The organism is Marinobacter sp. (assembly GCF_041595835.1).
Taxonomy (GTDB): domain Bacteria; phylum Pseudomonadota; class Gammaproteobacteria; order Pseudomonadales; family Oleiphilaceae; genus Marinobacter.
Window position 1 is genome coordinate 1 of record NZ_JBFHJO010000008.1, and the last position, 57,671, is coordinate 57,671.

51 protein-coding genes and 1 riboswitch (1 of these 52 running past the window's edge) are annotated in these 57,671 nt (G+C 54.2%); of the genes, 26 read left to right on the forward strand and 25 right to left on the reverse strand.

Annotation, left to right across the window (positions count from 1 at the left end; translation table 11 throughout):
- The coding region (locus ABYA77_RS04850; RefSeq protein ID WP_372964821.1) for an OmpA family protein at window positions 1-589 on the forward strand (589 nt) is incomplete at its 5' end.
- Here the strand turns inward: ABYA77_RS04850 and ABYA77_RS04855 are convergent.
- The 3 genes from ABYA77_RS04855 to ABYA77_RS04865 all read right to left on the reverse strand — a co-directional run bounded on the left by ABYA77_RS04855 (window position 561) and on the right by ABYA77_RS04865 (window position 7,157).
- Window positions 561-3,692: an efflux RND transporter permease subunit gene (locus ABYA77_RS04855; RefSeq protein WP_372964822.1), complete on the reverse strand. Its 3,132-nt coding sequence runs from the start codon at window positions 3,690-3,692 to the stop codon at window positions 561-563. The two genes, ABYA77_RS04850 and ABYA77_RS04855, sit on opposite strands and share 29 nt — an antisense overlap.
- Window positions 3,689-4,927, reverse strand: a complete 1,239-nt coding sequence (locus ABYA77_RS04860; RefSeq protein ID WP_372964823.1) for an efflux RND transporter periplasmic adaptor subunit — start codon at window positions 4,925-4,927, stop codon at window positions 3,689-3,691. The genes ABYA77_RS04855 and ABYA77_RS04860 overlap by 4 nt, the downstream gene beginning before the upstream one ends.
- A gap of 226 nt (window positions 4,928-5,153) precedes the next feature.
- Window positions 5,154-7,157 (reverse strand): TonB-dependent receptor domain-containing protein, encoded by a 2,004-nt coding sequence (locus ABYA77_RS04865; protein ID WP_372964824.1) that lies wholly within the window; start codon window positions 7,155-7,157, stop codon window positions 5,154-5,156.
- 250 nt (window positions 7,158-7,407) lie between these two features.
- Here ABYA77_RS04865 and gdhA point away from each other — a divergent pair, with 250 nt between their 5' ends.
- The 4 genes from gdhA (at window position 7,408) to ABYA77_RS04885 (ending at window position 13,211) form a co-directional block, all read left to right on the forward strand.
- Window positions 7,408-8,757 carry an NADP-specific glutamate dehydrogenase gene (gdhA, locus tag ABYA77_RS04870; RefSeq protein ID WP_372964825.1) on the forward strand — a complete coding sequence of 450 codons (1,350 nt, stop codon included), beginning with the start codon at window positions 7,408-7,410 and terminating at the stop codon, window positions 8,755-8,757.
- Between the two features lie 7 nt (window positions 8,758-8,764).
- Entirely contained in the window at window positions 8,765-11,347 is a 2,583-nt protein-coding gene (locus tag ABYA77_RS04875; protein ID WP_372964826.1) for a PEP/pyruvate-binding domain-containing protein, read from the forward strand.
- Window positions 11,348-11,410: 63 nt separating this feature from the next.
- Entirely contained in the window at window positions 11,411-12,679 is a 1,269-nt protein-coding gene (locus ABYA77_RS04880; protein WP_372964827.1) for an ATP-binding protein, read from the forward strand.
- 1 nt (window position 12,680) lies between these two features.
- A complete protein-coding gene (locus ABYA77_RS04885; protein ID WP_372964828.1) occupies window positions 12,681-13,211 on the forward strand; it encodes a response regulator transcription factor in 531 nt (176 codons plus the stop codon).
- Window position 13,212: 1 nt separating this feature from the next.
- On the opposite strand, the gene ABYA77_RS04890 is transcribed toward ABYA77_RS04885, so the two are convergent.
- From ABYA77_RS04890 to ABYA77_RS04920, 7 genes are all read right to left on the reverse strand, one after another.
- Window positions 13,213-14,931, reverse strand: a complete 1,719-nt coding sequence (locus tag ABYA77_RS04890) for a SulP family inorganic anion transporter (RefSeq protein WP_372964829.1) — start codon at window positions 14,929-14,931, stop codon at window positions 13,213-13,215.
- A 7-nt stretch (window positions 14,932-14,938) separates the two neighbouring features.
- Window positions 14,939-15,805, reverse strand: coding sequence for an MBL fold metallo-hydrolase (locus tag ABYA77_RS04895; protein WP_372964830.1), 867 nt, complete (start codon window positions 15,803-15,805; stop codon window positions 14,939-14,941).
- Between the two features lie 78 nt (window positions 15,806-15,883).
- On the reverse strand, window positions 15,884-17,398 hold the full coding sequence (locus tag ABYA77_RS04900; protein WP_372964831.1) for a diguanylate cyclase: 1,515 nt from the start codon (window positions 17,396-17,398) through the stop codon (window positions 15,884-15,886).
- Window positions 17,399-17,484: 86 nt separating this feature from the next.
- Entirely contained in the window at window positions 17,485-18,105 is a 621-nt protein-coding gene (locus ABYA77_RS04905; RefSeq protein ID WP_372964832.1) for a tetratricopeptide repeat protein, read from the reverse strand.
- Window positions 18,102-18,884, reverse strand: coding sequence for an SDR family oxidoreductase (locus ABYA77_RS04910; protein WP_372964833.1), 783 nt, complete (start codon window positions 18,882-18,884; stop codon window positions 18,102-18,104). The genes ABYA77_RS04905 and ABYA77_RS04910 overlap by 4 nt, the downstream gene beginning before the upstream one ends.
- Window positions 18,871-21,075: an AMP-binding protein gene (locus ABYA77_RS04915; protein ID WP_372964834.1), complete on the reverse strand. Its 2,205-nt coding sequence runs from the start codon at window positions 21,073-21,075 to the stop codon at window positions 18,871-18,873. The genes ABYA77_RS04910 and ABYA77_RS04915 overlap by 14 nt, the downstream gene beginning before the upstream one ends.
- Window positions 21,059-21,760, reverse strand: a complete 702-nt coding sequence (locus ABYA77_RS04920) for a thermostable hemolysin (RefSeq protein WP_372964835.1) — start codon at window positions 21,758-21,760, stop codon at window positions 21,059-21,061. The genes ABYA77_RS04915 and ABYA77_RS04920 overlap by 17 nt, the downstream gene beginning before the upstream one ends.
- Before the next feature lie 229 nt (window positions 21,761-21,989).
- Here ABYA77_RS04920 and ABYA77_RS04925 point away from each other — a divergent pair, with 229 nt between their 5' ends.
- From ABYA77_RS04925 to cobS, 3 genes are all read left to right on the forward strand, one after another.
- Window positions 21,990-22,676, forward strand: coding sequence for a response regulator transcription factor (locus ABYA77_RS04925; protein ID WP_372964836.1), 687 nt, complete (start codon window positions 21,990-21,992; stop codon window positions 22,674-22,676).
- Window positions 22,673-24,070, forward strand: a complete 1,398-nt coding sequence (locus ABYA77_RS04930) for an ATP-binding protein (protein WP_372964837.1) — start codon at window positions 22,673-22,675, stop codon at window positions 24,068-24,070. Before ABYA77_RS04925 ends, ABYA77_RS04930 begins: the two co-directional genes overlap by 4 nt.
- Window positions 24,071-24,163: 93 nt before the next feature.
- Window positions 24,164-24,922: an adenosylcobinamide-GDP ribazoletransferase gene (gene cobS / locus ABYA77_RS04935; RefSeq protein WP_372964838.1), complete on the forward strand. Its 759-nt coding sequence runs from the start codon at window positions 24,164-24,166 to the stop codon at window positions 24,920-24,922.
- A gap of 12 nt (window positions 24,923-24,934) precedes the next feature.
- Here the strand turns inward: cobS and ABYA77_RS04940 are convergent, their stop codons facing one another.
- Entirely contained in the window at window positions 24,935-25,606 is a 672-nt protein-coding gene (locus ABYA77_RS04940) for a DNA-3-methyladenine glycosylase I (protein ID WP_372964889.1), read from the reverse strand.
- 111 nt (window positions 25,607-25,717) lie between these two features.
- Here ABYA77_RS04940 and ABYA77_RS04945 point away from each other — a divergent pair, with 111 nt between their 5' ends.
- On the forward strand, window positions 25,718-26,296 hold the full coding sequence (locus tag ABYA77_RS04945) for a nucleotidyltransferase domain-containing protein (protein WP_372964839.1): 579 nt from the start codon (window positions 25,718-25,720) through the stop codon (window positions 26,294-26,296).
- Between the two features lie 16 nt (window positions 26,297-26,312).
- The gene (locus ABYA77_RS04950; protein ID WP_372964840.1) at window positions 26,313-26,732 is read left to right on the forward strand and encodes a hypothetical protein; all 420 of its coding nucleotides are present in this window, start codon (window positions 26,313-26,315) and stop codon (window positions 26,730-26,732) included.
- Window positions 26,733-26,744: 12 nt separating this feature from the next.
- Here the strand turns inward: ABYA77_RS04950 and ABYA77_RS04955 are convergent, their stop codons facing one another.
- The 4 genes from ABYA77_RS04955 to ABYA77_RS04970 are packed head-to-tail and all read right to left on the reverse strand — an operon-like array spanning window position 26,745 to window position 31,247.
- Window positions 26,745-27,515: an ABC transporter ATP-binding protein gene (locus ABYA77_RS04955; protein ID WP_372964890.1), complete on the reverse strand. Its 771-nt coding sequence runs from the start codon at window positions 27,513-27,515 to the stop codon at window positions 26,745-26,747.
- 23 nt (window positions 27,516-27,538) lie between these two features.
- Window positions 27,539-28,498 carry a FecCD family ABC transporter permease gene (locus ABYA77_RS04960; RefSeq protein ID WP_372964891.1) on the reverse strand — a complete coding sequence of 320 codons (960 nt, stop codon included), beginning with the start codon at window positions 28,496-28,498 and terminating at the stop codon, window positions 27,539-27,541.
- Between the two features lies 1 nt (window position 28,499).
- Complete coding sequence (locus tag ABYA77_RS04965) at window positions 28,500-29,384, reverse strand: cobalamin-binding protein (RefSeq protein WP_372964841.1); 885 nt, start codon at window positions 29,382-29,384, stop codon at window positions 28,500-28,502.
- A 30-nt stretch (window positions 29,385-29,414) separates the two neighbouring features.
- Window positions 29,415-31,247, reverse strand: coding sequence for a TonB-dependent receptor plug domain-containing protein (locus tag ABYA77_RS04970; RefSeq protein ID WP_372964842.1), 1,833 nt, complete (start codon window positions 31,245-31,247; stop codon window positions 29,415-29,417).
- Between the two features lie 156 nt (window positions 31,248-31,403).
- A riboswitch (cobalamin riboswitch) is annotated at window positions 31,404-31,608 on the reverse strand.
- Between the two features lie 158 nt (window positions 31,609-31,766).
- Here ABYA77_RS04970 and cobT point away from each other — a divergent pair.
- The 5 genes from cobT (at window position 31,767) to ABYA77_RS04995 (ending at window position 36,719) form a co-directional block, all read left to right on the forward strand.
- Window positions 31,767-32,819: a nicotinate-nucleotide--dimethylbenzimidazole phosphoribosyltransferase gene (cobT, locus tag ABYA77_RS04975; RefSeq protein WP_372964892.1), complete on the forward strand. Its 1,053-nt coding sequence runs from the start codon at window positions 31,767-31,769 to the stop codon at window positions 32,817-32,819.
- A 7-nt stretch (window positions 32,820-32,826) separates the two neighbouring features.
- A complete protein-coding gene (locus ABYA77_RS04980) occupies window positions 32,827-33,423 on the forward strand; it encodes a histidine phosphatase family protein (protein ID WP_372964843.1) in 597 nt (198 codons plus the stop codon).
- Between the two features lie 64 nt (window positions 33,424-33,487).
- Entirely contained in the window at window positions 33,488-35,362 is a 1,875-nt protein-coding gene (locus ABYA77_RS04985; protein ID WP_372964844.1) for a putative nucleotidyltransferase substrate binding domain-containing protein, read from the forward strand.
- Complete coding sequence (locus ABYA77_RS04990; protein WP_372964845.1) at window positions 35,355-36,077, forward strand: 3'-5' exonuclease; 723 nt, start codon at window positions 35,355-35,357, stop codon at window positions 36,075-36,077. Before ABYA77_RS04985 ends, ABYA77_RS04990 begins: the two co-directional genes overlap by 8 nt.
- Before the next feature lie 63 nt (window positions 36,078-36,140).
- On the forward strand, window positions 36,141-36,719 hold the full coding sequence (locus ABYA77_RS04995) for a QsdR family transcriptional regulator (protein WP_372964846.1): 579 nt from the start codon (window positions 36,141-36,143) through the stop codon (window positions 36,717-36,719).
- Window positions 36,720-36,828: 109 nt separating this feature from the next.
- On the opposite strand, the gene ABYA77_RS05000 is transcribed toward ABYA77_RS04995, so the two are convergent.
- From ABYA77_RS05000 to ABYA77_RS05010, 3 genes are all read right to left on the reverse strand, one after another.
- Window positions 36,829-38,223 (reverse strand): sodium-dependent transporter, encoded by a 1,395-nt coding sequence (locus tag ABYA77_RS05000; protein ID WP_372964847.1) that lies wholly within the window; start codon window positions 38,221-38,223, stop codon window positions 36,829-36,831.
- A 169-nt stretch (window positions 38,224-38,392) separates the two neighbouring features.
- The gene (locus tag ABYA77_RS05005) at window positions 38,393-39,967 is read right to left on the reverse strand and encodes a PAS domain-containing methyl-accepting chemotaxis protein (RefSeq protein WP_372964848.1); all 1,575 of its coding nucleotides are present in this window, start codon (window positions 39,965-39,967) and stop codon (window positions 38,393-38,395) included.
- 143 nt (window positions 39,968-40,110) lie between these two features.
- Window positions 40,111-40,983 carry a carboxylate/amino acid/amine transporter gene (locus ABYA77_RS05010; RefSeq protein WP_372964849.1) on the reverse strand — a complete coding sequence of 291 codons (873 nt, stop codon included), beginning with the start codon at window positions 40,981-40,983 and terminating at the stop codon, window positions 40,111-40,113.
- Between the two features lie 168 nt (window positions 40,984-41,151).
- On the opposite strand from ABYA77_RS05010, the gene ABYA77_RS05015 reads away from it, so the two are divergent.
- Window positions 41,152-42,549, forward strand: coding sequence for an MATE family efflux transporter (locus ABYA77_RS05015; RefSeq protein WP_372964893.1), 1,398 nt, complete (start codon window positions 41,152-41,154; stop codon window positions 42,547-42,549).
- Between the two features lie 11 nt (window positions 42,550-42,560).
- Here the strand turns inward: ABYA77_RS05015 and ABYA77_RS05020 are convergent, their stop codons facing one another.
- Window positions 42,561-43,565: a GGDEF domain-containing protein gene (locus ABYA77_RS05020; protein WP_372964850.1), complete on the reverse strand. Its 1,005-nt coding sequence runs from the start codon at window positions 43,563-43,565 to the stop codon at window positions 42,561-42,563.
- Between the two features lie 218 nt (window positions 43,566-43,783).
- Between ABYA77_RS05020 and ABYA77_RS05025 the strand changes: the two genes are divergently transcribed.
- Complete coding sequence (locus ABYA77_RS05025) at window positions 43,784-44,908, forward strand: HD-GYP domain-containing protein (protein ID WP_372964851.1); 1,125 nt, start codon at window positions 43,784-43,786, stop codon at window positions 44,906-44,908.
- Between the two features lie 21 nt (window positions 44,909-44,929).
- On the opposite strand, the gene ABYA77_RS05030 is transcribed toward ABYA77_RS05025, so the two are convergent.
- Window positions 44,930-45,361: a CBS domain-containing protein gene (locus ABYA77_RS05030; protein WP_372964852.1), complete on the reverse strand. Its 432-nt coding sequence runs from the start codon at window positions 45,359-45,361 to the stop codon at window positions 44,930-44,932.
- A gap of 198 nt (window positions 45,362-45,559) precedes the next feature.
- Here ABYA77_RS05030 and ABYA77_RS05035 point away from each other — a divergent pair, with 198 nt between their 5' ends.
- Window positions 45,560-46,921 carry an alanine/glycine:cation symporter family protein gene (locus ABYA77_RS05035; protein ID WP_372964853.1) on the forward strand — a complete coding sequence of 454 codons (1,362 nt, stop codon included), beginning with the start codon at window positions 45,560-45,562 and terminating at the stop codon, window positions 46,919-46,921.
- A gap of 131 nt (window positions 46,922-47,052) precedes the next feature.
- Here ABYA77_RS05035 and ABYA77_RS05040 read toward each other — a convergent pair whose 3' ends face one another.
- From ABYA77_RS05040 to ABYA77_RS05060, 5 genes are all read right to left on the reverse strand, one after another.
- Entirely contained in the window at window positions 47,053-47,835 is a 783-nt protein-coding gene (locus ABYA77_RS05040; protein ID WP_372964854.1) for a MetQ/NlpA family ABC transporter substrate-binding protein, read from the reverse strand.
- Window positions 47,836-47,875: 40 nt separating this feature from the next.
- Window positions 47,876-48,553 carry a methionine ABC transporter permease gene (locus tag ABYA77_RS05045; RefSeq protein WP_372964855.1) on the reverse strand — a complete coding sequence of 226 codons (678 nt, stop codon included), beginning with the start codon at window positions 48,551-48,553 and terminating at the stop codon, window positions 47,876-47,878.
- The gene (locus ABYA77_RS05050) at window positions 48,553-49,560 is read right to left on the reverse strand and encodes a methionine ABC transporter ATP-binding protein (protein WP_372964856.1); all 1,008 of its coding nucleotides are present in this window, start codon (window positions 49,558-49,560) and stop codon (window positions 48,553-48,555) included. The genes ABYA77_RS05045 and ABYA77_RS05050 overlap by 1 nt, the downstream gene beginning before the upstream one ends.
- A 106-nt stretch (window positions 49,561-49,666) precedes the next feature.
- Window positions 49,667-50,275 (reverse strand): hypothetical protein, encoded by a 609-nt coding sequence (locus tag ABYA77_RS05055; protein WP_372964857.1) that lies wholly within the window; start codon window positions 50,273-50,275, stop codon window positions 49,667-49,669.
- A 142-nt stretch (window positions 50,276-50,417) separates the two neighbouring features.
- Window positions 50,418-51,905, reverse strand: a complete 1,488-nt coding sequence (locus tag ABYA77_RS05060) for an amidase (protein ID WP_372964858.1) — start codon at window positions 51,903-51,905, stop codon at window positions 50,418-50,420.
- Window positions 51,906-52,002: 97 nt separating this feature from the next.
- On the opposite strand from ABYA77_RS05060, the gene ABYA77_RS05065 reads away from it, so the two are divergent.
- From ABYA77_RS05065 to ABYA77_RS05100, 8 genes are all read left to right on the forward strand, one after another.
- On the forward strand, window positions 52,003-52,761 hold the full coding sequence (locus ABYA77_RS05065) for a sulfite exporter TauE/SafE family protein (protein WP_372964859.1): 759 nt from the start codon (window positions 52,003-52,005) through the stop codon (window positions 52,759-52,761).
- Between the two features lie 108 nt (window positions 52,762-52,869).
- Complete coding sequence (locus tag ABYA77_RS05070; protein WP_372964860.1) at window positions 52,870-53,667, forward strand: MotA/TolQ/ExbB proton channel family protein; 798 nt, start codon at window positions 52,870-52,872, stop codon at window positions 53,665-53,667.
- Window positions 53,654-54,040, forward strand: coding sequence for an ExbD/TolR family protein (locus ABYA77_RS05075; RefSeq protein ID WP_372964861.1), 387 nt, complete (start codon window positions 53,654-53,656; stop codon window positions 54,038-54,040). The genes ABYA77_RS05070 and ABYA77_RS05075 overlap by 14 nt, the downstream gene beginning before the upstream one ends.
- Window positions 54,037-54,447: an ExbD/TolR family protein gene (locus tag ABYA77_RS05080; RefSeq protein ID WP_372964862.1), complete on the forward strand. Its 411-nt coding sequence runs from the start codon at window positions 54,037-54,039 to the stop codon at window positions 54,445-54,447. The genes ABYA77_RS05075 and ABYA77_RS05080 overlap by 4 nt, the downstream gene beginning before the upstream one ends.
- On the forward strand, window positions 54,444-55,214 hold the full coding sequence (locus ABYA77_RS05085) for an energy transducer TonB (RefSeq protein ID WP_372964863.1): 771 nt from the start codon (window positions 54,444-54,446) through the stop codon (window positions 55,212-55,214). The genes ABYA77_RS05080 and ABYA77_RS05085 overlap by 4 nt, the downstream gene beginning before the upstream one ends.
- Before the next feature lie 215 nt (window positions 55,215-55,429).
- Window positions 55,430-55,948, forward strand: a complete 519-nt coding sequence (locus ABYA77_RS05090; protein ID WP_372964864.1) for an Hcp family type VI secretion system effector — start codon at window positions 55,430-55,432, stop codon at window positions 55,946-55,948.
- A 172-nt stretch (window positions 55,949-56,120) separates the two neighbouring features.
- Window positions 56,121-56,801, forward strand: a complete 681-nt coding sequence (locus ABYA77_RS05095; RefSeq protein WP_372964865.1) for a hypothetical protein — start codon at window positions 56,121-56,123, stop codon at window positions 56,799-56,801.
- 39 nt (window positions 56,802-56,840) lie between these two features.
- A protein-coding gene (locus ABYA77_RS05100) for an MFS transporter (protein ID WP_372964866.1) crosses the window boundary here: on the forward strand, window positions 56,841-57,671 show its start. The gene runs 1,047 nt beyond the window's last position; 831 of the gene's 1,878 nt are visible here — the first part of the coding sequence; the start codon lies at window positions 56,841-56,843; its stop codon lies off the right edge, out of view.

Sequence of the window (57,671 nt, forward strand, 5' to 3'; positions counted from 1 at the left end):
AAGCCCTACAGAACAAACAAGAGAAGTAGCTGCAGAGGCAGCTCTTGCTGCCAGTGCCGAGCGCATCCGGGAAGTCCTTGAAGACGCCATTGATGATGGCCGTATCACTGTGGAAAAAGACCTCGATCAGCACCACATCGTTATACGGATAGAAGAAAAAGGCTCGTTCCCCTCTGGCTCAGCAGAACTGACCTGGGAATTTGAAGGGTTGCTGCTGGAAATGGCGAAAGTGCTGGCAGACATGCCCGGAAAACTGACAGTGGAAGGCCACACCGACGACATCCCTATTCGGACGCCCCGGTTTTACAGCAACTGGGATCTTTCTGCAGCCCGCTCAGCCGCCGTTGCAAACGTTTTATTAGCCACAGGGGAGGTTGAGCCCACGCGCCTGGCCGTCAAAGGATTAGCCGACACAGAACCCCGTGTAAAAAATACCTCCCCGGGGAACAGAGCAAAGAACCGGCGCGTCGAGATCATTGTCGACCTGTCCGGCCCGCAGGAAGAAGAGCGTTTACGGCTTCAAGAACTGATAGACCATAATGCCAATGAGCGCGAAGCGATTATTGATGTTCGGTCCGCCACGCCCTGAAATGCTCTACCCAGGAAAGCAGGGCAGGAATAACCAGCAGTACAAGCACGGTAGAAAGTCCCAGGCCAAAGGCTATAGATGTGGCCATCGGGATCAGAAACTGAGCTTGTAGCGAGGTCTCAAACAGCAATGGCAACAGCCCACCAATGGTGGTGAGCGAAGTTAGCAGTACCGCCCGAACCCGCTGCACGACCGCTTCATTAAGCGCATCGGTTATCTCTAACCCTTTCTGACGCTGCTGATTATAAAAAGCCACGAGAATAATGGCGTTGTTCACCACAATGCCAGACAAACCAAACAGCCCGAACAGTGACAGAATCGTCAGCTGCAACCCCATTACCCAGTGCCCTAATAAAGCACCAATCAGTGCAAATGGGATAATGGCCATCACAATCAGCGGCAACATCCAGGACGCAAACACCCAGGCCAGCACCACGTACATCAGGGCAATGCCAATCACCAAACCGGCTTTCATGTCATCCATGGTTTCACGCTGGTCTGCCGAACGGCCCTCAAAGCTGTATGCGACACCATAACGAGCGGCAATATCAGGCAGGGCGCCAGCCTCAAGGCTTTCCAGCACTTGATCCGTAGTGGCGACCCGGGTATTAAGGGCGGAGGTCACTTCCACTGCCAGCCGGCCCTCTGCATGGCGTAGCGCCTGAAATCCTTGGCGGTGATCCAGGTTCATCACCTGCGCCAAGGGTACAAATCGGCCATCAGGTATGCGCACAGTCATCCGTTCCAGGGTGGAATACTGCTCCCGCTGATTCCTCGGCAACTGTACCCGCACTTCCACTTCGTCACGGCCATCCTGATAGATCTGGGCAACCCGACCATCAAAAGCGGCTCGCAACTGACGACCCAAATCAACAGTGGTCAGGCCCAAAGCTTCCCCATAGGAACTTACCTGATAAATCAGCTGCTCCCGACCCCAAGGCATATCATCTTCCACATCCAGTACGCCGGGCAACGTGCTCAAGGCCTGGGCGACCTCATCAGCGGCCTTTTTCAGGTCGTCTGCGTTATTGCCCGTTAAGCGGATATTGACATCACGCCCCGGCGGCCCGGCTTGGCGCTCATTAATATTCAGGGCATCCAGCCCTGCAGGTAGTTTTAGCCGGCTACGCCACTCTCGGATAAACTCTGGGTTACGCACCGAGCGTCGATCGGAGGGCACTAATTCCACCAACATGGCCCCCAACTCATCGTCATTCCTGGAACTACCCTCGGCGCCGAGGGTCGCACCATAGGTGGTGACAGCGTGCAGAATCAAATCACCACCAAGAACGTCTTCCGTTTCGGTAAGGGATTGCTGCATTTCACGCATGAAGTTCTGAACGGTTCGTTGATCCGTACCTGCAACAAAACTGGCGTTAGCGTAAAAAACTGAAGGTTCAGGTGTCGGAAAGAAGTTAAAGCCCAGCCGACCTCCGACCAACAATCCGACCGTCATAAAGGCCAACGCCAAGGCCGTCGCAACAGTCACGCCGCGGTGCCTCAGACTATATCGAGAGAAACGGCGGAATGGGCCTTCCCGGAACCGGTCAAAACTCTGCTCGAACCGGTCACGGAAACGGCTAATAGGGTTTCCTCGGAACAAACGGGCTTTTGCACCACCCCTGACATCATGCTTCACCACAAATGCCCGACGCAAATGCGCGGGCAAGACCACAAAACACTCCAGCAAAGACGCCACAAGAACACAGATCATCACCAGTGGAATATCCCCCAGGATATTGCCGATAATGCCTCCCACCACCAGCAACGGCATAAAGGCGGCAACGGTGGTCAGGGAAGATGCCAGTACCGGCCACACCATCCGTTTAGCCGCCCCTTCGGCGGCGTAGATAGACTCCTCACCCATGCGAGCATGGGCATCCGCGTCTTCGCCCACCACAATGGCGTCATCTACAATCACGCCCAATGCCATAATTAAAGCAAACAGCGACATCATATTGATGGAACCACCCAGCAGCCACAGCACAGCCAATGCCGCCATAAACGCCGTCGGGATTCCAATGGCCACCCATGCAGCCACCCGTCCGGGTAAAAACAGGTACAGCAGGGTAATGACCACTACCAGACCGCTCAGCCCATTATTTACCAACAGAGAAATTCGATCTTCCAGCAATTGCCAGGTTTCATCGTAGACTTCCATTTTGATGGTGGGCGGCAATGCCGACCGGGTTTCTTCCAGCCAGCTTTCCAGAACCCTGGCAGCAACCAGCGAGTTGCCGTTCTCAGCTCTCTGCAACTGCAGCTCTACTGCTGGCCGGCCATCGTTTTCCATGACCGTCTGGTTATCACGGCTTTCCTGATGAATAACAGCAATATCCCCTAGCTCCAGGCGAATACGATCGCCACTCAATATTGGCAGGGTTTCAAAGTCCTGGGGGCTACGGCGTTGCTCCACCGAGCGTAGTTCCCGGGTAGCATCCTGCTGGGCCATCATGCCGGCAGGAAGGTCCCTGGACAGGGCTGCCACCCGGTCAGCAATCTGCTCCAACGATAGTCCAAGGGTTTCCAGCCGTTCTACAGGCACCTCAACACTGATCTGCTGCTCTGGCAAACCCCGGATACTGATGCGGTCGATTCCCCGGTCCAGCAATTCATCTTCGAACCGGTACACCAACTGCCGTAACTCACTCCGATCTACGTCGCCGTATATCAGCAACCGGGCAACCGGCTCATAGCGTTCGACCCGGGCAACCTGCGGCTCTTCTGCATCTCCGGGCAGGTTAGAAAACTCATCCACCTGTTGGCGTACATCGTCCACTGCCTGAATCGGGTCTGTGCCCTCATTGAACTCCAGGGTAATGGCAGACACGCTTTGGGCTGAGGTCGAGGTCATTTTTTTCAGACCATCAACACTTCGTAACCGCTGCTCCAAAGGGTCAGTGATGCCCCGTTCCACGTCCTCAGCAGAGGCACCGCTCCAAACCACACGAACACTGACGACGTCCAGCGCGAAAGTCGGAAAAAACTGGATGTTCATTCGGGTCAGCGCCATCACACCACCCAGAAGCATCACCAACATCACCAGGTTGCCAGCAACCCGGTGATGAACAAAAAAACCAATGACACCCTTTTTGCGTTTCACCGGGAGCGCTCCCCGCCAGTATCTGCCAGCTCAACCTTAAGGCCCGTAACCGCATTAGGCAGGTGAGTCGTAATCAATCGAGCGCCGGGCCTGAGATGCTCGCCGGATATCAGCAACCGACGCTCACCGTTGTTGCTCTGAGCCTCTCCGATTCGCTCGACCATCACACGAGTCATTCGACCTTCATCAGTCATCAGGTAAACACTGTCAGCCCCGTACAAAGCACTGAACGGCACTTCCACAACCTGTTTTCGGGCGGGGCGCTTAAGCGTTAAGGGCAGCAACGCACCAGGACGTAGCCCGCCGGGCGGACCCTGAAGTTTCAATATGGCTTCAGTGCCGGCAGGATCCGACAATCCGGCAAAACGGGTCAGCACAAACTCATGATCTTGTTCTGAAAATGCGGTCAACTCATAGCCTTGTTCCAGTGCCGTCATCAACTCTGCCTGAAAAACCTGAGGCACTCGGGCACGCACTTCCATGCCCTGTTCCGGATACATTGAAAGCAACGCTTCATTGCGAGAGACCTGGTCCCCCACCGCTACTTGAATGCCAGTGACCACTCCATTGAAAGGTGCCACCACGGTTGCCCGCTCAATATCTCTTTTGGTAGCAATCAGATTCGCCCGGGCCTGAGCCAGTTTAGCTTCGATACTTTGTAAGCGGGCTGGATGCTCCTGAATAGCCCGTTGCCGGGTACTCACCGTGAGCTCAGCGCGGGCCAGAGCATCGGTTGCACCTTCCAGGTTTTCCCGTGAAGCCAGATTACGGCCCACCAAAGAGGCGATTCTCTCAAACTGCCGACGGGCATTCGCAAGAATGGCCTTTTCACTTTCAAGAGCGGCTTGATCATTGCGGTAGCGAACGTGTTCTAAGCGTATCTGCGCTTCAAGGTCGTCCACCTGAGCTTGCGCTTGCGTCAAGGCCGGGGCGATATCAGCTTCATCCAGCGACAACAGAAGCTGGCCCTGCTTGACACTCATACCCTCAGATACCGGCCGCTGTGCCACCCGGCCCGCCAGAGTAGCCGTAATAGTTTGTTGATCCGGCGCCATCACTTCACCATAAAGTGACAGCACCGGCACCCTGCTAGCAGGCTCTATACGCTGTACTTCTACCCGCCAACTGCGTTCCATCGCCAAAACCTCCACCGGTTCCGGCCGCGTCGCTTTCAGAACCATAAAAATGGCAATGCCAACAGCAATGATGATGAGGGGTAGCAAGCGTTTTAACATAGTCTGTTTGGAGGCTCCGGTTGGAAAGGGCTCGATAGCGGATCACGATTCCAGATACATTATTCTTTTCAGGCATTTACTAATAACCACATTCTATCAGGCTTTCAGCAAACCTGAATGAAGCTTAGATCAAACCAAAAAAAAACCCCGGGCAGATTCAAAATCTGCCCGGGGCACAAAAGTCACCCGCCGGCTATGAGAAACGGGTAACCGCCATAATCTCGGCCTACCAGCGTGCTGTTAGCGCAGCACGCACAGTGCGGCCCGGCTCGTTGACCCGATAAATGCCACCATCAGAAATATTGTCCTTACTGACGTGCATTGCCCACGTATTATCAAACAGGTTATCTACGGCCCAGGTCAGACTCAGGTTAGCCATCAGAGGATGGGTGCCAGACAGGTTAAACACGCCATACCCGGGAGATACACTAGGATCCAAACCGCCATCTTCTTCAAGGTGAACACGATCTTGACGGCGCGCTACTTCCCATTCGGCGGCCAGAACATGCCCCTGATGAGCCCAGGCGATGGTCTGGATAAACTGGATAGGCGGAATTCGCGAAAGCGCCTCATCGGCATCCCGGTTCTCACCACGAACAGATGCGAGCTTACTGCTAGTACTCCAGGTACCGTTGCTCCAACCAAGTTCACCCTCTACACCCAACAGACGCGCATCAATATTGTAATAACGATCCTGTGAACGCAGCACATAGTCCTCAACCTGATCTACCCACACCGCCGGGCGCCAATTCCAGTTGCCATCACTGCCCGATAAGCTCACTTCAAGCTTGTTGTGCTTTTCAGTATTCAGGTCAGGATTACCTACCCACGAGCCAGACATGGTTTTACGAGCAACATACCGCTCATTAACACTGGGCGAACGAACACTGTGACTTGCGGTAACTTCCAGTATCCGAGAAGGAGAAAAACGCCATTCACCAGTAACGAAGCCGCTGACGTTATCATCATTAGCCTTTACATCATTCGTACCATATTCATCCGCATACAACTTGGCAGGAGTGAAAGACATCATGCCCCCCTGCATCGGAGTAAAGCTCTGATCTGCACGCGTGGCGTCCATTTCTACCCGGTCATACCGAATACCTGCACCCAAGCGGGTATTTGCCCGAACCTGGTGGTAGCCCTCTACGAATACTCCGATCTTGTCCCGCTCGACACCAGGCCACATCAGAGAGGCTTCATTGTTGAGCATCATGCCGTTGTACATGGTGGCATCCCACTCATTGCTTTCCACATCGATACCAACAGAAATGTCTTTGGTGTAGTTAATAGTCTGATCCAGCACCAAACGGACGCCCTGAGTGCGAGTTTCCGAATTGGTCTGCATTTTCATCATTGATTCCCGCAGACTAAAATTGTCCATCACATGGTCAACATCGGCCTGCCAGGCCATCAGACTCCATGCTCCATCGGCTACCGGAGCACCAAACTCCAGGCGGTACATATCGGTATCGGTTTTCGGCGCATCCATACCCCGGCCAGGGAAGCTCACATCCCGCTCTTCCTGCCGGCTGACCATGCCTTTGATAAAGAAACCGTTATCAGCCGTCCAGGCACCATCAAAGCGGCCTTCGGAGTTTTCGTAGGAACTACGGACTTCTTTGCCATCGCCGTCTTCGTAATCATTGGCTTCATCGTAACCGCCCGACAAACGGATATAGGACTCTTCACTACCAACGGCGACACTGCCGTTCACTAATTTACCTTCACCATTATCGGAGCCACCCAGGGTCAGGTGGCCAGTTGTCAGGTTGTCATCCGCAAAAACAGGGGCCGCAGTGGTCGCCACTATCTGGCCACCAGCAATCGGGCCCCAGCGCAGAGTCCGGTTGCCGGTACGGACTTCCAGTACCGGAGCCAGTGCTGTACTCAGGCGACTGGTTGGCGGATCCATGCGGCTGGGGCAGGCGCCTTCAACCCGCATACCATCGAGCAGCACATCGACCCGCTCTTCATTCTGACCACGGACCACTGGGTCCAGCCCCCGCCCCCCCATACGTGAGAGAGATACCGAAGCATTGGTGGACAGCCGTTCGGCCGGTTCAGACTGAACCGCTGCGGCAGAAAGCCGTGCGGCCTCAGCGGACTGACCTTCTGTAACGCGTATCAGCAGTGCATTTTCTGCTTCCGTTTGGGCGTGAGCTAGTGAGCTCATGGCGCAACCAGCCAAAATCAGGCTGATACAACGGGCCAAGTGTTTTTTCACCATGCGAGGTAAATCCTTCGTAACTGTTTTGACGATTGAAAATCTTGAGATGGCGACGATTGTAAGGCGCTCACATCGATCTGCATTGAGACACAATGCCGCACCCCCTTGGAGGTACCTACCGGTGATGTATTCCCGCTATTTAAGCCGTTGACTTGCAAAATGGTGCCTGTTTGTGGTGCAATCACTGCCCTTTTTTTGGGCGGTTGCACTTTTTGCAACTTTCAATACGCGTATTCCGAGGGCTATTCCCATGACAGCAAAACTCGACGAAAAGCTGGTACCGATCTACCAGGACGTCCTTCACCGCAATCCTGGCGAGAAGGAGTTCCATCAGGCGGTTCACGAGGTTTTGGAAACTCTCGGTCCTGTTCTGGTTAAATACCCAGAGTTCGCTGACAAAAAAATTATTCAGCGCATCTGCGAACCCGAGCGTCAGATCATTTTCCGTGTGCCCTGGCAAGATGATAGCGGTGAGATCCATATCAACCGTGCGTTCCGCGTTGAATTCAACAGTGCACTGGGGCCTTATAAAGGTGGCTTGCGTTTTCACCCATCTGTCTACCTGGGCATCATCAAGTTCCTGGGCTTCGAGCAGATTTTCAAGAACGCTCTGACCGGCCTGCCCATCGGTGGCGGCAAAGGCGGCAGTGACTTCGACCCCAAGGGCAAGTCTGATGACGAGATCATGCGTTTCTGCCAAAGCCTGATGACAGAGCTTTACCGTCACCTGGGCGAATACACTGACGTTCCGGCTGGTGACATCGGCGTGGGCGGGCGCGAAATTGGCTACATGTTTGGCCAGTACAAGCGCATCACTAACCGCTATGAGTCCGGCGTATTTACTGGCAAAGGCCTGGACTGGGGCGGTAGCCGTGCCCGTACCGAAGCCACCGGATACGGTGCCGTGTTCTTCACCCATGAAATGCTGAAAGCCCGTGGTGACTCTCTGGATGGGAAAACAGTTGTGGTTTCAGGTTCCGGCAACGTAGCCATCTACGCCATGGAGAAAGCACACGAACTGGGAGCCAAAGTGATTGCCTGTTCTGATTCCCAAGGCATGATCGTGGATGAGAAGGGCATCGACCTGAAAACCGTTAAGCGCATCAAGGAAGTAGAACGCCGTCGTATCAGCGCTTACACAGAAGCTCACCCGCACGCCAAATACGTTGAAGATGGCAACATCTGGAGCATCCCGTGTGACGTGGCCCTGCCTTGCGCTACCCAGAATGAGCTCAATGGCAGCGATGCCAAAACTCTGGTAGAAAATGGCTGTATCGCTGTCGCCGAAGGCGCCAACATGCCAACTACACCGGAAGGCATCATCATCTTCCAGGACGCCAAAATCGCATACGGCCCGGGCAAAGCAGCCAACGCTGGAGGTGTAGCCACCTCCGCACTGGAAATGCAGCAAAACGCCAGCCGAGACTCCTGGACCTTTGACTACACCCAGAAACGTCTTGAGGAAATCATGATTGATATCCACAAGAACTGTTACGAAACCGCAGCCGAGTTCGGCTCCGAAGGTAACTACGTGCTGGGCGCCAATATCAATGGCTTCCTGCGGGTAGCCAAGGCCATGACGGCTATGGGCGTTATCTGATCCAGCCATGAATCGCCAGGAACCTCCTCAGTCCCCGGACCGGGTATCCACCGGTCTGGCAGGGCTGGACGAGGTTCTGGATTACCTCAGAATCGGCGATAACGTTGTCTGGCGGGTTACCCACCTTGACGATTATCGTCGTTTCGTTCTCCCCTTTGTTGATGCAGCCGCCGATTCAGGCCGGCAAATTCTCTACCTCCGCTTCGGCAACCATCCGCCGATCATTGAAAATCATTCCGCTGTACGCACTATCGAAATTGATGCCCTTGGCGGCTTCGAAAGCTTCACCAGCCGGGTCTGGCACCTGATTGAACAGCATGGTCGGGGAGCCTTTTATGTGTGCGACAGCCTGAGTGAACTACTTAATGCCTGGGCCACCGATGCCATGGTGGGCAATTTCTTTCGAGTCGTGTGTCCTTTCCTGTTCGAACTGGATACCGTTGCCTGGTTTGCCCTGCACCCGGACCGCCATTCCCGGATGACACTGGACCGTATCCGCCAGACGACTCAGGTAATGCTCGACGTTCACCGGCATGGCGACAATGTACAGGTACAACCGATCAAGGCCTGGCGCCGGCAGTCGCCAACCATGTTCCTCCCCCACCGGGAGCACAATGGACAGTTTCGTCCGATCACCGATAGCAGTGATGCCACGAGACTACAAGCTGCGCTGGAGCAGGACAGCCTGCATAGCCAGCCCTTGCTGGACTACTGGGACCGCCTGTTCCAGGAGGCCAGTCGGGCGCTGTCCGCAAAGGATCCCGAAACCATCGCCGCCTTGCAGGAGCAGGTCCTTCAGGTTCTGGTGAGCAGAGATCCTCAGATACTGGATCTGGCCCGGCGTTACCTGTCACTGGAGGACCTGCTGACTATCCGCAGCCGGTTGGTCGGCAGCGGCTATATTGGCGGCAAGGCCACGGGTATGCTGATTGCCCGTAACATCCTGCTAAAAGACGACCCTCAACAATGGCAGAAGCAACTGGAACCCCATGATTCCAGCTATCTGGGTACCGATGCGTATTACGCTTTTCTGGTACACAATGGCCTATGGCCGGCCATTATGCGCCAGCGCTCCGCCGCGGGTTACCTGAAAGAAGCTCCGGCGCTGCAGAACGGCATTCTGAAGGGTCATTTTCCAAACGAAATCCGAGCCGATCTCGAGAGGTTGCTCGACCATTACGGGCAGTATCCGATTCTTGTGCGCTCCTCCAGCCTGCAGGAAGACGGCTTCGGCAATGCTTTTGCAGGCAAATACGATAGTGTATTTCTGGTCAATCAGGGTTCACCTGAGCAGCGAATAGCAGCGCTGGAAGACGCCATTCGGCAAGTCTATGCCTCATCCATGAGTGAAGATGCACTGGTGTACCGAAAACAACGGGGTCTGGATCAGCGGGAGGAGCCCATGGCACTGCTGATTCAGCGGGTTAATGGCCGTTTTCATAACCGCTACTACCTGCCAGACGCCGCTGGCGTAGGGGTCTCTCGCAACACCTTCGCCTGGGATCCCAGTATGGCCCCCGAAGCTGGCATGGTGCGACTGGTGATGGGGTTGGGCACCCGGGCGGTTGACCGTATTGAAGGTGACCATGCCTGCGTAATGGCGCTGGATCATCCCACCCGGCAACCCTTTCGCAATCAGAACGAAAACTTCCGTTTTTCCCAACATCTTGTTGATCTACTTGATCTGGAAACCGGGGGCCTTGAAACCCGCCCTCTGAGTCAGCTTCTCAGTGCCACACAAGACCTGCCCATGAAGCATCTGGCGGAGGTGGACAGGGACGCCACCACCCGAGCCGAGCAGATCGGCCTTGACGGCCCTGTGTGGCGCCTGACTTTCCGGCCACTGGTGCAAGGCAGCCCGTTTATTGACCGACTATCGAGTTTGCTAACCACGCTTGAAGCCGGTTACCGCCACCCGGTGGATGTAGAATTCACCCTGCACCTGAATGCTCAGGGCGACCCCTCATTCAATCTGGTTCAATGCCGCCCCCTGGCCACTATTGGTGAAACCGGCCCCGTACAGATGCCCGACCCGCTTCCGGCATCCCGGCTGCTATTCCACACCCAGGGCCACTTTATGGGCGGCAATATAAATCTGGCCATTACACGGGTAATTCGTGTCGACGCCCCGGTTTATGCTCGTTTGAATACCAGCGAACGCTATCAGGTTGCCCGGCTGATCGGTCGCATCATGCGGCTGTCTGCCGAACCCACTATGCTGATCGGCCCAGGGCGCTGGGGCACCAGCAGTCCGGAACTGGGCGTACCTGTACGCTTTTCTGACATTGCCGGCGTCGCCGCTCTGATTGAAGTATCAGAGAATGCCGGCGACATGGTTCCAGATCTGTCCTACGGCTCCCACTTTTTCCAGGATCTGGTTGAAAGCGGCATAGCTTACGCTGCGCTGTTCCCCGACACGGCACACTGCCAGTATCACCCAGACCGCCTGCCACCGTGCCAACCTGATACAACCTGTGAGCCAGGCAGCCCGGCTGGTGCGGCAGTGCAGGTGCATCATATTACGCCGAACAGACTGCAGCTGACCGGAGATGTCGTCAGCCAGCAACTGGTGTGTTATTTCCTGGATTGATCCCTGACAAAAGGTCGCACGTTCAGCACGTGCGTAGCGACCACTTGCTGCTAGAATGCCCTCATGGAATGGCTCACACACTCTCAAACCGGTTTTCGCCAGGCTGCCCGCTATTTGCTCGGCATGCGACTGGCCATTATTGCTACTCAGCTAATGGCGATCGCCGTTGCTGAATCTGTTATCACGCTGGCCCACCGCGCCGAAGCCCTGTTAGTTGGCTTGCTGTATGCGGTGCTGGCAGTACTTGGCTGGCTTTGGCTCAATCGACGGCCACCAAAATCCTCGTTACCCATCAGCCTGACACTAACCGCCGACCTGCTGCTGATTGGCCTATGGCTTTATCTCACCGGAGGCTACACCAATCCACTGGTTTCCGTCCTATTGCTGCCCATTGCCGTTGGGATCATTCTGGTTCCCACCCGACAAAGTATCGGCCTGACACTGGCAGGCATTGCTATTTATACTGCTTTGGTGCTTTGGCACACCCCCATAGCACATCATCACCATGATACTGATCTTGCTCAGTTACATCTGGTTGGCATGTGGGTAACCTTTGCCCTCACAGCCGTCATTCTGCTGGTGGTCGTTGGCACACTGGCTCGCCGACTCCGGCACCAGCAAAGCCAGCTGTCCGAGTTCCGGGAAAGCCGGCTTCGGGATGAACAGGTCATTGCACTTGGCCTGTCGGCTGCTGCCGTGGCTCACCGGCTCGGCACCCCACTGAACACGATGACTCTGCTTTTGGACGAAATCCGGTCACACACTGCCGGTCAAGACTCTCCGGAACTGACTGAAGACTTAGACCTCTTGAACCAGCAAGTAACCCTCTGCAGCAACCACCTGCAACAACTGACCAAAACCGCTGTCGAGGCCAAAACCGCTCAGCTAGAAATCCTGACCGTTAAAGACTGGCTGGCCAGACTGCGGGAATCAGCTACATTATTGTGGCCATCCAGCCCGGTGCAATGGTCAGATAATCATCCAGACATCCATGTCTCGGTTGACACTATCCTTGATCAGGCCGTACTTAATCTTTTGGCAAACGCCCTGACCGCCAGCCCGAATTGGGTATCCGTCAGTAGCCGGTTAACCGATACGAGTCATGTAGAAATAGTGGTAGAAGACCACGGCGTGGGCTTGGAGGCCGCAATGCAAGGCGCACCCGGCGGTGAGATTGTCGATTCACGAAACGGTTTAGGGGTTGGGCTCTTCTTATCCAACGCCACCATTCAAAGGCTGGGAGGAAATCTCAAGGCAAGAACCAGTGAATCAGGGACCACGATGATGATCGAACTGCCGATTGCAGATCCTGAAAACACGGAGGCAAATTGACATGTCTGCTCAGGAGAAATGGCTGCTGGTGGATGATGACCAAGCATTCCTTCAGGTTCTGACCCGATCACTCGCCCGCAACGACATAGAAGCCACACCCGCACACGACCATAAAAGTGCGCTCAATGCGGCTCATTCAAACAACTTTAACAAGTGTGTACTGGATTTGAACCTGGCAGGTGAAAGCGGCCTGCAGCTGCTACCAGAACTGCTAAACAGCAACCCCGATCTCGATATTCTGGTTCTCACAGGGTATGGCAGCATAGCCACAGCGGTTGAGGCCATGCGCCGGGGCGCCATTAACTACCTCTGCAAACCCGTCACAGTGCAGCAACTGATCAACGGTTTCGCGCCCCTTGAGGCACCGCCGGAGTTGCGACCAGAGCCACCATCTGTTGAAGAAATGGAATGGGAACATATTCAGAGGGTACTGAATGAACACGACGGTAATATCTCAGCTACCGCCCGCGCCCTCAACATGCATCGAAGAACTCTCCAGCGCAAACTGCAAAAGCACTCACGCTGGCGTTAAATCAACAACCATCGCGACCGGTCAGGGCCTTCCACGCGTCATAACTGCTGAGGTAAACCCGACCGCCCATGTGCTCGAGCAATTCCGTGCCTTTAAGCCGGTCCATCACCGGGCCTTTTACTTCTGACAAGTGCAACCGCACTCCGGCATCGTTAAGTCGCTCACTCATCGCTTCCAGACTTTCCAGTGCCGATGCATCAATAAGGTTTATGGCGGTACAAACCAGAACAAGATCGGTCAGCTTCGGCTCTTGAGCAACAAGATCCATAACGGTCTCTTCCAGAAAACGCGCATTGGCAAAATATAAACTCTCATCCACCCGCAAAAAGGTGACTTTCGGGCACAGCTCCACATCATGACGCAGGATATTCCGGAAATGCTCCGTGCCAGGAACGCGCCCCACAACCGCACAGTGAGGGCGGCTGGTACGGTATAAGAACAGGCCGATAGACAAAGCAACGCCCGCAATGATCCCAGCCTCAACACTATGAACCAATGTCAGCACGATCGTGGCCAACATGGCACCAAAATCCGTCCTCGAATAACGAAAAATGCGGAAGAGGGCGGGCAGATCAATCAGAGTCACAACCGCTACAATAATGGTCGCTGCCAAAGTCGCCTGGGGCAACCAGGCAATCGCCGGAGTGAGAAAAACGGTCGCAAGAGCAATACCTATCGCAGCATAGGCACCGGCAGCCGGTGTTTCTGCTCCCGCATCAAAATTTACAACAGAACGGGAAAAACCGCCGGTTACTGGCATACCTCCAGAGAAGCCAGCACTAAGATTGGCTGTGCCCAAGCCGATTAACTCCTGATCCGGGTCAATCCGTTGGCGCCGTTTGGCCGCAAGCGTCTGTCCCACGGATACCGACTCAACAAAACCTACTACGCTGATCAATAGTGCACTGACTGCCAACTGAGACCAGAGCGAAGGGTCCAGGCTAGGCATGGAAAACGACGGCAACCCCGAAGGTACTTCGCCAACCAACCTGACGCCACTCTCATCCAGGCTCAGGCCCCAGGCCAGTATGGCAGTGACGACTACCGCAAGAATAGGGGCGGTTTTCGTGAAAATGGCTGCCGTTCCGGGTGCCATACCCAGTTTATTCAGTAAAGGTTTCAGGAAACGTCTGGACCAGAACAGAAAAAGCAGAGCTCCGACGCCGACCAGAAGAGTCGGGATATTGGTGCTCCCCAAAGACCCTAACAAGGAACCCACAATATCCAGCAAGTTATGGCCCGATGCCTGAATACCAAACAGATGCTTAAGCTGGCTGGCCGCAATAACAATGCCCGAGGCTGAAATAAAGCCCGAGATAACAGGGTGACTGAGGAAGTTCGCCAGAAAACCCAGCTTCATCACCCCCATTACCGTCAGCATCAGACCAGACATAACAGCAATCAGCACGGCACCGGCAATGTACTCAGCCGAGCCAGCTTCGGCTAATGGGGCCAGCGCAGCGGCTGTCATCAGCGATACAACGGCCACAGGCCCAACAGAGAGGGTTCGACTGGTGCCGAACAGGGCATAGACCACCAACGGCAGTATACTGGCATACAACCCCACCTGGGCAGGCAATCCGGCCAGCAGTGCATATGCAAGAGACTGAGGAATCAGCATCACCGTGACAATAAGCGCCGCGATCAGGTCATTGGATGCCTGACTGCGGCTGTATTCAGGTGCCCACTGAAGTATCGGCAAATAGCGTTTCAGGTTCATACCCGGCTCAGAACAGGTTAATGGGGACTTTCAGGTAGATCTGACCATTATCCTCTTCCGGCGGCATTTCACCGGCTCGCATATTGACCTGAACCGAAGGCAGAATCAGCCGGGGCATATCCAGAGTCGCATCACGCTCGGTGCGCATTCTGACAAACTCTTCCTCGGAAATACCTTCGTGCACATGGACATTGGCCTGGCGCTGTTCTGCCACGGTCGTCATGTGATGGTACTCATCACGGCCCGGCGCTTTGTAGTCATGACACAGGAAAATCCGGGTTTCTTCAGGCAATGCAAGCACCTTCTGGATCGAGTGGTACAAGGTACGGGCGTCACCTCCCGGAAAATCACAGCGGGCGGTGCCATAATCCGGCATGAACAGCGTGTCACCAACAAAGGCGGCATCACCGATTACATAGGTCAGGCAGGCTGGCGTATGGCCCGGAGTGTGGAGTACGCGACCTTCCAGGCCTCCAATAGTGAAGGTATCCCCCTCTTCAAACAACTGGTCGAACTGGCTGCCATCACGGGCAAACTCGGTTCCTGCATTAAAGGCTTTGCCGAAAATTTCCTGTACATCGGTGATACGAGCGCCAATGCCCGTTTTTCCGCCAAGTTTTTCATGCAGGTACGGCGCTGCCGACAAATGATCGGCGTGCACATGAGTTTCCAGAATCCATTCAACGGTTAAATCGTTGTCGCGGACATACCGGATGATTTCATCCGCAGAGCGGACATCCGTACGCCCAGAGGCATAGTCAAAATCCAATACTGAATCCAGAATCGCGCAAGCCTGACCGTCCGGATCCCGGATCACATAACTAAAAGTATTCGTCGGTTCATCAAAAAAATGCTGGACAATGGGCTGACTCATGGCGCTGACCTCTGACCTAACCTTAAGTTTAGATCTAAGAATATACCATATCGATATATAAGGTGAAGTTCTGTTTGTTTATATGCGTGATAGCCCCAGTCCATCAACCATACAATCCCGGCCACTTTTCTTCGCCAAGTACAGCCGGTGATCAGCCTGATCAATCATGAGCGCAGGTGTTACCCACTTTCCTTTCAACTCCTCCGAGCTGATCACACCAGCACTCGCTGTGAGGGAAACAGGACGCCCGTTATAAATGAACGGTTCCCTACGAACAGCCTCCAGTACCCTAAGCACCAACTGTTTGACACTCTCCGTCCCGGCACCAACAAAGATCACCAGAAACTCTTCCCCACCAAACCTCGAGACAACGTCATTCGTACGAGTGTGCTTCTGCAACAGTTTGGCAAAACATTGCAGGGTATAGTCGCCCCCCAGATGACCGACGGTATCGTTAATATCCTTAAAGTGGTCAATATCAACCATGACCATCGAAAAAAGCTCGCCATGCCGGCTGTTTCGGGACAGCAGCTCTTCCAGTCGTGGCATCAGATAACGGCGATTATGCAACCCCGTGAGCGGGTCGCGAATGGACTGATTGAGGAGTTCATTCTCAAGTCGATGGCGCTCCAGCACACCAGACAGAAGACCGGTGACGATGAGCAGCAAATCCGCCTGATCGGGATGCCAGTCCCGCTCTACTACCGAATCAACACCCAGGAAGCCGTCTACCCGGCCACGCCCTCTTATTGGCACACAAAACATCGAGTGCACTCGGTGTTTCTTAAGCAGGCCGCGTTCCAGAGCAGCCTCTGCCGGAAGATGATCAATATTTTCAACAAACACCACCTGGTTGCGGTCAACCATGGCGCTTATTTGTTTTCGCCACCAACCACACCCATCTATCCGAACGTCTTGCCGGTCGTCTTTCACGGCAAGCGTTTTGTCTGTACACCATTCGTGAGTGTTGGTCATTCCGGAGTAATCGTCAGATAGCGTATAGATATAAGCCCGATCGACTCCGAAAAACTGGCCAATGGACTGAAGCAGGTCGTCAATGCCCTCATTAATTGTGCCGAAGCCTAGATTAATGAACTCCGCAGACAACCTGGCAATAAGGTTCTGAAAGCCAGCCTGAAAGGAAAATTCCGCTTCACTTTTCCTGAGGCTTTGCTCCAGCAATTTGTATTTCTGGATATCCTGAAACTGACCATACCAAAGCGTACTGCCATCAGGCTGGCGCTCTGGTATGGCGTGAGTTTCGAACCACCGGAACTCGCCGCTTTGCAATTTGAGGCGGGCTTGATTGCACCAAGGGGTTAAAGTGCGAGCGGATTCCAGAAGACTCTCTCCGATCCCGGGAGCATCTTCAGGATGAACAATCGAAAAAATGACATCAGCATTTTTATTAAAGTGGGCAGAGGCAACACCAAAAAGCGACTGAACTTTTTCACTAACGTACGGATAGCAGTGAGTCTGACCATCAGCACTCAGCCAGTAAGTGAACAGAACACTGGAAACTCCCGAAGCGAGTTTCTCGAAAAAGGCTGGGTGCAAAGTGCCTTGTTCCCAGCCATCTGACATATTCGTCATTAAACGCCGCTCTCCCTGGCTGCACTTACACCTCTTCAAGAAAGTGTAGCCCAACAATCCGTATGCGGCTATGTGAGTATATCCGGCTAAAGATTACTCAGAAGCGCTTCGGCTTCGGCTTTACGCCCCGCATCTGCGACTTCTCGGCCCGGACGCCCCGAAGCGGTCATAACTTTCTGAAGATACACCCTGGCTCGCTCAGGCTCGCCCTGTTCGACCAGGTAGTCACCAAAGAAATAATTGGCATCAATACCATCAGGGTTAATGGCCAGGGCCTTTTGCAAATAACTAAGAGCTTTATCATCATCACCGAACCCTATCGGCCAGCCTGGCACCTGATAATACAAGCTGCCTAACGAGGTGTAGGCGGAGCCCTCCAGAGCACTGGCATTTATTGCTAATGCAGACTCCAACGATGCCCGCGCTCGTTTGACCAACCCTAAAGCGCTCAACCCACCTTTTGCGCCCGCATAAGTACTCAGCACAATACCCTGCCAAATCAGCGGCTCTGCCTTCTCTGGGTATAGGGCGACCAACGCCTCAGCATCGGAGGCCAAATCTTCGAAGGCCTTTTCCCTGCTCTTCTCAGGTAATTGATACTGAATCTCAGCCCAACGCTTTTGAATATCAGTCAATCCGGCCTGAAAATCTGCCGCCCAAGCTGGCACTGTCGCCATACAAACTACTGCCAATACCAACCATCTCATGACACCACTCCTGATTCCATAAACCGCCGGATCACGGGTAACTGCTTCAACATCGCTTTATCCACAATTTTCGGCAGAATACTGTTGATCACTACAAACAGTTTTTCCGGCCACCCTAAAAAGCGCCGATGCTCATCCCGGGTCATGGCTTTCAGAATTTCAGCCGCCACCTGTTCTGGCGCGTCCACTGCATTACCCAGCGCCTGGTTCATTGCCGTCACCGCATCCGGATTCATGCTTGTGGCGGTGGCTCTGGGTGCCACATAAATAACTTTTAACGAGGTATCCGCCCATTCCCGGCGTAAGGCTTCAGTAAAGCCTCGCAAACCAAATTTGCTGGCGCAGTAGGCTGTGTAGCCCGGGAAACCGATGCTGCCGAAGGTTGAACCCACAAAAACCAACGCTCCAAGACCTGTTTTCCGGAACCGCGGGGCGAAATGCCGGGCCACCAACATGGCAGAACGCAGATTCACATTGAGCTGGGCATCCAGATCGCTGATTTCCATGGCCTCAAGAGCCACAAACTGGTTCTGGCCAGCACAGTGAATAACCCCATCAATGTCCGGGTAGACCATACTGAGTTGCTGCAGCTGGTTATCCAGTTCAACAGCGGCGAGATCAAGGTAGACAGGCACGACACCCTCGCAGGGATCCAGCCGTTCAAGGTGACGTGTGGCCACGATGACACGGGCACCAGCCTGCACCAGCGGCTCAATCAGTGCTTTGCCAATACCACCGGTTCCACCGAGCAGCAGAAACGTTCGGTCATGCAGCAACATGACGCTGTCCTTCGGTTGCAACCTGAACAGGAATGTTATGCAACATATCTCCATAGAGCCGGTATACCATTCGGGCAGACTCGATAATGGCCAGCTGATCATCCGGATCACGAATGTCATTCATCAGGTTGCGGAAAAACTCAAAATGCTCCTGATCCAGCGCTCCGTGAGAGTAAAGGTAGCTGAAGGCCTGATCAGGTAAGTGCAATTGCTTCTGAATTGCTTCGCCCAGCGGTGTGGCCAACTCAATGGAGGTGCCTTCCAGCACCTGTACCATGCCAAAAAAAGCCACAGGGTTACCGCGCTGAATACGGTCGTAAAGGTAGGCCACCATCAGTTCGATGGAGGTGTCTGGCCGACCATGTCGAATGGTGTCCTTATCTTCACCGCAGGCTTCCAGATCATTCAGAATCCATTCATGGTGGCCGTACTCTTCATCAATGTATTCCACCAACGCTTTGCGAACAGGCTCCAAACGCTCTGGTAAACGGCCACCGCAGGCCATCATCAGAGGAACGGTGTGTTTTACGTGGTGGTATGCCTGAGTCAAAAACCAGGTGTAGCCTTCCAGGCTGAAGCGCCCCTCGCGGATGGCTTCAACGACCGGGGCACTCGTGACATGAGCCCGGGCTTCTTCAGTTTCGGATTGCAGTCTGTCAAAAAAATCCATATTGGGTAGTCCTTTGGTTGAGTGATTCAGTGTCGGGTCCCAGGGAATAGGCGTGATCCCATTGGTGCTCAGAAACAGGGGGAAGGAATCTGTCACCAGTGAAGGCAAATCCGCTTGAATCTGGTGACGAACGGGGCGCCCATTAGCAGTAATGTGGTTATCCGCCTGGCTCAGAGGGTTCCGGCGTAAATACACCGCCTGTAATCGGGCATAGTCCGGCAGGCCGGCGTTCACAGCCATCAGATCTGGGAGCAGATCATCCGGAGTGCGTTCATCCCGGATTGTCAGTAAGGCGCTGGGCTGAGGTTCGCCATCACCAAATACAACAGCTTGCGTAGCACTGAGCGCCTGAATCAATTCACTTTCCAGCCATTCCGGACTGATATTACGACCGAAGCTAGTGATCAGAAGATTCTTAGCTCTGCCATTCACGACAAGATACCCGTCTTTATCGATGGCTCCGAGGTCTCCGGTATCAAGCCAGCTTTCAGCTACAGGCCCATCGCCCAGATAGCCCAGGTGTGTGTTGCCACGAACCAGTATCCGGCGCTGATCATCCACACAAACATCCACATGCGACAACGGTCTGCCAACGCTGCCTTCACATTCATCATCAGGTACATTCAGAGCGACTACCGAGCCACACTCAGACAGACCATAGCCTTCATACAAAGGCAGGCCGACTGAACGCCCTCGCGCCAGCAAATCCAGTGATACCCGGCCACCACCAACAGCCAGAAAACGAAACGATGCGCAGCTCAGACTTCCTTGTTCTGCAGCAGTCACCAATGCCATTGCTAACTCTGGCACCAAAATGATGGAGTGGGGCTGATAACGGTTAATTCCGGTCACCAACCGGCGAAAATCCAAACCACTACTGCCAGTCATTCCCAGGGTTTGGAGCGGTACAATCGTCACAGTCGCACCCATCAACAACGGCAGATAGACGCCGGCAATATTCTCCAACAACGTAGCCAGCGGCAGAATGCAAAGGTGTTGCTGCAATGTCACGCCTCCGAGGCGCTCCTGCAATGCCAGAGTGGTCCCAACCATCTGCTCAGCCGACAAGCACACCCCCTTCGGAGTGCCAGTACTGCCAGAGGTAAATGTGATTTTTGCAGTTTGCTCCGGCATCCAGGAACATGCCGGGGAAACCGGTAAATGCTGCAACCAGACTCCCTGGCCTATAGGTTTCGCACCGTCTGTTTCGTCACTGAACAGTAAGCATTCCAAACCGGCTCTTTCCACCAGATGGGATCTCTGGTTTTTCGAGAAAAATACGGGTACAGGCACACACACGACGCCAGCCACCAGACAAGCCAGATCTGCCACTACCCAGGCCACAGTATTGTCACCGCATAACCCAGCTCGTTTAACGCCCTGCTGCCGTAACCGCTCAGCCAGGTCGTTGACAGCCTGCCACATCTGCCGATAACTGAGCCCGGACCCTGCGCCCTGAAGAGCAAGACGGTCTGGGTGCTGTTGAACACAGGCATGCAGCAATTCAGGCAAGGAAGCCATAAACTTTCCTCTCAGACAAATGATCAGAACGCTCAACTTGCTGAATCAATTTCAGTAAGCCTGCCTCGCGTAACGCCGAGATGCCATCAGCTACCCGAATAGCCAGCACCACAGGGTGATGCTCGTAGTAGCAACCCCAGCCAGCGCCGCCATCCGGTAACTTAGACGGATCTGCGCTCGCCAATACATACGTTGTAATTCCCAGGCGATGGAAGCTGTTGCGCAACTGATCTGTACCGGTACACACCACCCAGTCATAGTCCTCGCTGTCCAGCCAGACCGACAAAGAAGCAAACAAATAGCGACTGACTCCGGCTTCTACACCGGCCAAATGAGCAATTTCAGCAATTCGGCTGCGATCGATCCCCGATTCTGGCATCACCGTTTCCACTGGCACCGATAGATAATCTTCCAGAAACAATTGATCGTGGCTGGCATTACGGACCCCCACAGCGGCCATCAGGCTACCCTGAGCAGTGGTCAACGCCAGTAGCGACGGAATACGTAAATTCGGTTCGGCGCCATAAGCCTGCAAAAACCGCCGGCGAATAAACACGGCGACGGTTTCCTCCATAGTCGTGCCCGGTACGATCTCGCTGAACCATCGACCAGCACAGTGCAGCACCGGCATGACCTCCGGGGAATCAGGCAGACAACAGATGGACATTGTCATCGGGTTATTCATATTCGTTCTCCAACAGCAGCCGGGCAAAAAGCCTTAGAGCATGACTGGCAGATTAGAGAGACAGGCTTAAAGGAGCCTTAAGGCAACACAGCAGAATCCTTAAGAACGCCTTAAGGTTTAGCTGAACCGCGAGTTAAGGCTCGCTTAAGAAAGACGGCGTAGAGTATTTTCCTTGTACCTGAATCCATTACACTCAACGTGAGCACTTTTCCGCAACGGACGACGTTTGATGCGCATACTCCTGGTAGAAGATGACCACCTGCTGGCCCGCACCATGCTCGATATGCTGCGGGAAGACCAAAATACTGTAGACTGGATTGATGATGGTCAGAAAGCGCTCAACGCGCTCGCCGATGAACACTTTGATCTCGTCATTCTGGACCTCACACTACCAAGAGTAGACGGGCTGGATATCGTTCGCCGCAGTCGTCAGCAAGGCAATCAGACGCCGATTATCATTCTCACGGCAAGAGCTGATCTGGATGAAAAACTGCAAGGTCTGGATTCTGGCGCTGACGATTATCTCACCAAACCCTTTGCTATGGCGGAGTTAAAAGCTCGTATCAGAGCCGTTACCCGACGAGGATGGGCAGAAAGCCCATCTGCCGGAATCCGTGTCGGTTGCCTCACGCTGAATCCGGACACAGGTAACCTGACGATCGGTCATGACTCCGTAACGCTACCCAGAAGCGAGCTCCAGATACTGCACTATCTGATGCGTCATCCCGACCAGGTAGCTACCCGCCGCCGTCTGGAAGAGCAGTTGTATGGCTGGGAACCGGGTGCTGAAAGCAATGCCCTGGAGGTTCACGTGCACCACCTTCGCCGAAGGATCGGAAAAACTGCTATCCGAACACTCAGAGGTGTTGGATATCTGCTGGACAGTGAAGCCGCGAGCAAGGAACCCAAAGGATGAACCTGACTCGCAAACTGACTCTGCTGGTAACTGGCACGGTTTTTTTTATCACATTGATCGCCGCTGGCTGGGGCTATTACGTCAGTGATCATCAGATGGAAGAACTATTCGACGCCGAACTTGCTCAAAGCACCCGGATTGTTCAGGGTCTGATAGAGCACCTGTCCGGAACCCAGTCGATAGAACAACTCTCATACACGCTGTCCCGAGCGCTTGAACTGCCGGAAAGCGCCTATCAGGGTGATGAAGAAGAAGACGAAATTCTCGCTGATGGCGCCGGCCACAAATACGAACGCAAACTCGCTTTTGAGGTGTGGACACCGGATGGTCAACCCATCCTGGATACCCTGCGCGCTAATGTTGAACCGGAGCTCCAGCCAGGATTCGCCTGGCAGGAGGTTTCCGGCTATCAGTGGCGCACCTTCACCCTGGTCGATCCGGCGACAGGCTTCTGGATACGATCGGCCCAACGAGCAGATGTCCGGGCCGAACTCAGCCAAGAGATTGCTGCGGGTAATGTTCTGCCTTTCCTGATCGCTCTACCATTGCTCGCGCTGGCCGTGGCCGGCTCCATCCAGTTGGGCTTTCAACCGTTACGGAAGCTTGAAAGGCCCGTGCGCAATATGGCACCCGAAAATATCCACCCGCTGGATGACCATCAGACCCCCCGTGAAGTCGCAGGCCTAGTCCATGCGGTCAATGGCCTGCTGAGACGACTGAATCAGGCTCTCGAAAGGGAGCGTAGATTCTCTGCCGATGCGGCTCATGAATTACGAACGCCTTTGACAGCATTACGCTTGAACCTGGAGCAACAAGCAGAACGCTATCCCGGAGAATTTGAAAAGCTCACCGCCTCCGTTGATCGCATGGTCCACCTTGTTGAACAACTGTTGCTGTTAAGTAAAGTGGATGCCGGTGTTGATTTCCGCCCCGAGCCCCGGAATCTGGCAGAGCTGGTGGAGCAGAGCATTGCTGATGTTGCCCCTCTGGCCCTGAAAAAACAGATCGAACCGGAACTGGACAACACATGCACACTTGCCATAGTGAGCTGCCACAGCGCACTTATCACAACCATGATGCGCTCACTGCTGGCCAATGCTATTCAATACAGTCCCCCGGGTACCAGGGTGAGCACCACCATGCGGAAACAGGGCGACGGCTTTATGGTCATCATCTGCGATCAAGGGCCGGGCATTCCCCTGGAGGATCGGGAGCGGGCGCTCAGCCGCTTCACACGACTTGACCAACGGCAAGGCGCCGGAGCCGGGCTCGGTCTGGCCATTGCCCGTCGCATTGCAGAACTCCACGGAGGCCAGCTGACACTGACAGGAAGAGCTGACCTGGAACCCGGACTTTGTGTAACCGTATGGATTCCGTCTAAAGCCGCAAATTAACCCACCCGGTTATCGATGAGGTAGCCCGGGAAAGGCGCGAATCCATCCAGGCCAGAAGGTACAATGCCCGCCTTGCAGATCAACGGAGTTTTCATGGCGACCCCATCCCCCAGTAACGAATGGCAGGCATTCTGGTTAGCCGTTGGGTTTCTGACACGCATTCCCATGTTGGCCAGAATCACATATTCTCAGCGTTTGATGAACCAAAGCAGCCTTTACTTTCCGTTGGTTGGTCTGCTGCTCGGCGTTATCTACGCAGTGACTTTCTCGGTATTCTCACTGATCGCCAGCCCTTGGGTTGCCATTATTCTGGTCACCACTGTGCACCTGTTTATTACCGGCGCATTTCATGAAGACGGCCTGGCCGACAGCGTTGACGCCCTTGGAGGCGGCTACACCGTTGAAAAACGGCTGGAGATCATGAAAGACAGCCGCATAGGCACCTATGGCACCGTAGCGCTGGTGATGGCCTTGCTATTAAAAGTAACGTTATTGGCAGAAACCCGTCATATCTGGCTGGCGTTGTTGGCCGCACCCGCCATTTCCAGGCTGACACCACTGCTATTGATGACCACCATGAGTTACGTAACAGATCCGGATAAAAGCAAGTCCAAACCCGTAGCAGATGGTTTTTCAACAACCCGGCTGATGATCGCCGCGGGCTTCGTGCTGGTGCTGAGCGCCGGGCTGTCGTTCTGGCATCCGCTGCTGATCATCGGCACTCTGCCAGCCGTCCTGCTGGTGGCTCTGTGTTGGGGGGCTTACCTGCGCAGCCAGTTGGGCGGCTATACCGGAGACGCCTTGGGCGCGAGCGTGGTGTTCAGCGAACTGGTGCTGCTGCTGTTTTTGTGAACTGTGGCCGGCTTATCCGTTATCCACAGTAAACGAAACAATTTTAGATAAATGGCTGATGGGCAGGCCTGTCTCCTTGTGCCATTGATTGAACGCCTGCTGAGCCTGAGCCAGCCCTTTCTTGCTGGACGGTGACGCATCCAGAATATTGGCCCGGGTTAAGGCCGTCACCACATCATGAGACATAATGAATCCGTCCCAACCCGCCTGGCGCAAAAAATACTGGGCTGAGTTGCCCCCCAACCGGGCGCCGTTACGTTTCAGATACAGCAACAGACCCACCTGATCTTCATTGGGCCATTCCGCCAGAAACCGGCCAAAACTGCCGTACCCCTGCACCACATCCATAATCATCCGAGCATTTTCCGGGACGGTGCGGATCTTCTGCATATTACGAACAATCCGCGTATCCGCCGCCAACTGCTCCAGAGTCTCCACCGGTACCTGCTGCCAGTACGCGGGCACGAAGCCCTCAAAGGCGGCTTCAAAGTCTGGCCATTTGTTATCAATCACCCGCCAGACAAAGCCAGCCCTGAAAATGCAACTCGTCATCAGAGACAGGTAACGGTCGTCACTTACCTCCATCAACCGCGCCTTCTCCGGCACCGCTGGCAGCATGGATTTCAGGGCTGGCTCACCGCCTTTTCGGGCGACGGCCTGCTGGTAAAACGCAGAAAACTCCATAAACACCTCACCTAACCCCATATTGGGTATCATAATCCCCAATATGGGGTTGAAAGTCCCCGGATCAGGGACTAAAGTACCCAAATTGAGTCTTTAAAAGTGAACCCACCCATGCCCGCAATCAACATCGGCGATGCCCTGTTTACCAAGACCCAACAGCGCCTGCTTGCGCTGCTGTATGGTCAGCCAGACCAAAGCCTGTACCTGAACGAACTGGTACGACTGGCTCAGGTTGGCCGGGGCTCGGTGGCCCGGGAACTGGCCAAACTCACCGACTCCGGATTGGTAATTATGACCCGCCAGGGTAATCAAAACCATTATCAGGCCAACCGGGATAACCCGATTTTCCATGAACTGGCCCATATCGTTCAGAAAACCTTTGGCATTTCTGAAGTTCTGAAAAATGCACTGCTGCCGGTGGCAGACACTCTCGAGCAGGCCTTTATCTATGGTTCTGTCGCCAAAGGCGAGGCCCACGCCGGAAGCGACATAGACCTGATGCTGATCGGCCACGATCTCAGCTACAGCGATATCATGGAACTGCTGGCGCCTGCGGAGCAACAGCTTCAAAGAACCATCAATCCCACGTTATACTCCCCCGAAGAGTTCGAGAAACGCATTGCTGATAACCAGAGTTTTGTAACCCGGGTGATGGAACAACCCCGTCTCGAGCTTAACTTCAACAGCTAAACCACTGAGCCCTCGCATGGAAGCACTCGACAACCTGGTAAAAATACGTCGCCTCAAAGCTGAACCGCCCGATGCACGGGAATTTAACGGCATGCTGAGAGCAGCAGAAGCAAAGCTCAAAGATGCCTGTATAGAAGGCCTGTCAGAAGACAGTCAGTTTTCTCTCGCCTACAGTGCTGCCCACGCACTGTCACTCGCCGCGCTCCGCTGGCACGGTTACCGTTCAGAAAGTCGCTATATTGTGTTTCAGTGCCTGCAACACACGGTCGGTTTGCCGAATGCAAAATGGCGTGTCCTGGATAAATGCCATTCGGCCCGGAACCTTGCCGAATACGAAGGGCATATGGATGTGAATCCACAACTGTTGAAGGAATTGATTGCCATCACCCGCGAGTTGCAGGTGATGGTGGAAAAGTTGGCGCCGATTAAAGGCTGAATGACTCGGGAATCAGGATCGTGCCGGAACAAAGAACGGTGTGCCGTTCATGTCTATCGTTTCCAGCCGCTGGTTATACAACTTCTCCAGTGCAGCCGGCACCAACATCTGCTCAGCAGACCCCCAACAGGCTTCGCCATTGGGATACATTAACAACAAGTGATTACACCACCGTGCTGCCAGGTTTAAATCGTGCAGGCACATAAACACTGCCCGACCACTTTCGGCCTGCCTCGTTAATAGCTCCATCACAGCAACCTGATGATGCAAATCCAGATGATTACTGGGTTCATCCAGCAGCAAAGTATGGGGAGACTGGGTCATAAGAGTCGCAATGGCGACTCGTTGACGTTCACCGCCGGACAGCGTGCTTACCAATCGGTCTCGCAGATGAAGTACATCCAAATCCGCTAACGCCTCTTCGGCCGCTGACAGGTCTTCCGCTGTTTCCATCTGCCAAAGCGAAAGCCAGGGGTGCCGGCCGGTCAGAACGGTTTCCAGTACCGTTGCCGGAAAACCATCCTGATGATCCTGGAAAACCAGCCCAAGCTGCCGAGAAACGTCTTTACGCCTCATGTCAGCAATGGCCTGCTGGCCTAAAAACAGGCGCCCGCTTCGGGGGGCGCGTAAGCCAGCAAGGGTGTGAAGCAGAGTCGTTTTACCTGCCCCATTAGGGCCTAGCACGCCCCAAATCTGCCCAGATTCAATATTCAGGTTCAGGGGTGAGCCATCCTTGCGACCTACGATATCCACGACTAAATCCTGCGTGCTGAGCCATTGCATCGCGGGGCGATTACTGACACTCATCAGCGGCTCCGGTGCAGCAGGTAGAGGAAGGTCGGCACCCCCAGCAATGCGGTAATCACACCAACCGGCAACTGTTCAGGCGCAATCACTACTCGTGCCAGCGTGTCCGCCAGAACCAGAAGAATCCCCCCGGCCAACGCACACGCAGGCAGAATCAAACGCTGATCATTGCCCAAAACCAGCCGTAGCATATGGGGCACGACCAAACCGACAAAGCCGACGGCTCCGGCCATGGTCACCGCAGTAGCTGTCAGCAAACTGGCCAGCAGATACACCAGCCATTCAAGCGGCCGCACCGAAACGCCCAACGCCGCGGCCTGCATAGAACCCCGGGCCAGAACGTTCAGACTCCGGCCAAGAGGCAACACCAGTACACACACCAGCAATAACACTATCAGGCCGGTCCAGGGCCGACCTGAGTGGGAAAGATCGCCCATCAACCAGTACAGCATGCCCGGCAACCGGGCTGCCGGTGTCATCGCGAGAATCAAGGTAATCAGAGCTCCCCATCCAGCAGCCACAACGACTCCGGTGAGCAGCAACCGGGACGGTGTCCAGCTACCGCTGCCATGGGCCAGGCCAAACACCAGCAACGTTGCCAACATGGCACCGACAAAGGCCGAACCGGAAACAACCAAACCCGCCATACCCGCCAGCATAGCCAGCAGGGCGCCTACGGCGGCGCCCCCGGACAAGCCAAGCACGTAGGGGTCTGCCAAAGGATTGCGCAATAGCACTTGCATCAGTGCGCCAGCCACCGCCAACAAGCCACCCGTTGCAAAAGCGCTGAGAACCCGCGGCAGGCGCAGGTCCAGAATCAGGGTACGCTCCAGCTCCGTCCCCCCCCCTGCGAACACCCACATCACTTTGCTAATACCCACGTGGGCACTGCCTACGGCAACGGCAGTAGTAACCGCCACAATACTGATCAGCAGTAACGCGAGTAATGGCCGCACCACACTAGAGGCGACCACGGGCAATCTCCAGCGTCTGGCACAGGTGGCTTACGCCTTCGAGCATTCGAACTGTAGGGCGAGCCAACAGATCGGGCGGCTCAAGAAAGAGATTACCGGCTGCGACGGCCGGCATACCCGGGTATGCTTGCCAGTCTTCCAGCCACTCACGGTCATTGCCTTCACGGCCAGAGGTCACAACTACCTCTGGTGCTGCCTCCAAAACTGCTTCGGTACTGATTCGAGGCACCAGCCGGGGCAGGTGACCGAACACATTGATACCACCACACAGCTCGATAGCCTTGCCAATCAACTCATCCTGATTGATGGTCATCAGTGGCTGATCCCAGACCTGGAAGAACACCCGGACAGGCTCGGCGTTACGGTAATGCTCTTTCAGTTCGTGAATGCCTTGCCGGAACGAAAGGGCTTCGGATTGTGCCACTCCAGAAGTACCCGCCAGGACACCAAGGCGCTCAATGGTCAAAGGTATATCTTCAAACTCCCTCGGCGATAACCAGAAAACCCGTAGCCCCAACTGCTCCAGTCGTTCTACCTGCTGCCTGGGGTTACCATCTACCCATGCCACTGTCAGATCTGGCTGCATGGTCAGAATTACCTCCAGATCCAGCCGACTGCTATCGCCCACCCTAGGCAGCTGTTTGGCCTCTGGCGGGTAATCACTCCAGGCACCAACGCCCACCAGCTTGTCTCCGGCTCCAGCCGAGAACAACAATTCGGTGGCGCCGGGAGACAACGAAACAATCCGGGTGGCCGGCCCCGGCAGGCAGACATCCTGTTGCAGAGCATCGCGGACACACAGCACTTCTGCCTGCACCGCGAAAGGTGCCAGCAGGATAGCCATCAAGGCAGTGAGGCCGCGAGCTGTCATCAGAAAAAAATACCTTTCTGGCTAAGTACCTTACCGACTGAAATCATAGCGCACACTAGCCATGTACGTACGCCCTGCGGCCAGATAATCGAAGGGTTCGAAAGTCACACTATCACTGCCAAGACTGGTGGTGTAGCGCCGGTCAAGCACATTATCGACCTTGAAACTGGCCGACCACCCAGGCAAGAAAGTCCAGGCCGCCCGAAGATCCACCGTGCCATAACCCGGCAAAAGACTGGCGTTGGCGGCATCATTATAGCGATTGCTTTCAGCAATCAGGCTAGCACCAACCGACCATTGCGAAAACAGTCTATCGATATCCAGTCGAGCCGTTTTCTCAGCCCGGCGGGGCAGGCGGGTACCCGTATCCCGGTTTTCCGTGTCTGCATAAGTCAAAGCAGCAGCAATGTCCCAGGTGCCCGTCTCAAAGCCGGATGACAACTCCACGCCCCGGATCCTCGCAGTCTCTACATTGTCCATAGTGCCCTGCCAGGTCACCGGATCTGATACATAGGTGATCAGGTCATCCACATCGTTCTGGTAAACCGCCATATCCCAGAACCAACGCTCGTAACGCCCTGAAACGCCCAGTTCGACCATCTGTCCCTGTTCTGCATCCAGCTCCGGATTACCGGTGTAGTATGGAGTAGCAAGATACAAGTCGTTGAAGGTGGGCGCCCTGAAAGACGTCGCATAGCTCAACCGGACCCGGTGCGAACGGTCAAACTGGTGGCCGAATGCGATGCCGCCGGTCTCCTCTTTGCCATAGGCTTCGTTATCATCCAGTCGCAGGCTCAGCAGCAAATCGCTGGCCCCGAAATTCAACCTGCTCTGACCAAACACGGCTGCGTTAGTTCGACTGGTTTCAGTAAAGTTCTCAGTACCTTCAACCTCGTCAACCATGACCTCGGAACCCAGCACAAATTCATGCACTCCGGCCGTCAGAGTGTTATCCCAGCGGGCAGAGCGGGACAGGGTGTTGTAGACACTCGGGTATGAGCCAAAGGTTTCCTGCTCGTCCCGAGCTTCCGAGAACTGGATACGAGTACGCCAGTAGTCACTGGCTACCGCCTCAACGTACAAGCCGGCAGCACGGATCATATAATCGGTATCACCGCCTTCAAATTCAGTATTACCTTCGGACTGGAAGACGGTTACGCCAGCGCCACCGCCCTGATCAAAGCGGTGGCTGATCTTGGCCAGGCCTCCGGTATTACGATACCCCTTATCATCGCCACCAGCTCGCAGATCAGTGCCATCCGTATCGGAATAAACTACGTTTGCCAGCATAGACGTTTGCCCTTTTTTACCCGCAACACCTACTGAGGCCTCACGAGTTTTATGGGAACCGGCAGAGACGTCTGCCCAGGCCTGGCGATCCGCTTGCGGGTCCAGCGTGAAGGCCTGAACAACACCCCCGACAGCATCCGCGCCATAGAGCGAGCTCTTGGCGCCCCGAACCAGCTCAACTCGCCCCATTAATTCCGGAGGCAGGAACTGCCATGGTGGAATACCCAGAGTACCGGATCGCAAACGAATGCCATCCAGTAACAAAACGGTGCTGGAACTACCTGCACCACGAAGAAAAAGACTGGTCGATTTTCCATAACTACCGTCAGATACCACATTCACACCGGGCTGCCCCCGGAGCAGATCCTGGAACTCCGCTGGTTGTTGGCGCTCGATATCAGATTGATCAATGACCGTCACTGAAGACAAACTCTCCCCTACTGTCTTCGGCCCAAGAGTGGCAGTCACCACAATAGGCTCCTGATTCAGCGAGTGTTCACTCTGCTCAGTTGCAGCAACAGGTAACGCCAAAGGTAAGAACAACAAAGCGGGAATCTTTTTTGAAGGGTTCATGTCTTCTCTCACTGCGCACCGCACGCACCCGTACGATTGGTTATGTTAACTGCGGAGGAAGATATAAAGGGATAACGGGGGTGGAGGGCGCTTGAGATGTTGGCTGGCCGGATTCACCCACCGCCGCTGCCCTCCGCAACGTCTGGTGTATAGAGTATCAAGCTCCGAGCTTCAGGCCGGTCTCCGGGCTTACAGGTGGAGCCTTTGCTCCGGGTAATCACCTTCCCATGCCTTTTGGCACAGTGGCGCATTGGATTACCTTTGACCTGCTTACCGTTGCGGGGGCAGCGCCGGGTTCTCACCGGCTTCCCGTTTCACTCCCGGTTTCCGTGCGATCATGGCCTGTCAGCACGAACTAGGGGAGCACCTGAAAGCGAGGGCAAGGCTACCAACCGAGCCCAGATTGGTCAATGAGATCCGACAATTCCCTCTGTCTGACACAAACGCTCCAACTTGACAGGCTCCAGCGACGGATAGACCATCGCCCGACTTTTTCACCATAAGGACCATCCCATGCCTCTGCCTGACAGCTGGCTTCAAGCACCGGAAAAACCATCTGGCGCTCATTCAGAGCTTGCCCTGGCCCGTCAGAAAATACTCACGAAGCCACCCGGATCGCTGGGCAAGCTAGAGCAGATCGCTATTGATCTGGCCGGGCTTAGCCGCAGCGAAAAACCTGCCGTTGACCCAGTACGCATAGTTGTTTTTGCTGGCGACCACGGCGTATGCGAGGAGGGTATCTCTGCCTTTCCGCAAGCCGTGACCAGTCAGATGATGACCAATTTCACGCACGGTGGCGCTGCCATCAGTGTCATGGCTAAAGAGCTAGGTGCCAGCCTGGAGGTGGTTAATCTAGGTACGGTTGGCGCAGTCCCTGAGGCGTCCGGAGTGATCAACGAAGTTATTGCACCGTGTACGGGCAATATAGTGCAGAAAGTCGCCATGACCAACAAACAGGCTGAAGCGGCTCTTATATCCGGTGACAGCGCAGCCCAGCGAGCCACCGAGGCTGGAAGCCGACTGTTTATCGGGGGAGATATGGGGATTGGCAACACCACCAGTGCCGCGGCCATCGCTTGCGCATTGCTGGGTCATTGCCCGCAACAACTGGTTGGCCCGGGCACTGGCCTGAATTCGAAGGGTGTTGCACATAAAGCCCGGGTCGTTGAAAAAGCCCTTTCCCGTCATGGTGACAGCAACGACGCCCTGAGCATACTGGCCTCACTCGGTGGTTTTGAAATTGCCGGCCTGACGGGCGCAATCATGGGGTGTGCTGCCCGCGGCATTCCAGTACTGGTTGATGGTTTTATCGTTTCAACCGCCGCCCTGATTGCCGTACGCCAGCAGCCCGACGTACGTGACTGGCTGATCTTTGGCCACCGTTCAGCCGAACCCGGCCACAATGCAGTGCTCGAAGCTCTGGGTGCTTCACCCTTACTTGATCTCGGCATGCGGTTAGGCGAGGGAAGTGGTGCCGCTGTAGCCGTGCCGCTCTTGCGTTCTGCCTGTGCTTTGCACAACTATATGGCCAGCTTTGCCGATGCCAATGTCAGTGAGAAATCTAAAGAGTAGAGCCAATATGACCACCGTTATTGACCTGATTCGCCATGGTGAGCCAGAAGGCGGCCCGATGTTCCGCGGCAGCAAGGATGACCCGTTAAGCCACAAGGGTTGGCAACAAATGGCGTCAGCTATCAGCAACAGTGATCACTGGGATGTCATCATCAGCTCCCCTATGGCACGCTGCCAACAGTTTGCGGAACAACTTTCCGGGCAGCGACAAATTCCGCTGCATATAGATAACGGACTTCGTGAAATTGGCTTTGGCGAATGGGAAGGAATGACCGCCGAACAGGTCGGAGAACGTTATGGCGATCACCTCAACCGGTTCTGGCAGGACTCTATCAACTTCATCCCCCCCGGCGGCGAACCTGTCAACGGGTTCTATGACCGGGTCACCCGGAGCTTCAATGACTGGCAGCAGAAATTAGCCGGACAAAGCGTGCTGGTCGTCTGTCATGGCGGTGTCATCCGCATGATTCTGGCAGACGTGCTGGGCATTCCCCTTGAAAAGTCGTTTGTCGGTTTTGCTGTGCCCTACGCCTGCCGCAGCCGCCTTCAAATTGACCAGTCTGAATTTGGGGTCATCCGCAGCCTGATCAGCCACCAGCCCTGAGCATCAGCATCATGCCTGGACAGCTGCTATAGTTTGGCCAGAACTCGCACTCGCTGGAGATAGCATGCAGGCCGAACTGCTGGATATCCGAAATCACATTACCCAATACGCACCTTTTGATGAGATGTCAGATGAACTGCTGGATCGCATCGTCACAAGCATTGAGGTGGTCTACTTTCGTGCCGGCACACAAATTGTGGAACTGGGCCAGCAAGCGCACTGCCTGCATTACATTCGCAGCGGCGCTGTCGAGGTTTTCCGCCGCTCCGGTGAATTATACAGCCGGGTAGGTGAGGGAGAGATCTTCGGCCAGTTTGGTCTGATGATGAACAAAAAAGTTCGTTTTCCCGTTAAAGCCATTGAAGACTGCCTGATCTACAAAATTCCCGACGAAGTCTTTCACTACCTTTGGGAGCATGATGAAAACTTCGCGGACTTTGTCGAGATAGAAGACCACAGCCGCCTGCGCTCTGCCGTATCCCGCCGGGAAAAGTCCAATCAACTGATGACCGCTAAAGTTACCCGACTGATCTCCCGGGCACTGGTCTCTGCACCAACCACCGTCAGGCTTCAGGAAGCAGCCAGGATCATGACCGAGCACGGCGTTTCCGCTCTGTTGCTGATGGATGAAAGCGGCGATACTCCAAAACTCCAGGGCATCATCACCGACCGCGATCTGCGCACAAGAGCCATCTGTAACGCATTGGCATCTGAAACCCCGATCAGCGAAATCATGACGGAGGGCTTAATTACTATCAGCGCCCGCTCGTTCATTTTTGAAGCCATGCTCACCATGTTGCACAACAACGTTCACCATCTTCCGGTGATGGACGGTGATGAAGTACGTGGCGTAGTGGCACTCTCTGATATCGTCAAATACGAAAGCCAAAGCAGCCTGTATCTGGTGAGCAACATTTACCACCAGCAAGATATAAAGGGCCTGAAGCGAATCAGCCTGGACGTCCGGGACAGCTTCGTCCGCATGGTCAATGAAGATGCCAATTCTCACATGGTAGGCAGTGCCATGGCGGGTATTGGCCGAAGCTTCAGCCAGCGCCTGCTGGAACTCGGCGAAGAAAAACTTGGTCCACCACCTGTTCCATACTGCTACATGGCACTTGGCTCCATGGCCCGGGACGAACAACTGGTAGTGACTGACCAGGATAACGCCCTGATTCTGGACGACAGCTTCATTCCCGAAGAACATGATGAATACTTCCTGGCCCTTGCCAGATTTGTCTCAGACGGGCTCGCTGAGTGCGGTTACACTTACTGCACGGGCGACATCATGGCTACCAACCCCAGATGGCGCCAACCCCTTCGTGTCTGGAAGCAATACTTCACCGAATGGATTGATAATCCCAATGCTCAGACCCTGCTGAACAGCAATATTTTCTTCGATCTGGATGGCATCTATGGTGAAACCGACTTTGCCGAACAGCTGAAAACATTAGTCGCCGAGAAAGCCTCTAACAGCCAGCGGTTCCTCACCCTGCTCGCCCGAAACGCCCTGAACCGTACACCACCACTGGGCTTCTTCCGCACTTTCGTACTGGAAGAGGACGGTAAACATCAGAAAACCTTCAACCTGAAACGCCGGGGCACCGCACCTCTATCAGACCTGATCCGCGTTCATGCACTGGCCTGCGGCTCCCGCTCCCAAAACTCATTTGAACGCCTGAAAGACATCGCCAACACCAAACTCTTGGTAGACGACGACGCGGGAAACCTACGGGATGCTCTGGAATTCATCTCCATCGTTCGTGTTCGCCACCAGGCTCTGGCCATCGAAGAAGGCCGGGAACCCGACAACAACGTTCGCCCGGAAGACCTGTCGCCTTTCGAGCGCAGTCACCTGAAAGACGCCTTCCAGATCGTCAGCAACGCACAGAAATTCCTGAGATTCCGCTACAACGCAGGGACCGCAAGGAATGCCTAACACCATTAAAAGCAGAAACGATGGCCAGAATTGGCCGGAAAATTACCGGAAACAGGCACAAACGGCACGGGACCCGAGAATCCAGGCTTTCTACGAAGCCGGTTGTCCCAGTCCAGACACACCCATGCGGGATGTGCCCATGGTGGCTCTGGACTTTGAAACCACCGGGCTGGATGTCAGCCAGCACTCGATTGTCAGCATTGGGCTAGTCCCGTTTACACTTGATGGCATACAGCTTGGCAAAGCCTGGCACCAGATCGTGCGCCCAAAGCTGCCGCTTCACCAAAAATCCATCACCATCCATGGCATTACCCACGCCGAAATTGACGACGCCCCCGATCTCGAAGACGTGCTCGACACACTCTTCGAACGCCTTACCGGGCGCATTCCTGTGGTTCACTACCGCAACATCGAACGACCGTTCCTCAACGCGGCTCTGCAGTGGCGGCTGAACGAAGTGGTTCGTTTCCCGGTCATCGACACCATGGCTATCGAAGCCCATCTCCATCCCAACCGGAGACCCACTCGCTGGCAGCAACTTGTCGGTAAAAAACCCATCTCGATCCGCCTGGCGGACAGCCGCATTCGCTACGGATTACCCCACTACGCCGGACATAATGCCTTAATCGATGCCATTGCCACTGCCGAACTGCTGCAGGCGCAAATAGCCTACCACTTCAGCCCGGATACACCCATCGGCGATTTGTGGGTATAAAGGGCCATAGCCCAAGCCCGTCGCACCAGATAGAATGAGGCCAAATCAACCGAAGAGCCAAAAGTGACCGAGCCAATCATCAAAACAACCCCTCTGGACGCCTTTAAACGCGCCCGTCGAATGTGGTTAAAAGGGGAAAAGATCAGTCTGGCTGCCCTCGCGGACGACCTGGGCATTAGCCGTGCCACCCTGTTCCGGTGGGTTGGCACCCGAGATCTGCTGATCGGAGAAATCCTCTGGTCTCTTTACGAGCCGCTTTACAAAGAAGCACGCGACATTACTCCCGGCCATGGTGTTGACTACGTTGTTGGCGTTTTTCGCCATATCAACACCACCATCCTGCACTTTTCGCCACTGCGAAAGTTCCTGCATCAAGACCCGGAATACGCGCTGAAAATGCTGACGTCCTCCCACTCGACTCTGCATGCCCGTACCGTTGAAGTAAATACCCGCTTACTTAAAGATGAAGTTCGTACCGGGCACCTTAGCCCGCCTATGAACATTCAGAGCCTGTCTTACTTCATGGTTCGTATTGCAGAGTCCTGTCTGTACAGCGACATTATTGGCGGCCGGGAACCCAGGGAAGAGGAGCTTGAAGACGCCTGCACGGCTGTGCGAATACTGCTCGGCGGCAAGGTTTAATCCAGCCAGGATGACGACGAAAATGAGCCTGGTGAGTACTGATATTCAGACAAAAAACCCGGCACTGATGACAGCGCCGGGTTTTCTGCTACTTGAATTTGCTTTCTGATCATCCGATCAGGTTATAAACAAATACAATCACAACGGCTACCGGTGTGACATACCGGATCAAGTTAAACCAAAGCGTGAACGCACGACCATCCATTGCCAGATCGGCTTTCAGAGACTCCTTAGCGACAAACCAGCCCACAAACAGGGCTGTCAGCAGCCCGGATAGCGGCAGCATAATATTTGCGGTGAAGTAGTCCAGCAGATCAAAAATGGTCTTACCTTCAAAGGCTGAAAACATGCCCAGCGGCGTCACGTCAGACCATAGGTTCAGAGACAGGATTGACACAATTCCGAGCGCCCAGCAAAAACCACCGGCAAAAATGGCACTACCTGTACGGGACATGCTGGTTCTCTCTTCCACCCACTCAACCACCGGCTCCAAAAGGGAGATGCCGGAAGTCCAGGCAGCAAACAGCAGCAGAACAAAGAACAGGGTACCAAACAGGTCACCCATCGGCATATGGCCAAACGCCAAAGGCAAAGTAACAAAGATCAGGCCCGGACCTTCACTCGCTTCCAGCCCGTTCGCAAAGACAATCGGGAAGATAGCAAGGCCAGCCATCAGCGCAACCACCGTATCCATCAGGGCAACGCTCACGGCGGTACGGCCGATATGGACATCACGGCTCAGGTAAGACCCGTAAGCCATCATAATGACCATACCCAAACTCAGAGTGAAGAACGCATGGCCCAGGGCAACAAGAACGCCTTTCATCGTCAGCGCGCTAAAGTTCGGAGTGAACAGGAAACTGACAGCCTCTCCGAAGTGGCCTGTTGTTGTGGCATAACCCACAACAACTAACAGCAGGATGAACAGTGCAGGCATCAGGATAGTTACCGCCCTCTCAAGCCCGCCTTTCAGGCCTTGAGACACCACCAGCACGACCAACACCATAAACAATGTGTGCCAAGCCAGAAGCTTTTCCGGGCTAGCCAGCAAACCAGAAAACAAAGCGCCGACGGAATCCCCGGTCGCCCCTGCAAAATCACCCATGGCAGCATGGCCGATATAGGACGCGGCCCAGCCACCAATCACTGAATAAAACGAAAGAATGATGAACGCAGCAAGCATGCCGACAATCGCAGAAATACGCCAGGCCGGAGAAGCCAGGTTGCGTTCGGCAACCAGCCGGAAACTGCTGATTGGGTTATGGCGGCCATTCCGGCCAATGAACACTTCCGCCATCATGATAGGAACACCGATAATGGCAATACAAAGCAGATAAACCAGAACAAAGGCACCGCCACCGTTCTCGCCGGTTACATACGGGAACTTCCAGACGTTACCTAAACCAACGGCAGACCCGGTAGCCGCCAGAATAAATGCAAGTCTGGACGACCAGAGCCCACGAACGCCGGAGTCACTGGCTGATGGAGAGTTAGACTGTGTCATGTGTTTTCTTCCTGTGCTTTTGGCTGAGGAAACTGCGAATCTTGCGCGCCGGAATAAATGCTCCGAGCAGTTGGGGCGGGATTCTGCCAGCACTGGCAATGGGATGCCAGTGCTGGCACGCTATTCAAGAGAGGAACACAGGGCCATTTTCGGCCCAACTCACCACCATTTAACGGTTTTTCTTGATAAATCTTGTGATCAGGTCTTTCAACCCGCGGGACATAGTACTGAGTTTCTCACTGCTGCTGCGAGCTGCCTCAGCCTGTTCATCACTTTGATCCGCCAGGCCGGCAATGTTCACGATTTGCTGATTAATCTCCTCCGAAACCTGACTCTGCTCCTCAAACGCTGCGGACATAGTGATGAAACTGTCAGAAATAGCATCCACAGAACCGACAATCGCATTTAGCGATTCGGCTGCACCTTTTACCCTGGCCAGCCCCTCACCAGCAATCGTTTCACCCGAGTGGACCGCTTCGATGGTTTCATCTACCTGGGTTTTGAAGCCTTCAATCACTTCATGGATTTTCACCGTAGATTCCCGGGTACGCTGGGCCAATGAGCGCACTTCATCCGCAACCACAGCAAAGCCACGCCCTTGCTCACCAGCCCGGGCAGCTTCAATTGCTGCGTTCAGTGCCAGCAGATTGGTCTGGTCAGCAATATCCGAGATCAGATCGGCGGCCTCACCTATAGTGCGGGTGGATTCACCCAACCGGGTAACAGACTCTCCTATGCTGCTGACCCGCTCAACCAGCTGTTCTATAGCCACCAAAGCTTCACCACTACGGGCACTGCCGTCATGGGCCAGGCGATTTGCCTGTTCTGCCTCCTGAGCGTTCTCAGCAACCGCCGAGGTGACTTCCTGAATAGACGCCGTCATCTCATTGATCGCCGATGCGGTCTGATCCGTTTCAGCCCTCTGGCGCGCAATAGCAGCAGCGCCCTCCACGATGTATTTATGAGAGTCTTGCGCCTGAGCATCCAGAGCTTCAGCCTGATCATCTATTCTTGCCAGCGCCGTTCGCACGCGCGCGTCTTCGCTGATTAACACCAACCCAAGCCGGGACAACAAGCCCTGTTCATCACTGTATGTTCGGGCAATTAACGGATCCCGGAACGCATCAGGACAAAGTCCCAGCAAATTATTCAACCGTTTGCTCAATGAGCCGAACACAAGCACCATAGCCAGAACGTGACCACCCACTGCGACCGCAGCAGCCCATGCCGGCGTTGTATATTCCAGAGCCGCCAGCGTCAGCACCAAAGACACTATAATGGGCCAGCCAGACCGTGTAATAGAGGCGATTCGGCCACCTAACAACGATGGAAGGTGGCCTTCCGACAGCCTGGCATAGAGACGGTCCGCACGGGCGATCTGCTCGCGAGTTGCCGCGATACGCACAGACTCATAGCCAACCATCTGGTCGCTCTCCCAGATTGGCGTCACATAGGCGCTGACCCAGTAATGATCACCGGATTTCGTCCGGTTCTTAACCAGACCCATCCAGGGTTTACCCGCCTTGAGATAGTCCCACATACTGGCGAACGTTGCCTGAGGCATATCCGGGTGGCGAACCAGATTATGTGCCTGGCCGATCAACTCTTCACGGGTGTACCCGCTGATGGTCTCAAAATCATCATTACAGTAGGTGATTACACCTTTGAGAGTCGTCGTACTGATCAGCCGCATGCCTGCAGGTATCTGTATTTCCCGCTGGGTGACGGGGAGATTCTTACGCATGAAAAAGAGTGTCCCGTAGTCTTTGATAGATGGCCCAATGCCTGAATCAAATGATGATTTCTAGATATAGATCAAGAATACGCCGTTTAGTCGCGTTGACAAAGCGTATCGGCGACGGAAAAAAAGTCTTTAGCTTTCGAAAGCTATCTGGCGAGATTAAGTCTGGCCCGGGGATGGAACCTGGCATTCACCCACAGCGAGAATGCAATCACAGCACCACCCAGTGCCAGTCGGGTGAGATCGGCATCCCGGTTCCAGATCAGCAGATTGACCAACAGACCGGCCGGCACCAAAGCATTATTCATGACCGCTAACGTACCAGCATCAACCTCACAGGCGCCGCGATTCCAGAGATACAGGCCTAAACCGGATGCCGCCAGCCCCAGCCAGGCAAGGATGCCCCACTGCAATGCCGTCGCTGGCAACTTGTCCGGGTTGCCGAAAATCAAAAATGAAGGGAGTGCCACGACCAGCGCCCCAAAGAAGAAATAACCAAAGGTTCGATACCCCGGGATATCCAATGGATAGCGACGCATTACATGCTTGTAGCCCACCTGACCAGCAGCAAAGGTCATGTTTGCTACCTGTAGCAGTATAAAGCCGGTGAGGAACCCCTCACTCAGTCCGTCGTAGCGAATGATGCCAGCACCCAGAGTTGCAATAACTGCGGCCAGCAGAGCAACAGGAGAAAAGCGACGGAACAGCGCATCATCTATCAGGGTCACGTATAAGGGAGTGAAGATCGTGAACAGTAACACCTCGGGCACGGTGAGGTAGGCAAAAGAGCGATACAGGCAAAGGTAAGTAATACCAAACTGCAGCATGCCAGTGGCCATGATGCGCAGCTTTACCCCATTCGGTACACCGCGCCACTTGGTAAACGGTAGAAACACCAGGGCTGCCAATAAGACGCGGGTCAGCACCGCGAAGTCGCTGTCTACTCGCCCGGCAAGAAACTCACCAATCAGGCTGAACGACACTGCCCACAGAACCGTCACCAGAATCAAAAACGCCATACCACAACACCTGAAAATATCCGGGCCGTTACTTTACTCGTTTTGGGCGGCCAGCGCAGCGACTTCGCGGTGCAAACCCCTATAAACAGCTATCTACCGTATGAAGTAAGATTGCCTGCTGAAAACAACCTCAAGTACCAGACACCTTCAGCCAAAGCCCTGAACTCCATGGATGAAACACACCAGCCGTTACCCGAAGTGCAGAAATCCCTGGTAAGCCGCACTCTGACCGAATGGAAAACCCTGGCAATTCTGGGCGGGCCCATTCTGATTGCTCAGTTGGCTCAAATGGCGAACGGCGTTATTGACACCGTTATGGCGGGTCACTCCAGCGCGAAAGACCTGGCGGCAGTTGGCATCGGCAGTAGCTTGTGGATGCCGCTCTTTCTGTTTTTTATGGGCATACTGAGCGCTCTTCAGCCCATTATTTCCGGTTATAACGGCGCACGCACCCTCCATAAAATCATGCCTTCAACCTGGCAAGGCGTTTATATAGCCGCCGCAGGCGCGGTGGTTATGGTGTTATTGCTGACCAACATTCATCCAGTGTTATCCCTCCTCAGGATGGAACCCAATACTGCAACCATTACTCAGGGCTATCTGAGTGCATTCGCCTGGGGCATTCCCGCCATGCTGCTGATGAATGCTCTACGGGGTCTCACCGATGGTTTGGGACACACCCGGGTGATCATGATGTTTTCACTGCTCAGTACCCTGTTCAACCTTCCGCTCAACTACATCTTCATTTACGGCAAGCTTGGGCTGCCGGCCATGGGCGGTATTGGTTGTGGCTGGGCGACCTCGTTATCCAACAGTATTGCAGCCATAGCCCTTCTGGTTTACCTGCACCGTAGCCGTACTTTCAGGCAATTCCAGCTGTTAGCCGAATGGGTCAAACCCAATCTGGCGGGCATTTACTACATTCTTCAACTCGGTATACCCATCGGCTTTACCATTTTCGTAGAATCCAGCATGTTTGCGGTGATCGCCTTATTTCTGGCGCCCCTGGGGCCCGTAACTGTAGCTGGCCACCAGATTGCCCTGAATGTCGTATCTCTACTGTTCATGCTGCCACTTAGTATTGGACTGGCCTTGACATTACGGGTCAGCTTTCTGGTGGGAGCCAACGCGCCCGATACCGCCCGGCTGATTTCCCGCAGCTCATTATTGCTTGCGTCTGCCATCGCTCTGATTTATGCAACGCTGCTGTTCGTGTTTTCCGGCAAGATTGCGGCTCTGTACACCGCCGACCCGGGTGTACGTGCGGTCACTGTTCGGCTGCTCTCATTTGCGGCCATGTTTCAGATTGCTGATGTCATTCAGGTTACCTGCATCAGTGCCCTTCGGGGTTACAAAGACACCCGCATCCCTATGCTCATCATGTTATTTTCATTTTGGGTTGTGGGGCTGCCGCTAGGCTATGTTTTGACATTTACCAACGTGGCTGGGCCAGCACTGGGCGCGGCCGGCTTTTGGGTAGGACTGACGGCAGGGCTCATCTCCGCCAGTTTGTCTTTGGGTTGGAGGCTATTCCGCTACCAGCCTCAACAAATAGCCACATCATAGATTCACACCGTTCAGGCCAGCGATACGCAGCCCTGATCTGTTACCTCCGCAAACACAACCTGATCCCGGCCCGATTTCTTGGCTTTATAGAGCGCCTGATCCGCCCTCGCCAGCCAACTTGTCACACTCTCACCATGACACAACATCGCCACGCCAAATGAAGAGGTAACGCGCCCTCCCGGTGATTTAAGCCGTTTCCGAAGCTCTTTCTGAAGGTTGTACACGACCATTTTCAGACCTTCACCATCCACCCCCGGGAGCAACAATACGAATTCTTCCCCCCCAAAACGAAATAACTGGTCAGATAGACGAGTGTAATCCTCGATCAGCCCAACCAGATCTCTCAAAACCTTATCGCCAACCCCATGACCGTATACATCATTGATCTCTTTAAAATGATCAAGATCCAGCATTATCAGAGCATAAGGCAACCCCGTTCGCTCAGCATTCGCCGCAGCCTGGTCCAACTCCTCATCCATGGAGCGCCGGTTCTTCACACCCGTCAGCGGGTCTATGGTTGCCAGGTGTTCCAGCCTCTCCCGCTGGTCCTTATTGCGCCGTGCAAATACATAAGAACAGGCACTGACAATGGTGGCACTTATTACAAAGGTCCACATTTGCACAGACGAACTATAGGCCGACTCAATCGTCATCATGATCAGGACCGAGCTCAAATTCAGAATAGCGGCCACTTGGCTGGGAGCCAGAAAAAAGGTTGTTACCAGACAGGGGTATAGCCAGAACAGACCTTCTTCACCGATAGCCATCGCCACCACAACGGCCCCGGAGCAACTCACAAACGCCAGAAACATACCGGAGCGGTAGGTGTCACCCGTCACCCAGGCATAAACAAGGCTAGACGCAACAGCACTCAGAATACCGAAATCAATAAACCCCGCGACCATATTACCGTCAAGAAATCGCATGATCGCAAAAGGGGTAATTCCAATGATCGCACTGACAGAGAGGAGAGTAACTATCGATAACCGGAAGTCATTTTTCAGGCGATATAACATACAGCACGTGTGTCCGACAAGAGTCAATATTTGAGCTCAAGAATAGCGCATGCATCTGAATGGTTCGCTAACCGGCTACGATTCTTAACAAAACAGCATGGGGAGAAACAATTTTGCGACCCCCTTCACAGAACATCCACCCTACACTCTATACTCAGAAGTCATAAAACCAGAAGATGGACTCACAGCGTCAATCGCTGCATTCAGGAACCCGAATTGTGTCCGATTTAATTCGCATTGCACCTGGAGCACTAACCATTGGCAAACCACTGCCCTGGGATGTATTCGACTCCGATGGCAACGTACTGTTGCGGCAGGGCTATGTGATCCAGAGCGACTACCAGCTGGATCGTTTATATGAGCGGGGCCAGTTCAAACCACGGGCCATAGACCGTCTCAAGGAGCCGCCCACAGAGGAACTGCACACCTGCAACCCGTTTTCCGAATACGCGGATTTGCTGGCAACGCTCGAAGCCACACTGGATGCCATTACATCCCAAGAGGCTACCGCACAGCGGCGACTGCTGGACCTGTCGCGCTTACTTGAGCGCATCTGTGATCAGGCACCGGATGCAACCCTGGCGCTGGTTCACCTTTACTCTATTAACCCCAACATTTACGAACAAATCCTGTTTTATGGCATTCTTTGCCATCTCACCGCAAAACAGTTCGGGCTAGAACATAAACGCACAACCGTTCTTACAGCCGCGGCCCTGACCGCAAACCTGGCGCTTGTCCCGGTTGCCGACCAGTTAAACGCCTCGAATCATGTTCTGACCACCGAACAGCGGGCCGTTATACGGAAACACCCCCAGCGTTCACTTCAGGCATTAGAAGCAGCGGGCATTTCCAATACATTCCTGATGCGTACTATTGCCCAGCACCACGAGCAGTACGATGGCTCGGGGTATCCCGAAGGGTTGGTGGGTGCCGATATTTTACCAGAAGCCGAAATCCTCGCCTTATCAGAACGTTATGTCGCCATGATCACGAAGCGGGCCTATCGAAGCAGAATGACGATTACCGACGCCCGAAAACTGCTCTCCGTTTTGGGTAACAGTCAATTTCGACCCGCTGTTCCTCAGGCACTTCTGGCCGTCTTGAGCAGCTATCCACCAGGGGTTCTGGTGCGCTTGGCTAACAATGAAGTCGGGGTAGTTACCAAACGCGCCTCCGGGCCCCGTGGACCAATAGTAAAAGCAATCATTGACGCCCAAGACAACCATTACAATGGCGTTTTCGAGCGTGATACCAACAACCCCGAATACGCAATCGCCCAGTTAGAAGAGCCGGAGATTATGCCATCCATGGACTTCAGTCTTATCTGGGAATTCCGAGACTGAACATCCCCGGCACCAGCCAATTCAGTCATCTGCGCTGGCAAAGCGCTGTCGCTCCATGGTCTGCCCAGCTTTTGCCAACTGAGATAAAATCGCCGTACGGGTGACAACGCCCACCAGCTTTCCATGCTCAACTACCGGGTACATTTTCGGCTTGCCTGCCCCCAGATTCTGCGCCAGATCGATCACCGACATATCCGGCGATACCGTCACCGGTTGACGGAACATAACATCATCCACGTTGGGCTCTCCTTCACTGTGATAATTACTCACCAGCAGTGCGTGAATGCAATCCTGTTCAGAAATAAACCCCAACACCCGGCGCTGGTCATCCACTACCGGCAAGCCGGTTATATGATGACTCAGCAAAGTGTTCACCACTTGAGTCAACGGGGTTCCACAACGTATCGGTTCAATGTGGTTCCACATCACTTCAGAAATCTTCAGTGAGTGCATCAGCAACTCCTCTGTCTTCAATAATTGGCATCTCTCGCACCATGCCCGGCTACTTTAAACATAGGCAATCAACGCCAAAATAGGAAACGGCGGCAGTTAAACGTTTTACAGGTAGAAATTATCAACTAAACTCAACGAGTTATGCCTTTTCAGGCTTAAGAATCAAAGACCGATCCGTGGCAAACACTGGGAGACTCCATGGAAGCCATCTCAAAATTTGTAGGTGAAATCAATGGGTTAGTGTGGGGACCACCCATGCTGGTAATGATCCTGGGGGTCGGGCTTTTCTTGAGCCTTGGCCTTAAATTGATTCCGATCATGAAACTCGGTGCAGGTTTCCGCCTGATGTGGAGTGGCCGGGCCAGAGGAGGTGATGAAGACGGCGACATCCCCCCCTTCCAGGCCCTGATGACAGCCCTGTCGGCGACCGTTGGTACCGGCAATATTGCTGGTGTCGCAACCGCTGTATTCCTGGGCGGCCCAGGCGCGCTATTCTGGATGTGGCTGACAGCCCTGGTGGGCATGGCCACAAAATATTCAGAAGCCGTCCTGGCCGTTCGCTTCCGCGAAGTCGACGAACGAGGCGCTCATGTTGGCGGCCCGATGTACTACATTCGCAACGGCCTTGGCAAAAAGTGGGCCTGGTTGGGCGTACTGTTCGCCGTATTTGCTTCCGTTGCGGCCTTCGGGATCGGCAACACAGTACAAGCAAACTCCGTGGCTGACGTGTTAGAAGCCAGCTTCAGCATCCCTCACTGGGCAACCGGCCTGGTACTGATGATTCTGGTTGGCATGGTTCTGATTGGAGGTATCCAGCGTATCGGCCAGGTCGCCAGTGCTCTGGTTCCATTTATGGCGGTATCCTATGTAGTAATTGGTCTGACTGTACTGGCCATAAATGCCCATGAGATTCCTGAAGCCTTCAGCCTGATCTTCAGCTATGCCTTCAGCCCCGCCGCTGCCAAAGGCGGGTTCGCTGGCGCTGCCGTGTGGGCCGCAATCCGTTTCGGTGTGGCTCGGGGTATTTTCTCCAACGAGGCTGGTCTGGGCTCTGCCCCCATCGCCCATGCTGCAGCTCAGACCAAAGATCCTGTCCGGCAGGGCATGGTCGCCATGCTGGGCACCTTCATTGATACCATCATCGTGTGTAGCATTACCGGCCTGGTGATCATCACTTCCGGTGTGTGGACCTCTGGAGAAACCGGTGCAGCCTTGACCTCTCTGGCCTTTGAAGTCGGCTTACCGGGCTTTGGTAATTATGTGGTTGCGATTGCTCTGGCCATTTTTGCATTTACCACAATTATCGGATGGTCATTCTACGGTGAACGCAGCATCGAGTTTCTGTTCGGCGTTAAGGCCATCGTGCCTTACCGGGTCATATGGATTGTTGCGATCCCCGTCGGCGCCACCGTGAACCTGGGTTTTATCTGGCTGGTAGCAGACACCCTGAACGCCATGATGGCTCTGCCCAACCTGATTGCTCTGCTGCTGCTTAGCCCGGTGGTCTTCCGGCTTACCAAAGACTACTTTGAAAAACAGAAAGAGCCAGGCATAAAGTGATATGAAGAAAGCTTTTCATCTGTGCACCGTAACATTGCGGTGTGCAGGAAAGCACAAAGTCATTACGCCATAAAAAAAGGACAGGTTTTCGCCTGTCCTTTTTCATTCATGAGGTTATGTGTAGCCGACGATCAGAATGCCGGAACAACCGCGCCCTCATACTTCTCCATAATAAATTCTTTTACTGCTTCAGACTTCAGGGCTGCCGCCAGCTTCTGCATGGACTCACTGTCTTTGTTGTCCGGCCGGGCAACCAGAATGTTCACGTAAGGAGATTCAGAGCCTTCAATTACCATGGCATCCTCTGACGGATTCAGGCCCGCTTCCAGTGCGTAGTTGGTGTTGATCAGCGCCACATCCACCTGGTTCAGGATACGTGGCAAGGTAGCGGCTTCCAGTTCTTTAAAGTCCAGGTTCTTGGGGTTGTCAGCAATATCACGTGGGGTAGCGGTGATTTTACTTTCGTCCTTCAGAGTAATCAGCCCGGCTTTCTGCAACAGCAACAGTGCACGGCCACCGTTGGTGGGATCATTCGGGATCGCGACAACGCCACCGTCCTTCAATTCATCCAGAGATTTGATCTTGGTGGAATAGGCGCCGAAAGGCTCAACATGTACGCCGGTCACAGTAACCAGATTGGTTCCACGACCTTCGTTGAACTCGTCCAGGTACGGCTGGTGCTGGAAGAAGTTAGCGTCCATCCGCTTCTGATCTACCTGGATATTCGGCTGGATATAGTCAGTAAATACTTTCACATCCAGCTCTACACCCTGTTCAGCCAGAGCCGGCTTTACGAATTCCAGCAACTCAGCGTGAGGTACCGGAGTTGCGGCTACTGATAGAGTTTCTGCACTGACTGCAGAGGAGAAGGTTGCTGCGGCAGCCAGAGCCACCAATGTTTTCTTCAGGTTCATTAACCAATACTCCTGCTCGAAATAAAAGAAGATTTCAGAGTTACTTACGACTGAAATACAGCACCAGGCGATCACCCGCCATCTGCAGTAACTGTACGAAAATCACCAACAAAGCGACGGTAATGACCATCACGTCTGTTTGAAAACGCTGGTAACCGAAACGGATTGCCAGATCACCCAGGCCGCCGCCCCCAATAACACCAGACATTGCGGCATAAGAAACCAGCGTGATCGCCGTCACAGTAATACCTGCGATGATGCCCGGAAGTGCTTCTGGCAGCAAGGCACCAAAAACGATCTGGCGTATGCTTGCACCCATCGCCTGCGTCGCTTCGATAATACCCCGGTCTACTTCCCGCAAGGATGTTTCCACCAAGCGGGCAAAAAACGGTGCACCACCCGCTACCAGAGGCGGAATGGCACCGGCCACGCCTAAAGAGGTGCCAATCAACATAACTGTAAACGGAATCATCACGATCAACAGGATAATGAACGGCACGGATCGCAGCACGTTCACGACAAATGACAGTACAGCGTAGGCCATTGGCTGCTCAAGCAGTTGCCGTTTGCCAAACAGGAACAGCAATACACCGATTGGCAAGCCAATCACGACGCTGAACAACAGCGACATGCCTACCATGATCAGAGTATCCCAGCTGGCCACACCGATTTCAGCCCAGTCTACATTGCCCGTCAGGCTTTCCATTAAAGCTTCCATCAGCGCACCACCTCCACATGAACATCAGCGGCTTCCAGTGCCTTCATGGCGACATCAACATCACCGCCAACCAACGAGAGAGTGAGCTGACCATATGGTGTGTCTTTGATGTGATCAATACGGCCAGACAGAATGCTGAAATCAACACCAGACTGCCGGGCTACGCTTCCCAACAAAGGCTTGTAGGTTGACTCACCCTTGAACGTTAAACGCAGGATACGACCATCGGCTTTTTGCAGATTTTCCTGCAGTTCATTCTCGTCGATGCTTTCACTTTCCAGCACAAAATCACGGGTAGTCGGGTGTTTTGGGTGAAGGAATACATCACTCACCGACCCCATTTCCACCACGCGGCCCGCGTCCATAACGGCAACCCGGTCACATACACGGCGCACAACATCCATTTCATGGGTAATCAGCACAATGGTAAGGCCCAGCTCTTTGTTGATATCGCCCAAAAGCCTGAGGACAGACTGGGTGGTTTGTGGGTCCAGTGCACTGGTGGCTTCATCGCACAGCAAAATAGTCGGTCGACAGGCCAAAGCCCGGGCAATACCAACACGCTGCTTCTGACCGCCTGACAGCTGGGAGGGGTACTTATTCGCATGCTCACTCAGGCTAACCCGCGCCAGCAGCTCATCTACCCGAGATCGAATCTCTTCCTTACTGTAAATGCCCGCCAGCTTCATCGGAAAGGCAATGTTGTCAGCAACAGTTTTCGAGGACAGCAAATTAAAATGCTGAAAGATCATTCCAACCTTGCGGCGGAACGCGCGAAGCTCGGCTGACGAATACCCGGTGATATCTTCACCTTCAATAAGGATACGACCGCCAGAAGCGGGTTCCAGTTTGTTGATCAACCGGATGAGGGTGGATTTGCCAGCGCCCGAGTGGCCGACAATGCCAAACACCTCACCGGTTTCAATGGTCATACTGGTAGGATGCAGTGCGGGTATAGCCCGGCCACCTACCTGATACGACTTCTTTACCTCGTCAAATACAATCATGATCAGTGCCTTGGATAAGCGCTTTAATTAAAGCTTCGCGGGGCAATGTGAAAGCCGGCGATTATAGCTTATTCAACGGCCAAACCCGAACCACTGTGCGGGCTGATCAATGTAAAGAGCGCAATTGCCTTGGATAAAGTGCCGCGCTGACCTCTGGCTCCTCCAACAGGTTAGCGAGCTCTTGATCAACATCACTTTCCACACCCTCATCCGGCAAAGGCTCAAACAGAGAGCTCAACCATGCCGCGATGTTGGGCGCATTATCCCGGTCATAATCTGACGACAGCGCCTTTATTCGACGAAAGCCAATAATGCGCTGATGCCGTGGGTCTCGAATCTGCTCAAAACCGCGCCAGTAGATTCGCTCCCGGGTATGCAACTGCACAAACAAGGTGTCGATTGGGCCCTTGTCATCCTCCGGGTTCTCTTCATCACCACCTTGCGCTTCCTGAGCCTGCTCGTCGGTTGCCTTTCGTCGAACGGTGGTCCATGCCGGATACAACACCGCCACAGCATCCGCCTCGACGTGTTCACGGGCAGCTCTCAGAATCAAGCCCCACCGGGCCTTGTCAGCATCAGTTTCCAGAGAGTGAATGGGCAGGTCGTAGCTTTGATCACTGGACAGAACGATTGCCATCATAGGGGCATCTAACTCCCCCATAGCTTCGGCCTGTGCTACGGATACCAGATCGTCGATTGCCATCGATTGGTTCATAAGATGCGTGCCTCTTCGATGCCATCAGAGTGGTCAGGGAACCTGACCTCTGCCATACAGCATAGCCTGTTCACTATAGAAAGATAAACGTGGGGCTAAAGGGCCAGGATCTCAACCCTGCGCCCCAACGCGGCATAGCAACTCAGAAGGCGTTGTCTAATCGTTCATAGTTGCCAAACCAGGGGCTGGCTTCTTCAAGCTGAGCCGCCAGTTGCAATAAACAAGCTTCGCCACCATGAGCCGCACCAAATTGCACACCCACAGGCAAACCGCTTTGTGTCCAGTGTACAGGCACAGACATCGCCGGCGTCCCGGTGAGATTAGCCAGCTGGGTGAAGGGCGTTCTGGCCAGGTTTTCCATAGCCATCTGATCCACCTGGCCACTGAGATGCACCAATTTTCCGGCTTTCAGGGCGAGCATCATTTTTGCCGCCATTTTGAGGTGCACAGGCGTATCTAACTCACCTATTTTTGCGGGCAACTGGCCAGCGGTAGGGCACAGGTACACATCATAATGCTCAAAATAGGCCCCCAGAGCCCGGGCAAAGTCATTCCATTGCTGCCGGCGACGCACATAATCCGGCAAAGGCATGGTCTCACCAAGCATGGCCAGCAGGCGCGTTTCAAGTTCGAAGTCTTTATCTGTCGCCCCATACTGTTCACGAGCCCGCCGGGCCATGGCGGAAACCTCTCCAAAGTACAGCGCCAGATAACAGCGCGCCAAGGCCAGGCCATCAAATTCCGGACGAGCATACTCCACGTGATGCCCCAGGCTTTCCAGCATCCGGGCGGTTTCTTCAACTGCGGCTACACATTCAGGTGCCACTTCTGTGCCATAAGGTGAAGAGGTAAAGACGCCGATTTTCAACGTGCCGGGCGATTGATGCATGGCATCGAGCCAGGACGACTCCGGTGCAGGGATTCGGAACGGGTCACCACTGGCTGGCCCCGATAAGACATCAAGCATAGCCGCACTGTCTCTTACCGTACGGGTTACCACATGATCTGTAGACGCACCAGTCCAGGCCTCACCGACACTGGGCCCGGCTGAAATACGACCGCGCGACGGTTTCAAACCGAATAAACCGTTATAGGCCGCCGGTATCCGAATTGATCCGCCTCCATCGTTGGCTCCGGCCATAGGCACAATACCCGCGGCCACCGCTGCACCAGCCCCCCCACTGGAACCGCCCGGCGTACGACTGGTATCCCACGGGTTCCGGCAAGGGCCCCAAAGCTGGGACTCAGTAACCGCTTTAAGGCCAAATTCCGGCGTCCCGGTACGGCCAAGAAAGACCAAACCACCCTCACGGGCACGGAGAACAAACTCGGAGTCTCTTGTCGGCACGTGGTTACGAAACGCCCGACTACCATAGGTGCAGGGATGGCCCGCCTGTTCCTGGGCGAGATCTTTCAACAGAACAGGTACACCAGCAAAAGGGCTTTTCTCAGCAAACGATTGAGTCATCGCTTCGCTAAATTGCGGGTGACAAATGGCATTCAGTTCACCATTAGTCTGGCTGGCTCGATCTATCGCGGCTTCAATCACTTCACGAGAGGTCACTTCTCCCCGGCGAATCAAGTCAGCCAACGCTGTGGCATCGTATCTCAGATATTCAGACTGTTTCATCGGCAACCCTGTTTGTTGTTATCTACCCAGACACCCCTGGACATTTGGTGCATAAACCGGAAACTCAGGAGCTTACGCCATAACCTGAGCGAGTTCCATGCACCTATCCCTGTTCCCCGAAGCCCTCAGCCCTACCATCGGATTGTTCCTGCTTGCAGCCTCTGCGCTCACCTCGATGCTCACCGCTGTACTCGGGGCGGGAGGTGGCGTTTTGCTGCTGGTGTTAATGGCGTCGTGGATGCCACCTGCCGCAATTATCCCTGTGCACGGAATGATTCAGCTCGGTTCAAACTCAGGCCGGGCAGTATTGACCCGGACCCATATCGACTGGAAAGTCATTGCCGCCTTTGCACCCGGCGTCGTTGTGGGAGCATCCCTGGGAGCCTGGTTATTGATAGACCTTCCCGCCCAACTCTGGCAACTCTCTATTGCGCTGTTTGTACTGTACCTTTGCTGGGGACCGAAACTGCCCAAGACGTCGTTCGGGCCACTGGGTATTTTCATAGCGGCTGGCGTCACGAGTTTTATCAGTTTGTTTGTAGGGGCAACGGGCCCCCTGGTGGCGGCTTTTGTGAAACAGATTCATGAGGACCGGTTCAGAACGGTATCAACCTTCGCTACAGCCATGACCCTGCAACATGCTCCCAAAGCACTGATCTTCGGGTTCGCCGGCTTTGTCTTCTCGGAATGGCTGCTATTTATTCTGGCCATGATCGCCTGCGGCTTTGCCGGTACCTGGCTCGGGCTTCGTATTCTGAAATCCATCACTAATCGCTGGTTCAGCCTGGCGTTTAACATCGTACTTACCCTGCTGGCCCTGAGATTGTTGTGGCAGGCGGCTATGCTGGTAAATTAGCCCGGTTTCAAATCCGGCCAGCCGATGAATAGCAACCATTCTTAACTTGCAATTCAACTGCGAATCATTACTATTACGATCCAACATCTAACGATCGAGTGCCTTAGTATGATTTCTTCCACCGATGCTGCCGCTCTGACTACATACAGCCCTCTGGCTCAGCTGGTCGATATGGGCGGCCCTGTGATGATCATACTCATTGCTATTGCGCTGATCGGCGTGGCAACGTTCATTTACCTGATGCTGTTTGGCGTATTCTATGCCCCACGGTTTTCCAGGCCTCTCCGGCAACTCGTCGCACAATGGCAACAATCACCGGCCAAAACTTCAGTAGAAGACACCCGCAATAACGCCGGTTTTTTCGAGCGCACAAACCCGCTGACGCACCTGATGGTCAACACCATGTCGGCCTGCCAGTCCAACCCCAACATATCTGCAGTACGCGAAACGGCCGTGCGAGATGCGCAAAGTGCACTGGAACCGTTTGAAGCTCCCCTTAAAATCATTGAAGTGATTGCTGCCCTGGCACCGCTTCTTGGCCTGCTGGGTACAGTCATGGGCATGATGGACGCGTTTAGCGCCATGGCAGCCACCGAAGGACGCGCCAATGCGAGTCAACTCAGTGGCGGCATTTACGAAGCCCTGACCACGACCGCGGCCGGCCTGGTGGTTGCTATTCCGTTTGCTGCGCTGGCCGCCTGGATTGAGTTTCGCCTACGCCGGATTCACAAAACTATCAACAGCGCTCTGGTCAGTGTTTTTAACGTCATGCCATCCAACGAACATGCCGCTGAGATCCAGGCCTCTGAGCCTGTAGAGGAAACGGCGGACGCTCCAGCCGAAGCAAAGGAATACTCTCCAACCGATTTTGGCAACAACTCACGCTTTGCCCATGCAGCTGGTTGAACCCCGGCCTAACCGGCCAATTCCCATCCGGATTACACCACTGATTGATGTCGTGTTCATTCTGCTGGTGTTTTTCATGCTGACCACCCGGCTGATACCGCTGGATCATCTGGAGCTCAGCAACAGCACCAAAGAGCAGGGCAGCATTGCAGGCGAACCTTTACCGGAACTTCTGGTATCAGCCGGAGGCACTGTTCGCTGGCAAGAAAGCCCATACTCACTGCCTGATCTTCTGCTGGCCTTGCAAGCTGCGGGGGTCCGCGAAGCCCATCTGAGCACCACGCCGGATTCAACTCTGGCCGACTTTACCCGCACCCTGAGCGCACTAGACCAGGCTGGCATTACACCGCATTGGAAACGTGAAGCCTTATGACCGAATTGGTGCCGCCTCCCTCTACGTCCGGGAAAGGCTTATTGGATCGGGTAGAAGATGCACTTTTACCGCTCATCAACCTGGTGTTTTTGCTGCTGATGTTTTTTATTGTTGCCGGCCAGCTCACAGAACAACCGCTTCCGGAGCTACCCGGCAGCACACGATCTGAACAGGAGCAGGCACCTGAAGCCGACCTCATCGTAACAGCCAATGGCCAGTGGCAGGTCAGGGGAGCAACATTAACCGAAACGTCATTATTGCCTGAACTGCCGGAACCAGATGCCGAAAATCCCCTGAAAATTGCGGCCGACCAGACTCTTTCCATGGCCGACCTGGAGCATCTGTTGCAGTTGCTGGAAAAGGGCGGCTATACCGAAGTACTGCTACTAACGGAGCCGGAGGCATGAACCCGGCACCTAAAAGCATCAAGAGCCTGTTTCTGGTGATCTCCATCTGCACCACGGCGGTCGCTTTGATTCTGGCTGCGCCAAGCAAACTACTGGAACTGCCTACACTCGGTGACAACGCCGTAAACTCCGCACCGGCCATCAAAATCAGCCTGGCCGGGCGTCAAACTCAAGAATCCGTAACTAAGCCGGCCACGCCTCCTGCCGCCCAACCAATCGCCAAGACAAAACCAGAACCAGAACCAGAACCAGAGCCAGAGCCAGAGCCAGAGCCAGAGCCAGAGCCAGAGCCAGAGCCAGAGCCAGAGCCAGAGCCCATTGTTAAATCCGAGCCAGAACCTGTACAAGCCCCAGCCAAACAGGCTCCAGCCGAAACCATTCAAACCCCGTCCACTGAAGCATCCAAGCCTTCTGAGGAAGAGGGCGAGGCGAAAGAAAGCCAGAACGCCGTGCCACTGCAAACAGCCGGCAACGCCTCCGATGTAGATAGTTATCTGAGCAAGCTAAGCCGACATCTGGCCCGTTACTACGAGTACCCGCGACGAGCCCGGCGGCTTGGCCAGCAGGGGACTCCCGTGATTATCTTCGAGTTCCGCCGTGACGGTTCTCTTATTGGCCATACGATTCGTGAAAGTTCGGGCCACTCACTTCTGGACGATGCAGCCCTGAACATGCTGTCTCAGGCGGCCCCGTTACCCAAAGTCCCGGCTGAAATGCGTGGCAACAGTTTTACCTATGCCCTGCCGGTTCGCTTCAAGCTTCACTAAAACCAGCCTTGCCAAGCAATTTATTGCCCGGCCAGCAAAAGCTCGCCTACTCGACAAGCAACGGTTTGCCCACCATCATTAAATAACCCACCAAAAAAACCCTATCTTATTGTTTTAATTAACTTTGAATGAACTGGCACACCGTTTGTTATCTATAACCGCGTCCAGGGAACACCCGTGGGACACTCATTCACTCAAACGTCATGGAGCAGACTATGCCAACTCCTTGTTATATCAGCATTGAAGGTAAAACTCAGGGTCACATCACCGCCGGAGCATTCACTTCCGACTCTGTCGGCAACATCTATGTTGAAGGTCACGAAGACGAAGTACTGGTACAGGAATTCAGTCACGTTGTCACAGTTCCGACTGACCCTCAGTCCGGCCAACCTTCCGGCCAGCGCGTTCACAAGCCATTCAAATTCACGTCAGCTCTGAACAAAGCGACTCCGCTGATGTACAACGCCCTGGCTTCCGGTGAAATGCTGCCAAAAGTAGAACTCAAGTGGTACCGCACGTCCGTTGAAGGGAAACAAGAGCACTTTTTCTCTACCATTCTGGAAGATGCCACTATCATCGACATCAACTGCAACATGCCTCACTGCCAGGATTCCGCCAACGCTGACTTCACTCAGTTAGTCACCGTTTCACTGTCTTACCGCAAAGTAACCTGGGAACACGCCGTTGCCGGTACTTCCGGTGCTGACGACTGGCGTTCACCGATCGAAGCGTAAGTTTCGGACTGATCAGGAGAGAGGCTATACGCCTCTCTCCTGCAAACCCTGTTCAAAAATGCCGGCACTCTACATCTGACTAGTCTTAACTGTTACGATTCACACTTCTCCGGCACATACAGTTAAACTAATATCCATGCTTTTATCTACTAGCCGAACGCTCGGCTCCCTCATGTGCCAAGCCACCCGGAACATCCTCTGGCAGCCGGCACAGGCTTGGGTGCGGGAGCGCAACAGCCGGACGGATCTGGTGTTGCGGGTTGGTTCAGGGCAAGCCACTTACCACCGCTACGACCCACGCACCAAACAACACCTGATCAATTACGGTGTGCGCATGATTGCGGCCAAGCGCCAGCCAGAGACAGCGCAAGGCTGGCTGTCTACCAGGGAAATTCGGGAACGGGGTTATTTTAACGGTGAAGTCAGCGAATTAAACCTGCTGGCCCACACCTGCTGTCATGAGTTTGCTCACCTGCTGCAATACAGTGCCGGACGGCGCCATCTCGGGTCGGTTCATAACCCGTACTTTTATGAAGCACTGGACCAGTTGCACAACAGTGGCGCGGCTGATGCAACCCGGCACTACCTGAGTGAGCAGGCAAGCAGCGCCGGGGTTGAGCTGTCTGGTGCTGTCTATGAACTACCAAACCCCGCCAGGCAACGACAACAATGGCAGGTCGGAGATTCTGTGTGTTTTGGTGAGGGCTCACACCGAAAACAGGGCAAAATTATTCGGGTAAACCGAAAAACCTGCACCGTTTCCGTAACTCAGCACTCGCGCTACCGGGTCCCCCTTCAGCTATTACGCCAGAGCCACAGCCACCTGCTTGACCGGGTTTCAAGCCAGGTATAGTCTGCGGCAAACCCCAGTGGATTCGGAGTACCTCAGGTTATGGAAGATCACAGCCAGTTTCGCTTGTTGTCGGAACGGCGGTTTGCACCGTTTTTTGTTACCCAGTTCACCGGGGCTTTCAACGACAACCTGTTTAAGAATGCATTACTTTTACTGGTGACCTATAACGCCGGCGGGTTGTTTGGACTGTCGTCGAGCGTAGTAGTCAACATGGCTGCCATGCTGTTCATTCTTCCTTTCTTCTTATTCTCAGCCATTGCAGGCCAGATTGCCGACCGCTACGAGAAGTCTTCCGTTATCCGCTGGATTAAGTTTGCAGAGGTTTTAATCATGGCCGTAGCCGCTGCAGGCTTGTGGTTTGGCTGGCATGAAGTGTTGCTGCTGCTTTTGTTTATGATGGGTGTGCAGTCCGCGTTTTTCGGCCCGGTAAAATACGCTATTCTTCCTCAAACGCTGGAAAACTCTGAATTGGTCGGCGGTAACGCCTTGGTTGAGATGGGGACGTTTGTGGCCATCCTGCTGGGTACGCTGGTGGCGGGAATAATGATGAAAGCTCCGCTGCCCGGGCCAATGATTGCCGTTGCGGTGATGGCAGTCGCCATACTTGGCTTCATCTCTGCATTGAAAATCCCCAAGGCAGAAGCCGCAGCTCCAGATTTGAAGGTTCGTTACCGACCGCTGAAAGAAACCTGGAAACTGATGGCTATTGCCCGGGAAAATCACAACGTTCTGCTGAGCGTATTGGCTATTTCCTGGTTCTGGTTTTTGGGCGCGGCCTACCTCACTCAATTTCCCGGATTCGCTAAAGATGAATTACTCGGCGATGAAACCGTGGTCACAATCCTGCTGGCCATTTTCACCGTCGGCATT

Excerpts from the sequence above, each read along its gene's own strand:
- gdhA (WP_372964825.1), top strand. The coding sequence starts at position 7,408 with ATGACAGCAAAACTCGACGAAAAGCTGGTACCGATCTACCAGGACGTC.
- ABYA77_RS05045 (WP_372964855.1), bottom strand. The coding sequence starts at position 48,553 with ATGGAAGCTTTAATGGAAAGCCTGACGGGCAATGTAGACTGGGCTGAA.
- ABYA77_RS05085 (WP_372964863.1), top strand. The coding sequence starts at position 54,444 with ATGAACCCGGCACCTAAAAGCATCAAGAGCCTGTTTCTGGTGATCTCC.
- ABYA77_RS05040 (WP_372964854.1), bottom strand. The coding sequence starts at position 47,835 with ATGAACCTGAAGAAAACATTGGTGGCTCTGGCTGCCGCAGCAACCTTC.
- ABYA77_RS04910 (WP_372964833.1), bottom strand. The coding sequence starts at position 18,884 with ATGTTGCTGCATGACCGAACGTTTCTGCTGCTCGGTGGAACCGGTGGT.
- ABYA77_RS05065 (WP_372964859.1), top strand. The coding sequence starts at position 52,003 with ATGCACCTATCCCTGTTCCCCGAAGCCCTCAGCCCTACCATCGGATTG.
- ABYA77_RS04985 (WP_372964844.1), top strand. The coding sequence starts at position 33,488 with ATGCAGGCCGAACTGCTGGATATCCGAAATCACATTACCCAATACGCA.
- ABYA77_RS05030 (WP_372964852.1), bottom strand. The coding sequence starts at position 45,361 with ATGCACTCACTGAAGATTTCTGAAGTGATGTGGAACCACATTGAACCG.
- ABYA77_RS05035 (WP_372964853.1), top strand. The coding sequence starts at position 45,560 with ATGGAAGCCATCTCAAAATTTGTAGGTGAAATCAATGGGTTAGTGTGG.
- ABYA77_RS04955 (WP_372964890.1), bottom strand. The coding sequence starts at position 27,515 with ATGCAATGGCTCAGCACGCAGGATTTAGTCGTGGATATCGTAGGTCGC.
- ABYA77_RS05015 (WP_372964893.1), top strand. The coding sequence starts at position 41,152 with ATGGATGAAACACACCAGCCGTTACCCGAAGTGCAGAAATCCCTGGTA.
- ABYA77_RS05055 (WP_372964857.1), bottom strand. The coding sequence starts at position 50,275 with ATGAACCAATCGATGGCAATCGACGATCTGGTATCCGTAGCACAGGCC.
- ABYA77_RS05080 (WP_372964862.1), top strand. The coding sequence starts at position 54,037 with ATGACCGAATTGGTGCCGCCTCCCTCTACGTCCGGGAAAGGCTTATTG.
- ABYA77_RS05020 (WP_372964850.1), bottom strand. The coding sequence starts at position 43,565 with ATGTTATATCGCCTGAAAAATGACTTCCGGTTATCGATAGTTACTCTC.
- ABYA77_RS04905 (WP_372964832.1), bottom strand. The coding sequence starts at position 18,105 with ATGAGATGGTTGGTATTGGCAGTAGTTTGTATGGCGACAGTGCCAGCT.
- ABYA77_RS04930 (WP_372964837.1), top strand. The coding sequence starts at position 22,673 with ATGAACCTGACTCGCAAACTGACTCTGCTGGTAACTGGCACGGTTTTT.
- ABYA77_RS04865 (WP_372964824.1), bottom strand. The coding sequence starts at position 7,157 with ATGGTGAAAAAACACTTGGCCCGTTGTATCAGCCTGATTTTGGCTGGT.
- ABYA77_RS04965 (WP_372964841.1), bottom strand. The coding sequence starts at position 29,384 with ATGACAGCTCGCGGCCTCACTGCCTTGATGGCTATCCTGCTGGCACCT.
- ABYA77_RS04900 (WP_372964831.1), bottom strand. The coding sequence starts at position 17,398 with ATGACGAATATGTCAGATGGCTGGGAACAAGGCACTTTGCACCCAGCC.
- ABYA77_RS04925 (WP_372964836.1), top strand. The coding sequence starts at position 21,990 with ATGCGCATACTCCTGGTAGAAGATGACCACCTGCTGGCCCGCACCATG.
- ABYA77_RS04885 (WP_372964828.1), top strand. The coding sequence starts at position 12,681 with ATGTCTGCTCAGGAGAAATGGCTGCTGGTGGATGATGACCAAGCATTC.
- ABYA77_RS04950 (WP_372964840.1), top strand. The coding sequence starts at position 26,313 with ATGGAAGCACTCGACAACCTGGTAAAAATACGTCGCCTCAAAGCTGAA.
- ABYA77_RS04880 (WP_372964827.1), top strand. The coding sequence starts at position 11,411 with ATGGAATGGCTCACACACTCTCAAACCGGTTTTCGCCAGGCTGCCCGC.
- ABYA77_RS04980 (WP_372964843.1), top strand. The coding sequence starts at position 32,827 with ATGACCACCGTTATTGACCTGATTCGCCATGGTGAGCCAGAAGGCGGC.
- ABYA77_RS04915 (WP_372964834.1), bottom strand. The coding sequence starts at position 21,075 with ATGGCTTCCTTGCCTGAATTGCTGCATGCCTGTGTTCAACAGCACCCA.
- ABYA77_RS05090 (WP_372964864.1), top strand. The coding sequence starts at position 55,430 with ATGCCAACTCCTTGTTATATCAGCATTGAAGGTAAAACTCAGGGTCAC.
- ABYA77_RS04860 (WP_372964823.1), bottom strand. The coding sequence starts at position 4,927 with ATGTTAAAACGCTTGCTACCCCTCATCATCATTGCTGTTGGCATTGCC.
- ABYA77_RS05010 (WP_372964849.1), bottom strand. The coding sequence starts at position 40,983 with ATGGCGTTTTTGATTCTGGTGACGGTTCTGTGGGCAGTGTCGTTCAGC.
- ABYA77_RS05050 (WP_372964856.1), bottom strand. The coding sequence starts at position 49,560 with ATGATTGTATTTGACGAGGTAAAGAAGTCGTATCAGGTAGGTGGCCGG.
- ABYA77_RS05095 (WP_372964865.1), top strand. The coding sequence starts at position 56,121 with ATGTGCCAAGCCACCCGGAACATCCTCTGGCAGCCGGCACAGGCTTGG.
- ABYA77_RS04940 (WP_372964889.1), bottom strand. The coding sequence starts at position 25,606 with ATGGAGTTTTCTGCGTTTTACCAGCAGGCCGTCGCCCGAAAAGGCGGT.
- ABYA77_RS04990 (WP_372964845.1), top strand. The coding sequence starts at position 35,355 with ATGCCTAACACCATTAAAAGCAGAAACGATGGCCAGAATTGGCCGGAA.
- ABYA77_RS05060 (WP_372964858.1), bottom strand. The coding sequence starts at position 51,905 with ATGAAACAGTCTGAATATCTGAGATACGATGCCACAGCGTTGGCTGAC.
- ABYA77_RS05005 (WP_372964848.1), bottom strand. The coding sequence starts at position 39,967 with ATGCGTAAGAATCTCCCCGTCACCCAGCGGGAAATACAGATACCTGCA.
- cobS (WP_372964838.1), top strand. The coding sequence starts at position 24,164 with ATGGCGACCCCATCCCCCAGTAACGAATGGCAGGCATTCTGGTTAGCC.
- ABYA77_RS05075 (WP_372964861.1), top strand. The coding sequence starts at position 53,654 with ATGCAGCTGGTTGAACCCCGGCCTAACCGGCCAATTCCCATCCGGATT.
- ABYA77_RS04890 (WP_372964829.1), bottom strand. The coding sequence starts at position 14,931 with ATGAACCTGAAACGCTATTTGCCGATACTTCAGTGGGCACCTGAATAC.
- ABYA77_RS04970 (WP_372964842.1), bottom strand. The coding sequence starts at position 31,247 with ATGAACCCTTCAAAAAAGATTCCCGCTTTGTTGTTCTTACCTTTGGCG.
- ABYA77_RS04895 (WP_372964830.1), bottom strand. The coding sequence starts at position 15,805 with ATGAGTCAGCCCATTGTCCAGCATTTTTTTGATGAACCGACGAATACT.
- ABYA77_RS04920 (WP_372964835.1), bottom strand. The coding sequence starts at position 21,760 with ATGAATAACCCGATGACAATGTCCATCTGTTGTCTGCCTGATTCCCCG.
- ABYA77_RS04945 (WP_372964839.1), top strand. The coding sequence starts at position 25,718 with ATGCCCGCAATCAACATCGGCGATGCCCTGTTTACCAAGACCCAACAG.
- ABYA77_RS05070 (WP_372964860.1), top strand. The coding sequence starts at position 52,870 with ATGATTTCTTCCACCGATGCTGCCGCTCTGACTACATACAGCCCTCTG.
- ABYA77_RS04875 (WP_372964826.1), top strand. The coding sequence starts at position 8,765 with ATGAATCGCCAGGAACCTCCTCAGTCCCCGGACCGGGTATCCACCGGT.
- ABYA77_RS05000 (WP_372964847.1), bottom strand. The coding sequence starts at position 38,223 with ATGACACAGTCTAACTCTCCATCAGCCAGTGACTCCGGCGTTCGTGGG.